Origin of the sequence: Bradyrhizobium barranii subsp. apii, assembly GCF_011516635.5 — a bacterium.
In the GTDB taxonomy this organism is placed as follows: domain Bacteria; phylum Pseudomonadota; class Alphaproteobacteria; order Rhizobiales; family Xanthobacteraceae; genus Bradyrhizobium; species Bradyrhizobium barranii.
Map to the genome: position 1 here is coordinate 743,540 of NZ_CP096255.1, position 57,671 is coordinate 801,210.

52 protein-coding genes, 1 tRNA gene and 1 pseudogene (2 of these 54 running past the window's edge) are annotated in these 57,671 nt (G+C 61.9%); 33 read left to right on the forward strand and 21 right to left on the reverse strand.

Annotation, left to right across the window (positions count from 1 at the left end; all coding sequences use genetic code 11):
• Positions 1-1,084, reverse strand: partial view of a MobF family relaxase gene (mobF, locus tag HAP41_RS03515; RefSeq protein ID WP_166056130.1) — the 5' end (the start) only. It extends 1,760 nt beyond the left edge of the window; only the first 1,084 of its 2,844 coding nucleotides appear in the window; its start codon is at positions 1,082-1,084; its stop codon lies beyond the left edge, outside the window.
• Positions 1,081-1,347: a hypothetical protein gene (locus HAP41_RS03520; protein WP_166055945.1), complete on the reverse strand. Its 267-nt coding sequence runs from the start codon at positions 1,345-1,347 to the stop codon at positions 1,081-1,083. The genes mobF and HAP41_RS03520 overlap by 4 nt, the downstream gene beginning before the upstream one ends.
• A 300-nt stretch (positions 1,348-1,647) precedes the next feature.
• Here HAP41_RS03520 and HAP41_RS03525 point away from each other — a divergent pair.
• The 7 genes from HAP41_RS03525 (at position 1,648) to HAP41_RS03555 (ending at position 6,939) form a co-directional block, all read left to right on the forward strand.
• Positions 1,648-2,594 (forward strand): IS630 family transposase gene (locus HAP41_RS03525; RefSeq protein ID WP_166055883.1). Its coding sequence is split into 2 segments (ribosomal slippage): positions 1,648-1,987 and positions 1,987-2,594, totalling 948 coding nucleotides; the frame shifts between segments, so codons are not numbered across the junction.
• A 48-nt stretch (positions 2,595-2,642) separates the two neighbouring features.
• On the forward strand, positions 2,643-3,101 hold the full coding sequence (locus tag HAP41_RS03530) for a hypothetical protein (RefSeq protein WP_166055870.1): 459 nt from the start codon (positions 2,643-2,645) through the stop codon (positions 3,099-3,101).
• A 97-nt stretch (positions 3,102-3,198) separates the two neighbouring features.
• Positions 3,199-3,825 carry a hypothetical protein gene (locus tag HAP41_RS03535; RefSeq protein WP_248577176.1) on the forward strand — a complete coding sequence of 209 codons (627 nt, stop codon included), beginning with the start codon at positions 3,199-3,201 and terminating at the stop codon, positions 3,823-3,825.
• Between the two features lie 128 nt (positions 3,826-3,953).
• Positions 3,954-4,376, forward strand: coding sequence for an IS66-like element accessory protein TnpA (gene tnpA, locus HAP41_RS03540; RefSeq protein ID WP_166055731.1), 423 nt, complete (start codon positions 3,954-3,956; stop codon positions 4,374-4,376).
• Positions 4,370-4,723, forward strand: coding sequence for an IS66 family insertion sequence element accessory protein TnpB (gene tnpB, locus HAP41_RS03545; RefSeq protein WP_166055720.1), 354 nt, complete (start codon positions 4,370-4,372; stop codon positions 4,721-4,723). The genes tnpA and tnpB overlap by 7 nt, the downstream gene beginning before the upstream one ends.
• Positions 4,724-4,774: 51 nt before the next feature.
• A complete protein-coding gene (tnpC, locus tag HAP41_RS03550) occupies positions 4,775-6,340 on the forward strand; it encodes an IS66 family transposase (protein WP_166055670.1) in 1,566 nt (521 codons plus the stop codon).
• Positions 6,337-6,939, forward strand: coding sequence for a plasmid pRiA4b ORF-3 family protein (locus HAP41_RS03555; RefSeq protein ID WP_166055583.1), 603 nt, complete (start codon positions 6,337-6,339; stop codon positions 6,937-6,939). The genes tnpC and HAP41_RS03555 overlap by 4 nt, the downstream gene beginning before the upstream one ends.
• A 564-nt stretch (positions 6,940-7,503) precedes the next feature.
• Here the strand turns inward: HAP41_RS03555 and HAP41_RS03560 are convergent.
• Entirely contained in the window at positions 7,504-9,207 is a 1,704-nt protein-coding gene (locus HAP41_RS03560; protein ID WP_166055520.1) for a type IV secretory system conjugative DNA transfer family protein, read from the reverse strand.
• A gap of 158 nt (positions 9,208-9,365) precedes the next feature.
• On the opposite strand from HAP41_RS03560, the gene HAP41_RS03565 reads away from it, so the two are divergent.
• Positions 9,366-10,058, forward strand: a complete 693-nt coding sequence (locus HAP41_RS03565) for a hypothetical protein (protein WP_166055417.1) — start codon at positions 9,366-9,368, stop codon at positions 10,056-10,058.
• A 158-nt stretch (positions 10,059-10,216) separates the two neighbouring features.
• The gene (locus tag HAP41_RS03570; RefSeq protein WP_166055323.1) at positions 10,217-10,957 is read left to right on the forward strand and encodes a hypothetical protein; all 741 of its coding nucleotides are present in this window, start codon (positions 10,217-10,219) and stop codon (positions 10,955-10,957) included.
• Between the two features lie 192 nt (positions 10,958-11,149).
• On the opposite strand, the gene HAP41_RS03575 is transcribed toward HAP41_RS03570, so the two are convergent.
• Positions 11,150-11,527, reverse strand: a complete 378-nt coding sequence (locus tag HAP41_RS03575; RefSeq protein WP_166055217.1) for a hypothetical protein — start codon at positions 11,525-11,527, stop codon at positions 11,150-11,152.
• Between the two features lie 380 nt (positions 11,528-11,907).
• Between HAP41_RS03575 and HAP41_RS03580 the strand changes: the two genes are divergently transcribed.
• The 4 genes from HAP41_RS03580 (at position 11,908) to HAP41_RS03595 (ending at position 17,020) form a co-directional block, all read left to right on the forward strand.
• Complete coding sequence (locus HAP41_RS03580) at positions 11,908-12,981, forward strand: ABC-three component system protein (RefSeq protein ID WP_166055079.1); 1,074 nt, start codon at positions 11,908-11,910, stop codon at positions 12,979-12,981.
• The gene (locus tag HAP41_RS03585) at positions 12,969-13,472 is read left to right on the forward strand and encodes an ABC-three component system middle component 2 (protein ID WP_166054956.1); all 504 of its coding nucleotides are present in this window, start codon (positions 12,969-12,971) and stop codon (positions 13,470-13,472) included. Before HAP41_RS03580 ends, HAP41_RS03585 begins: the two co-directional genes overlap by 13 nt.
• Complete coding sequence (locus HAP41_RS03590) at positions 13,469-15,343, forward strand: AAA family ATPase (RefSeq protein ID WP_166054923.1); 1,875 nt, start codon at positions 13,469-13,471, stop codon at positions 15,341-15,343. The genes HAP41_RS03585 and HAP41_RS03590 overlap by 4 nt, the downstream gene beginning before the upstream one ends.
• A gap of 204 nt (positions 15,344-15,547) precedes the next feature.
• Complete coding sequence (locus HAP41_RS03595; RefSeq protein WP_224580525.1) at positions 15,548-17,020, forward strand: YecA family protein; 1,473 nt, start codon at positions 15,548-15,550, stop codon at positions 17,018-17,020.
• 47 nt (positions 17,021-17,067) lie between these two features.
• Here the strand turns inward: HAP41_RS03595 and HAP41_RS03600 are convergent, their stop codons facing one another.
• Positions 17,068-18,027: a hypothetical protein gene (locus HAP41_RS03600; RefSeq protein ID WP_166054843.1), complete on the reverse strand. Its 960-nt coding sequence runs from the start codon at positions 18,025-18,027 to the stop codon at positions 17,068-17,070.
• Between the two features lie 123 nt (positions 18,028-18,150).
• Here HAP41_RS03600 and HAP41_RS03605 point away from each other — a divergent pair, with 123 nt between their 5' ends.
• Positions 18,151-19,131: a DUF4917 family protein gene (locus HAP41_RS03605; protein WP_166054761.1), complete on the forward strand. Its 981-nt coding sequence runs from the start codon at positions 18,151-18,153 to the stop codon at positions 19,129-19,131.
• Positions 19,132-19,478: 347 nt separating this feature from the next.
• Here the strand turns inward: HAP41_RS03605 and HAP41_RS03610 are convergent, their stop codons facing one another.
• Positions 19,479-21,209, reverse strand: a complete 1,731-nt coding sequence (locus tag HAP41_RS03610; RefSeq protein ID WP_166054742.1) for a site-specific integrase — start codon at positions 21,207-21,209, stop codon at positions 19,479-19,481.
• 258 nt (positions 21,210-21,467) lie between these two features.
• Positions 21,468-21,557, reverse strand: a tRNA-Ser gene (locus tag HAP41_RS03615).
• Between the two features lie 236 nt (positions 21,558-21,793).
• On the opposite strand from HAP41_RS03615, the gene HAP41_RS03620 reads away from it, so the two are divergent.
• Positions 21,794-22,657: an alpha/beta fold hydrolase gene (locus HAP41_RS03620; RefSeq protein ID WP_166054679.1), complete on the forward strand. Its 864-nt coding sequence runs from the start codon at positions 21,794-21,796 to the stop codon at positions 22,655-22,657.
• Between the two features lie 169 nt (positions 22,658-22,826).
• Here HAP41_RS03620 and HAP41_RS03625 read toward each other — a convergent pair whose 3' ends face one another.
• Positions 22,827-23,960, reverse strand: a complete 1,134-nt coding sequence (locus tag HAP41_RS03625; protein WP_166054655.1) for an ROK family protein — start codon at positions 23,958-23,960, stop codon at positions 22,827-22,829.
• A gap of 332 nt (positions 23,961-24,292) precedes the next feature.
• Between HAP41_RS03625 and rplU the strand changes: the two genes are divergently transcribed.
• The 3 genes from rplU (at position 24,293) to HAP41_RS03640 (ending at position 25,786) form a co-directional block, all read left to right on the forward strand.
• Positions 24,293-24,682: a 50S ribosomal protein L21 gene (gene rplU, locus HAP41_RS03630; RefSeq protein ID WP_028149982.1), complete on the forward strand. Its 390-nt coding sequence runs from the start codon at positions 24,293-24,295 to the stop codon at positions 24,680-24,682.
• A gap of 97 nt (positions 24,683-24,779) precedes the next feature.
• Positions 24,780-25,049, forward strand: a complete 270-nt coding sequence (gene rpmA, locus HAP41_RS03635) for a 50S ribosomal protein L27 (protein WP_011083253.1) — start codon at positions 24,780-24,782, stop codon at positions 25,047-25,049.
• Positions 25,050-25,192: 143 nt separating this feature from the next.
• Positions 25,193-25,786 carry a GNAT family N-acetyltransferase gene (locus HAP41_RS03640; RefSeq protein WP_028149983.1) on the forward strand — a complete coding sequence of 198 codons (594 nt, stop codon included), beginning with the start codon at positions 25,193-25,195 and terminating at the stop codon, positions 25,784-25,786.
• A gap of 40 nt (positions 25,787-25,826) precedes the next feature.
• On the opposite strand, the gene HAP41_RS03645 is transcribed toward HAP41_RS03640, so the two are convergent.
• Positions 25,827-26,741, reverse strand: a complete 915-nt coding sequence (locus tag HAP41_RS03645) for a DMT family transporter (protein ID WP_041960617.1) — start codon at positions 26,739-26,741, stop codon at positions 25,827-25,829.
• 118 nt (positions 26,742-26,859) lie between these two features.
• Here HAP41_RS03645 and HAP41_RS03650 point away from each other — a divergent pair, with 118 nt between their 5' ends.
• The 3 genes from HAP41_RS03650 to HAP41_RS03660 all read left to right on the forward strand — a co-directional run bounded on the left by HAP41_RS03650 (position 26,860) and on the right by HAP41_RS03660 (position 30,339).
• Positions 26,860-27,342, forward strand: a complete 483-nt coding sequence (locus HAP41_RS03650; RefSeq protein WP_166054380.1) for a MaoC family dehydratase — start codon at positions 26,860-26,862, stop codon at positions 27,340-27,342.
• A gap of 85 nt (positions 27,343-27,427) precedes the next feature.
• The gene (gene obgE / locus HAP41_RS03655; RefSeq protein WP_063980437.1) at positions 27,428-28,468 is read left to right on the forward strand and encodes a GTPase ObgE; all 1,041 of its coding nucleotides are present in this window, start codon (positions 27,428-27,430) and stop codon (positions 28,466-28,468) included.
• A gap of 236 nt (positions 28,469-28,704) precedes the next feature.
• Positions 28,705-30,339 carry an alkaline phosphatase family protein gene (locus HAP41_RS03660; protein WP_166054281.1) on the forward strand — a complete coding sequence of 545 codons (1,635 nt, stop codon included), beginning with the start codon at positions 28,705-28,707 and terminating at the stop codon, positions 30,337-30,339.
• Positions 30,340-30,472: 133 nt separating this feature from the next.
• Here the strand turns inward: HAP41_RS03660 and HAP41_RS03665 are convergent, their stop codons facing one another.
• On the reverse strand, positions 30,473-31,438 hold the full coding sequence (locus tag HAP41_RS03665) for a Bug family tripartite tricarboxylate transporter substrate binding protein (RefSeq protein WP_166054260.1): 966 nt from the start codon (positions 31,436-31,438) through the stop codon (positions 30,473-30,475).
• A gap of 195 nt (positions 31,439-31,633) precedes the next feature.
• Between HAP41_RS03665 and proB the strand changes: the two genes are divergently transcribed.
• From proB to HAP41_RS03715, 10 genes are all read left to right on the forward strand, one after another.
• Entirely contained in the window at positions 31,634-32,755 is a 1,122-nt protein-coding gene (gene proB, locus HAP41_RS03670) for a glutamate 5-kinase (RefSeq protein ID WP_028149988.1), read from the forward strand.
• 146 nt (positions 32,756-32,901) lie between these two features.
• Entirely contained in the window at positions 32,902-34,197 is a 1,296-nt protein-coding gene (locus tag HAP41_RS03675) for a glutamate-5-semialdehyde dehydrogenase (RefSeq protein ID WP_166054188.1), read from the forward strand.
• 23 nt (positions 34,198-34,220) lie between these two features.
• Positions 34,221-34,865 (forward strand): nicotinate-nucleotide adenylyltransferase, encoded by a 645-nt coding sequence (locus HAP41_RS03680; RefSeq protein ID WP_166054145.1) that lies wholly within the window; start codon positions 34,221-34,223, stop codon positions 34,863-34,865.
• Between the two features lie 197 nt (positions 34,866-35,062).
• Entirely contained in the window at positions 35,063-35,419 is a 357-nt protein-coding gene (gene rsfS, locus HAP41_RS03685) for a ribosome silencing factor (protein WP_014490594.1), read from the forward strand.
• Between the two features lie 93 nt (positions 35,420-35,512).
• A complete protein-coding gene (gene rlmH / locus HAP41_RS03690; protein WP_014490595.1) occupies positions 35,513-35,995 on the forward strand; it encodes a 23S rRNA (pseudouridine(1915)-N(3))-methyltransferase RlmH in 483 nt (160 codons plus the stop codon).
• 32 nt (positions 35,996-36,027) lie between these two features.
• Positions 36,028-37,365, forward strand: coding sequence for a murein hydrolase activator EnvC family protein (locus HAP41_RS03695; RefSeq protein WP_166054073.1), 1,338 nt, complete (start codon positions 36,028-36,030; stop codon positions 37,363-37,365).
• The gene (locus tag HAP41_RS03700; protein ID WP_014490597.1) at positions 37,362-38,717 is read left to right on the forward strand and encodes a S41 family peptidase; all 1,356 of its coding nucleotides are present in this window, start codon (positions 37,362-37,364) and stop codon (positions 38,715-38,717) included. The genes HAP41_RS03695 and HAP41_RS03700 overlap by 4 nt, the downstream gene beginning before the upstream one ends.
• 145 nt (positions 38,718-38,862) lie before the next feature.
• Positions 38,863-40,086 carry a divergent polysaccharide deacetylase family protein gene (locus HAP41_RS03705; protein ID WP_166054044.1) on the forward strand — a complete coding sequence of 408 codons (1,224 nt, stop codon included), beginning with the start codon at positions 38,863-38,865 and terminating at the stop codon, positions 40,084-40,086.
• A gap of 72 nt (positions 40,087-40,158) precedes the next feature.
• A complete protein-coding gene (locus HAP41_RS03710; RefSeq protein WP_166054038.1) occupies positions 40,159-40,662 on the forward strand; it encodes an RNA pyrophosphohydrolase in 504 nt (167 codons plus the stop codon).
• A gap of 63 nt (positions 40,663-40,725) precedes the next feature.
• Entirely contained in the window at positions 40,726-41,226 is a 501-nt protein-coding gene (locus HAP41_RS03715; protein ID WP_166105216.1) for an RNA pyrophosphohydrolase, read from the forward strand.
• A 7-nt stretch (positions 41,227-41,233) separates the two neighbouring features.
• On the opposite strand, the gene HAP41_RS03720 is transcribed toward HAP41_RS03715, so the two are convergent.
• The 10 genes from HAP41_RS03720 to HAP41_RS03765 form a co-directional block, all read right to left on the reverse strand.
• Positions 41,234-42,580: an IS5 family transposase gene (locus tag HAP41_RS03720; RefSeq protein ID WP_166053956.1), complete on the reverse strand. Its 1,347-nt coding sequence runs from the start codon at positions 42,578-42,580 to the stop codon at positions 41,234-41,236.
• Between the two features lie 407 nt (positions 42,581-42,987).
• A complete protein-coding gene (locus HAP41_RS03725; RefSeq protein ID WP_166053869.1) occupies positions 42,988-44,214 on the reverse strand; it encodes an IS91 family transposase in 1,227 nt (408 codons plus the stop codon).
• 20 nt (positions 44,215-44,234) lie between these two features.
• Positions 44,235-45,095 (reverse strand): tyrosine-type recombinase/integrase, encoded by an 861-nt coding sequence (locus HAP41_RS03730; RefSeq protein WP_029085027.1) that lies wholly within the window; start codon positions 45,093-45,095, stop codon positions 44,235-44,237.
• Between the two features lie 369 nt (positions 45,096-45,464).
• On the reverse strand, positions 45,465-47,126 hold the full coding sequence (locus HAP41_RS03735) for an adenylate/guanylate cyclase domain-containing protein (protein WP_166053787.1): 1,662 nt from the start codon (positions 47,124-47,126) through the stop codon (positions 45,465-45,467).
• Between the two features lie 149 nt (positions 47,127-47,275).
• Entirely contained in the window at positions 47,276-47,683 is a 408-nt protein-coding gene (locus HAP41_RS03740) for a F0F1 ATP synthase subunit epsilon (protein ID WP_071908637.1), read from the reverse strand.
• A 96-nt stretch (positions 47,684-47,779) separates the two neighbouring features.
• Entirely contained in the window at positions 47,780-49,222 is a 1,443-nt protein-coding gene (gene atpD, locus HAP41_RS03745) for a F0F1 ATP synthase subunit beta (RefSeq protein ID WP_063980424.1), read from the reverse strand.
• 54 nt (positions 49,223-49,276) lie between these two features.
• On the reverse strand, positions 49,277-50,152 hold the full coding sequence (locus tag HAP41_RS03750) for a F0F1 ATP synthase subunit gamma (protein WP_063980423.1): 876 nt from the start codon (positions 50,150-50,152) through the stop codon (positions 49,277-49,279).
• Positions 50,153-50,293: 141 nt separating this feature from the next.
• Positions 50,294-51,823 carry a F0F1 ATP synthase subunit alpha gene (gene atpA / locus HAP41_RS03755; RefSeq protein ID WP_063980422.1) on the reverse strand — a complete coding sequence of 510 codons (1,530 nt, stop codon included), beginning with the start codon at positions 51,821-51,823 and terminating at the stop codon, positions 50,294-50,296.
• Positions 51,823-52,383 carry a F0F1 ATP synthase subunit delta gene (locus HAP41_RS03760; protein WP_063980421.1) on the reverse strand — a complete coding sequence of 187 codons (561 nt, stop codon included), beginning with the start codon at positions 52,381-52,383 and terminating at the stop codon, positions 51,823-51,825. Before HAP41_RS03760 ends, atpA begins: the two co-directional genes overlap by 1 nt.
• 555 nt (positions 52,384-52,938) lie before the next feature.
• Positions 52,939-54,282, reverse strand: coding sequence for an IS1380 family transposase (locus tag HAP41_RS03765; protein ID WP_166053720.1), 1,344 nt, complete (start codon positions 54,280-54,282; stop codon positions 52,939-52,941).
• Between the two features lie 209 nt (positions 54,283-54,491).
• Between HAP41_RS03765 and HAP41_RS03770 the strand changes: the two are divergent.
• Together HAP41_RS03770 and HAP41_RS03775 are read left to right on the forward strand one after the other, a co-directional pair.
• Positions 54,492-55,327, forward strand: a pseudogene (locus tag HAP41_RS03770) (IS5 family transposase).
• 267 nt (positions 55,328-55,594) lie between these two features.
• On the forward strand, positions 55,595-56,104 hold the full coding sequence (locus HAP41_RS03775) for a septal ring lytic transglycosylase RlpA family protein (RefSeq protein WP_028150468.1): 510 nt from the start codon (positions 55,595-55,597) through the stop codon (positions 56,102-56,104).
• 236 nt (positions 56,105-56,340) lie between these two features.
• Here HAP41_RS03775 and HAP41_RS03780 read toward each other — a convergent pair whose 3' ends face one another.
• Positions 56,341-57,671 carry the 3' portion of a primosomal protein N' gene (locus HAP41_RS03780; RefSeq protein WP_071908639.1) on the reverse strand. The gene runs 880 nt beyond the window's last position, so the window shows 1,331 of its 2,211 coding nt (coding positions 881-2,211); the start codon falls outside the window, past its right edge; the stop codon is at positions 56,341-56,343.

Here is a 57,671-nt window from a genome sequence, read left to right on the forward strand (position 1 = left end):
CTATACCGAGCGCGCGGATGCCTGCCTCAATGAGTGCACCATGCACCAGCTCCTTGCGGCTAATCACGCTCTGATGCCGGAAGAGCTTTGAGGCGGCAACCGCAACCGGACCTTCGCCCTTGATTTCTGGCGGGTCAAGGTCGCGTTCGACGGCCGCCGAGATCTCCCGAGCAGGCACGAAATCGCGTGCCGCCCTCCACGGATCGGCGCCGGTTTGCGCGAGCTCCTTTTTCCAGCGAGCTTCGAGGATCTCACCAACTGGGACTTCATCTTTTGACCCGCGCGTTGCGAGCGCCGCCAATTCCTTTTGCGCGCCGGTCGCTTCACGTCCGACAAGTTCCTCTATCTGGCGCGACCGCTTCGAAAACGTCTCAATCATGCTTTGTGGAACGCCGGCAATCTCGAACTGATTGCGTCCAGCTTCGCGCAGCGAAAATCCGATAGCTGCCAATCGATGAGCCAACGAGGCCCTGAACGCCGAGCCAAGAACGAGCTGGTACTCGAAGAGTTTTTCGGGCTCAAGGGTGCGATATTTTTCACCGGATCGAGCTACGTTCATCAAAACGGCGTGCGTATGAATAGCGGGGTCACCCTCGCGCGAGGTGTAATGATCAAAGCGCCCTACGATAACATCGGCGGCAGGCTCGCGGATATACTCGCCCGGACCTAAGCGGACTTCTACGAGTCGTTCGTCGACTAAGAATCGGAGAGCATCTTCAACCGCGTCGCGGTGCAGCGCATGCAGCGCTGCACGCTGCTGCTCGTTTCCCGCCATCCACAAAATGGATAGGGATTTCGGGGAAGAGAACGTGACGTCCCATCCGGCTCGGTGCTTCGGTCCGGCACCGCGGACGAGTCGCTCTCCGGTGCGCGGATCAACGCCCGCGCAAAGATCTCGAAAGCTCTCCTTGTCGATCGCAGCCCCGTGCCGAACGATTGTTTCGCCCGTCGTCCACCAAACGCCACCACCGTCGCGAATGTAGTATTCGTCCCGGCTCCTCGGGCGCGCCTCGCGATTGGGATCGTTAACGTAGTACAGACCGGCGTCGCGGCCGGCACCCAACGTATGAAGGGAGGCGGTCATACCTTCGAAGGCAAATACCGGCAGATACTGGACACCTCGACGTTACCGCCGGCGGAAGCCTCCCCGACAAGGCTCGCCAGGTCCAGGAGTCCCTGGTCGACCGTGTCCAGGCGATCGAGAAGTGCGACGTATCGAAGGGCGATATCGAGGTGCTGCTCAACGCATTGCGCAATCAGTTCGGCGGGCGCGATTTTCGCTACCCCAGCTGCCTGTTCGAGGCGCTCGGAGAGTTTCGGCTCGATCTGCACCTTGTAGGTTTGCATACGCTGTCCCAGCAATTCGCAATGATGGCAACTTGACCGCTGTCCTGGGCCGTCGCATGAGATGGGCCGTGCATCAACCCTAGATTCGCCGCCTCATCCCTTTGTGGTTAGTGGATGGCAACTTTAGTGCGTGTGGTGTGAACACCAACTTCAATAGTAATGAACTAGCAAAGCAACTAGTAACTACTAGCATGACTAGCACTGGCTAGAGCATTTTCCGACCGGAAAGAATCGGGTGGGGATTCCCAAAACGGCGCGAGTCAGATTCAAGCTGCATGCTGGCGAGGGAGGCCAGCATGTATGGCCAGGGCGCTTTCGGTTGATCTTCGCCAAAGGGTGGTAGCCGCGATTGACGGTGGCATGTCCTGTCGACAGGCTGCTGAGCGCTTTGGTGTCAGCGCGGCCAGTGCGATCCGCTGGCGCGCTCGCCTCAAGAAAGTTGGCGACATCGTTCCTAAACGCCAGGGCGGTGACCGCAAATCGCAGCGCATCGAAGCGCATTCGCAATTGATTCTGGAGGCGGTGACAGCGAGGCCGGATATCACGCTTGCCGAGTTGCGAGAACTGTTGAAACGTCATGGAATATCGACTGGCATCGCGTCGCTCTGGCGTTTTTTCCAGCGCAGAAAGATCACACTTAAAAAAAGACAGCGCACGCCGCCGAGCAACGGCGCGGCGATATAAATGCCGCACGTGAGGAGTGGTTCGAAGGGCAAATCGACCTTGACCCTGAGCGTCTCGTCTTCATCGACGAAACCAGCGCCAACACCAAAATGGCGCGGCGTTACGGGCGCTCGCCACGCGGCGAGCGATGTCGTGCAGCTATCCCACACGGACATTGGAAGACGACGACGTTCACCGCTGGATTGCGCTCCGACGGTCTGATCGCGCCGCTTGTTCTGGACGGTCCAATGGATGGCGACGCTTTCCTGGCCTACGTCGAGCAATTGCTCGCCCCATCGCTGCGGCCGGGCGATACCGTTATCATGGACAACTTGCCCGCTCACAAGGTCCATGGCGTTCGAGAGGCCATCCAGGCGGTCGGAGCTAGCCTGCTCTATCTTCCGCCCTACAGTCCAGACTTCAACCCGATTGAAATGGCCTTCTCCAAACTGAAAGCGCTGTTGCGGGCCGCCGCAGCCCGCACCATGCCCGATCTCTGGCAAGCAATCGCCAACGCTCTCAAACGCTTCTCACCCGAGGAATGTCAAAATTATCTCGTCGCGGCTGGTTACGACGCAACGTGATCGGAAAACGCTCTAGTACGGCCCTGACGACCTATCGTTCAGACGTCAATGCCCCTGGATTCCAAAAAGCTCCGCCACGACGCGCTGCGCCTACAGAAGGCGCGCGGCACGTCGTCTGTCGGCCGGGAAACCACCGGCACATCAAAGGCGGTCCGGGAAGCCCTTCCGACCATCCATCAACTTCGTAAAGACGGAGTGTCATGGGCGATGATCGCCCAGGCTCTCGCCGAGCAGGGCGTCGTTCAGGGCAAGGATCGCATCCCTCTAACCACTCATCGTCTGACGGCACTTGTGACCCAGATTGAGGCACAGCAGCGCAAGAAAGCCCTCAAGGTCGGTCCCCGCGACAGAGGCGACACGGTCGAGCACCCTGCCGTGCAACGCCTGACGTTCTCCCCAGATCTCGTTAGTCCCGCAGAGACCCCCAACGCCCCCCGGCTCGCGACAGAAGAAGACCTCAGGCGCGCGGCTCTGGAAAAACTCCAAACCGTATTGAAGAAGGAATGAATAAATGCCCAGAATTCTGTTGATCACCCAGGAGAAGGGCGGCGTTGGCAAGACGGTTTTTGCCCGGGCTCTCGCGGAGGCGGTCGACGGCGCACCCGTGTTCGAAATCGACGCGAGCCGCCGCATGCATGAGCTTGGCGACCGTGTCAGCTTCTTCAAGATGAGGGCGACGCGAGAAGACATCGAACGATCCGGGGGCAAGGCGTCGCGGGCAGAGTTCGATGCCGTCATTGACGCAATCGCTCAGACCAAGACATCGACCGTCGTCGATGTCGGGGCGAATACCTCAATGACCTTCCTTACGATGTTGTCCGACATCGCTCCTAGCCTCGCCGATGAGGGTCTCGAGTTTGGCGTCTGCGTTGTCGTAACCAACGAGCCAGGTGCGCTTGCGGAGGCCCCTAAACTGCTATCAGTTACAAAACCCTGGACGAAAGCACGCTTCCTGATCGAGAACCGCCTGCACGGCGTTGTCGATGCAACCTGGCTCAAGAAATTCAGCGACGGCGCCAAGGCGACGTCATTTGAGCACCAATCTCTGGAAGACGGGGCCGACGAGTACCTCCAGGCCGGCGGTCTCCTCATGATCGGCAAGCTCGATCCCGGCAAGCTGCGCGAAAAGCATGGCATCGCGTCCGCTGTGCGTATCCGCAAGGATCTCGAGCGCTTTCGTCTGGAAGCTATGCAAGCCGTCCGTCCCGCTGCAGAGTGGCTGATCGGATGAACAAGCCCGCACGATCACTGTCGGCGCGCTTTGATGCAGCGTAAGCGTAGCGCCGAGGCCCGTCTGATTGTTTGTGCGGAGTCTTGAGAGCACCGTTAGAAGAGTCATCTTCTGGAAGGGTGCTCACAATGGACGACCATTCTGACGACATAAGACGACCGTTGTCACCGCGTATTGAAGTGTTCGCTGGCGCAGGTCGAAAGCGCTGGCCGGATGATTTGAAGGCGCAGATTGCGGCGGAAAGCCTCGAACCGGGGGCGGTTGTAACAGACGTCGCTCGTCGCCATGGCTGCCGGCCCCAGCAGGTGCATGATTGGCGGCGCCGGGCGCGTTTGGGCCAGTTGGTATTGCCGGCGTCGGCGGACACGCTGTCGTTCGTGCCGGTGGTGTCGGAATTAGCGTTGCCTGCGGCCGCAGAGCCCTCCGGTTCGCCGGAAGCAGCCATTGTTACGGTTGAGTTCCAGGGCGCGCGCGTGGAGGTGCGCGGGGCGCCTGGCCTTGCTGCGTTGAGCGATGTGTTCATTGCGCTGCGACGGACACGTTCATGCTGACGATGCCGGCGAGCCTCATGATCTACGTGGCGACGCAACCTGTGGACTTCAGGAAGGGTGCAGAGGGCTTGGCGCTGCTGGCGAAGGATACGCTGGGCCATGACCCGATGAAGGGCGTGGCGGTGGTGTTCCGTGCGAAGCGCGCCGATCGGGTGAAGATCGTCGTCTGGGATGGCAGCGGCCTTGTGATGTACTGGAAGCGGCTCGATGGCAGCGGCTTCAAATGGCCACCCATCGTGGCCGGTGTGATGCGGATGAATGGGGCCCAGCTGTCAGCACTGCTGGCCGGCATGGATTGGACGCGCATGCGCGCGCCTCGGATCCCGCAGCCGAAAGCGCTTGCGTAAAAATGCAAATCATCGCTGCATCGTGACGCGAAGCATGGCAAGCTCGGGCCAATGAGTGATTTGCCTGATGAGCTACCGAGCGATCCAGCCGAGTTGCGTGCCTTTGCCGCGGCTCTGCTGGATCGCTGCGCCCGGCTCGAGCGGTTGCTCAAGCTTGCGAAAGATGCGCAGTTCGGTCGGTCCTCGGAAAAGCTGGACGCTGATCAGCTGCAGCTTGTTCTGGAGGATATCGATCAGGCCGTTGCGGCTCTCGAAGCCGCCGAGAATCGTGCCAATCCCAAAACAGGCGAGAAGAGAGCTGCCGCGCGCAGAGCCAACCGTGGTCAGCTGCCGGAGCATTTGCCGCGCGTCATCGAGACTATGATGCCGGCCGAGAGCTGCTGCCCGTCTTGTAAGGGCAACCTCTTCGAGATTGGTCAGGATGAGAGCCAGAGGCTCGACGTCGTTCCGGCGCAGTATCGCGTCATCATCACCCGCCGTCCCAAGCTGGCCTGCCGCGCCTGTCATGGCGTCGTCCTGCAGCACGCGGCTCCCGAGCGATTGATCAGGGGAGGATTGCCCACCGAGCGGCTGGTCGCGCATGTGATCGATGCCAAGTATCACTGGCATTTGCCGCTTTACCGCCAGGCGCAGATGCTGGCGACGCACGGAATAGCGCTGGATCGTTCCACGCTCGCCTTCTGGGTCGGCTATGCCGCCCAGGAATTGAAGCCCGTGTGGCATCGTCTGCGCCAGCTTCTGCTCGCCTCCTCGAAGCTCTGTGTCGATGAGACCCCGGCGCCGGTGCTGGATCCGGGGCGCGGCAGAACAAAAACCGGCTACTTCTGGGCGCTGTCACGCGATGACAGGCCTTGGGCCGGACCTGATCCGCCTGGGGTAGTCTATGCCTATGCACCGGGCCGCGGCGCCGTTCATGGCTTGCGGCTGCTGGAGGGCTATCGCGGCATCATCCACTGCGACGGCTATCAGGCTTACAAGACCATGACCCGAGAGACGCGTGCGGACGCCCTGTCCGGGACGCTCGCCTTCTGCTGGTCGCATCTGCGGCGCCAGTTTGTGAAGATCGAGCGGGAGGCTGCGCCTGCGCCAGCTCCGGTTGCCCGCGAGGCTCTTGAGCGCATCGCCCAGCTTTACGCGGTCGAGAAGGCCCTCCGCGGCCGATCTGCGGACGAGCGCCGTGCTGGCCGACAAGCGCATACCCGGCCTCTGGTTGCAGCCTTGAAGCAGTGGTTTGAGGCCAAGCTCGATCACCTTGCGCAGAAGAGCGACACGGCGAAGGCTTTGCGCTATGCACTACGTCATTGGGACGGCCTGACGCTCTATCTTGATGATGGGCGCATCGAAATGGACACGAATGCTGTCGAGCGTGCGATGCGACCGATCAAGCTCAACGCCAAGAACTCTCTTTTTGCCGGTTGCGACGAAGGCGCCGGGAATTGGGCATTGCTGGCTTCGCTCATTGAGACCTGTAAGCTCAATGGCGTCAGTGCCGAGCACTGGCTCGCTGACGTTCTCGCCAAGCTCGTCAATGGTTGGCCTGCAGCGCGACTGGACGAACTGCTTCCCTGGGCGTCGACCTATACGATGCATACACGCGATCCGAGGCTGGCGGCATGAGCCTGAACACGACCGCGGTCCGGATCAAGGTGACCCTCAAGGATGTGAAGCCGGAGGTGATGCGTCGCCTTGTCGTACCCGTCACCCTGCGCCTTGATCGGCTGCATCTGACGCTTCAGGAGGCATTCGGCTGGACGAACAGTCACCTCTTCGAGTTCTTTGCTGGTGAGGCACATTGGGGGATTCCCGACCCCGACAATGATTACGGTCACCAGCCCATGGATGCCCGCAAAGCGCGGCTGTGCGATATCGTTCGCGAGACCGGCGCCAAGACGATCCACTATCTCTATGACTTCGGCGACAGCTGGGACCATGTGATCAAGCTCGAAAAATGGTTCGAGAACACCACGACGGAGGGGCTTCCCTTCCTGCTCGAGGCCGCCGGTCGTTGTCCTCCGGAAGACGTCGGCGGTGCGCCAGGCTATGCCGAATACCTCGCCGCCATCAGCGACCCCGCCCATCCCGAGCACGGACACATGCGCCTCTGGGGCCCGGAGCGGTTCGATCCCAACGTCGTCGACCGGAAGGCACTCGAAGCCGCCGTCAACGCGTTGTCCGACACAAGGAAGCCGCGGCGACGCGCCACGCGAACAAAATAGGCGTCAAGCGCCATTCAAAAGGGCCGCAGAGCTACGCTTACGATGCAGCCGAGAGCCGGGTGAAGGCGGCCGACGCGGAAGTGCGGCGTGCAAGTAAGAGCCGTCTCGCCGATTTATTTAAGCTTCCTGCTAAGCATCGGCTTCAACAACTGGAAGATCCGGTGCTAACCGCGCAAGATCGGCTTAAATTGCGACGCTCCATAGAGGCGTCGCTCCCGCGGGGTCGACGCTTTCGCATCCCGTTTGCTCGACAAGGGCTGTTACGTCGAAGCAAGCAGTGGCTGCGGTCCACTCCTAGGCTTGCGGTCACGATCGTGGCCTGCTCGGTCCCAGGCCTCTTCGTAGCTTTGGCCGGCAAAAACACGTACCAAACTACGCCGCTAACCGAACCACTTCCTCTGGAATGGACGCTACCTGACGGCTCTCATGAAATGAAAACCATGCTCCCTGGCGGCCACTTGGCCGTCCGGCCTGTCGACGCCACATCCGCAATTGCTCGCCGCTGGGTCGCACGGAAGGGCTACGCCACGGCGCGTGTGTTCTGGCAGTAAGCGAGACGGCTCGTTAGTTTTGTGCAACAGGCGCAACTAGATCGACGAGACCATCAAAACGCGCATCATTATAAGCTAGAGTACGACGCAACTTGATTGGATCGGGCGAATACGATCTGCTGGTGAGAAGCATAACCTGCCACTGATGCAAAAACTTTGGCAGGTCACTCGGCGGCACTAGGCGAACGGCTTCAGGCGTGCGCGTTTCATTGATGCGTCCAGTTTTGGGATCCCGAGCTGTTGTGGTCTTCACCCCTGTGTAGGTACCGATAGCCTTGGACCAATGCTCCATTTCGTCGGGTTGGGCTGCCGATAGATTGAAAAGGTTGACGACCTCAGCCGTACCGATGAAGGTCTCAGCGCCCGCGGCGCCGTACGTTTCGATTATTTGGTGCCTAGACTGCCAAAAGGTCCAAAGTGAGATGCCGTAACCAGGCAATTCGCCCGTTCCTTTCAAAACCGCATCGTATCGTCCGAGCACGAAGGCCTCATCAATGAAAACGATGATGCGCTCACTGGGCTTTTGTTTACGGACGGAGGCGAACAGGTCGCTGAGCAACCAGCGAATATACGGCGCCAGAATTTGCTTCCGTTCGTCTGCTGGCAATACGATAAAGAGGTCGACTTCTCCGCTTCTCAAGTCCGATAATTCGAACGTGTGGTTTTGAACCGCAATCTGCAAGCGCTCGTCCCGTAGCCATTGAGTCGCTTGCTCTGCTGTCGAGACAATACTCGCTCGACCTTTCTCCTCCATCGTCAGAATATTGCGTGCAGCAACCGAACTTTGATCGGTGCGCTTCTCAATCGCGGAGAGGAAAGCCGTTTGATCCAGGAGCAGCTGCGCGGCACTGACTGGATCCGCTCTATTATTACGAATGGTAGCGGCGATTGAAGCAACAATAAGGTCGACGGCACGGTCTCGGAAGTACGAATTATCGTCGTTTTCGACGCTGGTAGATGCCAATAGCGCACGTGCCATAGCTTGCAAATAAATTACATCCTTGGGATCCCTATTTACCAATGGGTTCCAGCGATCGCCGCCATCGGCCAAACCCAGTGGATCAATGCATCGAACTGTCTTGCCAATCGCTTCTCGACGACGTCGCGTAGCGCGAAATGCGTCACCTTTCGGATCAATCACCACGGCGGGACCGGCCCATGCACCGGGATCCGAGAATAGCAGGTTAGGAATAATGAATCCGTTGGTCTTGCCAGTACGCGGCGGCGCAATTGTCAAAAGATTGCCTTCGACTCGAACACGAATTGGACGGCCTGACTCAGGATCCTTTCCCAGCTCCAGTCCCTCATCCAATCGAGCGCGTTCACCCTTGGAGGCCCAGCGCGCGCTGCCGTACATATTGGTGGAATCTCGCAGCGGGATCATCGAGCCGCCGAGGATGATCAATGAACCAAAGAAAATCGCTGCCGTTCCGAGCGTCACCATTTCGACAAAGCCGCCATCGGCAAAAGCATCGGATTGTCCCAAACACATATCGCGATATGTGCTGAAGATAAGGGGAAAATCGATGTAGTGGTGACCGAGTTCGATAGTCCACGCTCGCAGCCACATGGACGGTGACAACGGCACATTGCCGGGCCACGCGTTAGAATTCCAACCGTGTTCGGCTATGAATGCCGCCGGATAGACTAATACGAAGAACGCGGCGATAAGAGCGAGTACCAGAAAGATGCGAACGAAGCGATGAGGATCGGTCATCGCTAATTACTAGCTCACAAGCCTTAACGATCGCTAGTAGTCAGAGAAGCGCGACTAGTCTTGCTCTTTCCGAGACGCTCCAATGTTAGACTTTTGCGAGCGACATTTACGTCATCCAAACAAAAGTCGATTACGTGAACCCCAAAGGGGACATTCATATGCGGCTGTACGGCAGGCTCTTTAAGAGAAACAACCCAGGAGGGGTTAACAATCTCGTCACTGAATTCTTTGATGGTTCCGCCGAACGGAAGACCGAACTTGCTCGGGCTACCTTAGCAATAACGATCTGCTTGCACGAAGCTGGTCACGCGCTGATGGCTGAACTTCATCATTTGGATATCGAGTGGATCAATTTACCAAGACTTGATGCTCTTCTTTCGTGCCCGCGGCCGACGGAAATCAAGGACAAATCATTCAAGCCTGCCGTGTCTATTCCGCCGGCTGGATCGCGACTAGCGGTGCCTTACCTGCTAGGCGGCCTCTTCGGGGAACTAAATGCCTATGATGATGACGCGTTGGCCAACCCTACGATCCCACAAGTCTCTACGTATGGATGCATCGGGGATTTTGATGAACTTTGGAACCGAGTGGCCAATGACTGCAACGCAACAAACGAACACCGGTCCATCGCGGCCAACTTACGTCGCGCGATATTTGCATCGCGAGATGGAGCTGAACGCAATGTCTTTCTAGAACACTTTGATTTTCAGCCCCTGCCCGAATTTAGGCAGTTTAGACAACACCGCGCCCGCCACCGCAGTATTGCCGAGCAACTCTATCAAAGATGGAAAGCATCGCACTTCGAGCGCTATAATGAACTGTCACCTTCGTTCGGCGCCTATCGCTACTAATTAGCTGAACTGGACTATACGACAGAACATCTTCCCAAACTTTTCGATCGCAATAAGAACCGCCGAACAGGTTCAGAATGTGTGCACTTGTACTTCAATCTTTCATTGATCGAGCGCACTCGGTAGACAGACCACTGCAATGTTCGATCTACATCGAGTTGAAGGCAGTATTGGTAAACTTGTGCGACAGCGCACCCGAAAAGTTGCTTTCGAAGCAAACCAGGAAAAACGTTGCGAAATTGCTTGATGCAGCAATTTCCGGAAAATACCCGAGTCTCTCGAGCTTCAAACAGTTCGCGGGCCTATTCCAAGCGGTGTGTATGCGGAATCTTGTGACAGCCGATCAATTCGAACAATCAGCGCTCGCGTTTTTGAACACAGTGGTCGCGCTTTTTCCTACCTACGAGCGCCGCCACTTCATTGAAACGGTAGAGGCGTGTATGGAGGAGCTAGACGGCGGACAACGGCGAATTTCATTGGCGAGGCTGTTGTACGAAACCTGCCATCACCGCGATCTTGGCGACCTAAGCCCCGCCGCACAAGGCGCCGCCGCATCGTTCCTCAGGCCGGCGATTGAGATGGAACTGCGAGAGGCGGCGCCACACGAGGTGGATAATCGGTCCTTGCGTCTGGCGGACGCTCAGCCCCGAAAACCGCCGCCTTCCGGACTTGTGGAAACACGCGGCGAACTTGCACAACTTGCAGGTACGCTTTCCTGGTCGAGCCTGGGCTTGAGCGATCGCTCGAAGACGACATGCACTGTAGTTGTTGAGCTGCTGGAATTGCTGTTTGATGAAGGGGCAGGAGTTGGCGCGCAGATCGACTCATTGAATGGTCGTGAAAATCTCTTTGCAGATGAGCCAAGCCCACCCACTCACTTTTATGACGGCGATTTTTGATTCTTTGATTCTTTGATTCTACCTGATCGTTGCAATATCGAGCAGTACCTGATCGCCCGTAATCCTCCCGCTCCTATCGCGGTTGAGGAGTTGCCGCCATCACTTGACGTTCAGGCGCATGAAAAAAATCCAGAAGTCGCTGAAGCAGGCGGAGGCGAAAACCGCCAGGCCGTGCGGGAAGTCTTATGGCTGCTAGAAACGGTGTCCACGGTGCCAGTTCTCAGAGCATGCGATCAATTGCTGCTTGGTCTCGTCGGTAAGGGCCGGGTCGATCGTGAACGAGGCGGCGTTGACGATGTCGGAAAAGTGGGCGGCCGCGTCGCCGGTGACCAGCGCCGGCGCGTCGATGCGCATGTGGTCCGGGTGCTGGTTGTCAAGGTCCTGCTGTTGCTGGGCCTTGAGGCTGTCGAAGAACTTGAGCACGGTTTCGATGAACTTAGGGTCATCGAAGATGTCCGGCTCGGTGTAGCCGAGCGCCTTGGCAATCACCCGCCGCGAAGTCACGTTGATGGGCTGGCCAGCCTCGAAGCGCTGCACCGTCCTGATGTTGACGGATGCGTTGGCGGCCAATCCCTCCTACGACAAATGCTGCGCTTCACGGACACAGCGGGTCCAAAAGCCGCGCATCTTGGGATCAAGCCGGCAGCGGATCAATCGGCGGGCACGGGTGTCGTGAGGTTCTCCCGTTGGTTATCGGCCCGGCCATCGCGGCCAGTCGGGCTGAACCGCCAAGCAAACCGCAAGCGAGAAGGCAATCGACACATCTCTCCACTGCCGATAAGCCGTTGATGACATTAAATAAAGCAGGAAGACCGATTGATATTGCAGTCTAGGACGGCTACGTCATACTCCAGCTTGCAACAAGAGGACGATTCAACCTTGTCAACGAGCACCTTCGTCAGCCCTCCCCGGCGAACCAGTACGCGTGCTGTCGGGCGACAGTAATCTCCATGCAGGGTTTCGCGCCGATCGTTCTTTCTACCGCAACCACTGTTGTGGCCGCACATCAGGTGACCAATGGGCCGCCCATTGCGGCGATCGCGCGGATACGGCTGTATTCCGCCGAGGAGTGGGAGGCCTTCACCAATGAATGGGCACACTATTTCTTCCAAGGCAAAACGGTCGTGAGGTTCACCGGCGCGGGTGACAAAGGCGTCGACATCGCCGTTTTCGACCCCGGTCAGGATTTCACGGGCGTTTGGGATGGTTATCAGTGCAAGCACTACGACGATCCGCTGCGGCCCTCCGATATCTACGTCGAAGTCGGCAAAGTGCTGTGGTTCTCATTTAGCGATGAGTATTCCACCCCCCGCAGCCACACTTTCATTGCACCGTGCGGAATCGGCACCAAGCTGAATAACCTTCTGATGAATCCTGACAAGCTCAGGCAGGAGCTGATGGCCAATTGGGATAAGCACTGTCGCACCGAAATCACGAACGCCCAGGAAATCCCCTTGCAGGGTGCTTTCCTCGACTACGTGAAAGCCTTCGACTTCGCGATCTTCAAGGGCAAGCAACCGTTGGCGCTGATCGATGAGCACAGGGCATCACCCTATCACGCGACACGATTTGGCGGCGGTCTTCCAGCACGCCCCGTGACCTCGAGCCCGCCAGCGGCCATTGCCGCACATGAAACCAAATATGTCGAGCAGCTTTACCTCGCATATGGGGATCACCTCAAGAAACCCGTTGCATCGATCGCTGACCTCGGCAAGCCCGCCCTGCGGGAACATTTTTCGCGACAGCGCGAGGCATTCTATCAGGCGGAAGCGCTCCGGGTGTTCGTTCGCGACAAGGTCGAGCCTGGAACGTTTGAAAGGCTCCAGGACGAAATCTGCGCGGGTGTGGTCGACACCAACGATGACGACCATCCGGACGGCTATAAGCGCGTGGTCGCGGTCACAAAAGCGGCGCAGGAGATGTCCATTACGGCAAATCCTATTGCACCGATCGCGCAAACGCAGGATCGACACGGCATTTGTCATCAACTCGCTAACGACGACAGACTGAAATGGACGCGATAGAGCCACCTCGGCGGCAGGTCACGTTCAACGGCCCGCTAGAAGCCGGCATCCGCGCCGTGGCTCTCCTAGGCGCCGCCTACCCGAAGGCGTTCGATCTGCAACGCCTGACGGCGCTCGACTATTTGCTCGTCAGAACCAAAACGATTGAGGGTGGCCCCGAAAGCCTGCATCCGCCGACACCATTACGCTCGCCTGACGCCGAGGTAAGACGGCGCATCGTTCACCAAGGACTGGTGCTGATGATATCGCGGGACCTTGTTGAACAGGAAGCCCGGGAAGCTGGCTTGATGTACGTGGCCGGCGAAAGCGCGGCGGCGTTTCTCGATGCTCTGCGGTCGCCGTACCTTTTGAAGGTCAAAGACCGGGCAAATTGGTTGATCGGGCATTTCAGCGGTTACACTGATGCTGAATTCAACGCGATCATACGCCGCTACTTCGAGGACTGGATCATTGAATTTCAGGAATTCGAGCGGAGCATCGGCGTCGCATGACCCAATATGTCCGCCTGCAGATCCAACACGTGAGCTTTCTCGGTCCCGACAAGCCGGCGGCCACCGTTCACTTTAAGCCTGGGTTCAATGTGCTTTACGGCGCCTCCGACACCGGCAAGTCATTTATTCTCGACACCATTGACTACATGCTCGGTGGCAAAGGTCCGCTGCGGGACTTCCCGGAGCGCGAGGGTTACGACCGCATTCTCCTCGGTATGCAGACGAGCTCGGGCGAATTCTTCACTCTGCAGCGAAGCACGGCAGGCGGTGGTTTTCTGAAGGCCGACGGCTTACACGAAACGACATTTCCCAAAGAGGGCGTGACCGAGCTCCGCGAGCAGCATGACGAGCGCAAGGACGATAACCTGTCGCGGTTTTTCCTGGGCAAGATCGGCCTTCTCAATAGGCGCGTGAAGCGCAACAAGCACAACGAAACGAATAGTCTCAGCTTCAGAAATCTCGCGCGCCTCGCGATCGTGGACGAAGAGGAAATCATTCAGAAGCGCTCGCCCCTGTCTGATGGCAACCTTGTAGCGGACACGCCGAATACCGCGACGTTTAAGCTGCTTTTGACTGGCGCTGACGACTCCGCTCTCGTCGCCGTGCGAAGCTCACCTCAAGAGCATTCCAGAGCAGGTCAGATCGAGCTTTTGGGCCAACTGATTGCCGAGAACCAAAACAAGATCAGGCAGCTGTCAGGGCCACCGAGGCAACTTGAAGAGCAGGATGAGAGGCTGGAAGAGACCTTGCGCAGCCGCATGGAGGTCCTGGCGGCACACGAAAGTCTGTATAAAGACGCGGCCTCGCGTCGTCGGGATGCACGCCAGAAGCTGGAACAAGCTAACGAACGCCTTGCAGAGGTTAGCGTCCTACTCGACCGTTTTGATTTGCTCGGCAAACACTACCAATCCGATGTTGAGCGGTTGGAAGGCATTCGCGAAGGCGGCACGCTGTTCTCAGCGTTGTCTGGCGGCATTTGTCCGCTCTGTGGCGCTCAGCCCGCACATCAGCATCGTTCTGAGGACTGCGAAGGCAACGCCGAACAGGTGGTGATGGCAGCAGAGGCTGAACTCGGCAAAATCGCGGCCTTGCAGCAAGACCTCGCGCAAACGGTACGCCAGCTGACGACGGAGACGCGAAGCCTTCAGAACCGCATTCCGAAGCTCGAAGCGGACGTATTTGCGGTCAATACGCAAATCCAGGAAGATTTGGCACCGAAGCTAAGGGCCGCGCGCACGAGCTACGCTGAGTTGGCCGATAAGCGCGCGGAAGTGCGAGAAGCGCTGGGCCTGTTTCAGAGCCTGAAAGATCTGGAAGACCGTCGTACCAAGTTGGAACTGGAAGAAGCTGAGGAGTCTGGCGGGAACACGCCTGATGCCGGCCTGCCGGCCAGCAGCCTCGACAAGTTTGCGACGATTGTTCAGGAGATCCTCAAAACTTGGCACTTCCCCAACGCCGACCGGGTCCACTTTGATCAAAAGGCCCGTGACCTCGTCATAGGGGGCAAGAACCGGACATCGTTTGGCAAAGGCCTCAGGGCGATCACGCAGTCCGCGTTCACGATCGGGCTCCTGCAATATTGTATCGAGCAAGAGACACCCCACACTGGCTTTGCTTTGTTGGATTCCCCGCTGCTGTCATACAAAGCGCCTGACGGCGAAGATGATGATATGCGCCACACCGACCTTAAGGCACAGTTCTACGAGTACCTGAAAAAGATCGGTGTCGACCGCCAGGTCATCATCATCGAGAACACTGATCCGCCAGACGACGTGCGGATACTGCCCAACGCACAAAAATTTACTGGCAATCCCGATGAAGAAGGCCGTGCCGGCCTATTTCCGATCGCCAAAGCGGCGGCGGCGACCTGACATCATCGTACATGCACGTCGTGACCATGTGCCTTTGTGGCGAGCCGTTGTAGCACAGCTTACGCTGCACCGTAACGCCCCAACTGGGGTGGCCTTTCATTATTAGTCAGCGTTAGTGAGGGGGCATTTTTCGATAAGCATTCATAGCTAAAAGGTCCGAGTGCCCCCAGCGGCCTGCGAATCACAGGAATGAGAAGTTAGCCCGTGAACGGAAAATCGGCTGGCGTAACGGAAACGGAACGGATGCTTGCTGATTTCTGCGAGAGGTCCTTCCTCAAGCTGTGGAGCTATCCTAACCCCTTCAAGGACGATGGGCACGAGTTATGTGACCTGCTTGCCGTCTTCGATAACCACGTCTTCATCTTCTTCGACCGCGAGAACGAACTACCGGAAGGGCCCGACAAGGACCCGAAGGTCGTATGGGACCGATGGAAGCGCAACGTCATCGACCGCCAGGTGAAAACGGCACACGGCGCGGAGCGCTACATCCGCAGCGGTAGGCCGATCTTTATGGATGCCAAGAGGACGGCACCCTTCCCAATCCAGATAGATGCGGGAAAGGCGGTCATTCACAAGATCATTGTTGCGCACGGGGCCAAAGAGGCATGCGAACGCGCGTCGCCAGACAACGTCTATGGCAGTCTCGCCATCGCCTATACGGAAACCGATGGCGGCCCAACCCAGCCGTTCCATATCGAAATCGACAGGCGCAACCCGGTCCATATCCTGGACAGCCACAACATGCCTATCGTGCTGGGTGAGCTTGATACGGTCAGTGACCTTTCGACGTATCTCGACGAAAAGGTGCGGGCCGCTTCAGCTTTCGACCATCTGACCTATTGCGGAGAGGAAGACCTCCTCGGCCACTACCTCCTGAACTACGACGAGGTCAACAAACGCCATGTTATCGGGCCGAAGAATGAGAATGAGGCCGTTAACGGCATCATGATCGGCGAAGGCGAATGGCACGACTTCATTCAAACTGATCTCTACAAGAACACGAAGAGGGTGGATCGCGTCTCTTACTTCTGGGACGAGCTGATCCAGCGCACGTGCCAGAACAGCCTGGACGGGACGCTCGGCGGGAACTCCAACATTTTCCGCGGCGAGAGCGCCATCTATGAGATGGTGAAGGAGCCGCGTTTCATGCGCCGCGGCCTTGCTGAAAAGATGCTGACGGCAGCTCAGCGCTTCCCTGACACCGGCCAGTTCGCCCGGCAGGTCACGTTGCTGCCGTCATACCAGCCAAATGTCGCTTACGTCTTACTGCAACTGCGCGCCCCTGATGCGTACCGCGCTGAGCCAGGCTACCGCGAGAAGCGGACGGGCCTGCTTGAGATCGCATGTGGAGCGGCCAAGAACAAATTCCCCAACCTCGTAAAGGTGATCGGAATCGGCATCGACGCGCCAAAGTTCTCGGGCGGCAAGAATGCGGAGGATTTCATCCTCATGCCCTGTGATACCTGGACCGAAGATATGAGGAGCTACTACGAGGAACAGAACAAGCATTGGAATGTTTTCGGCACTCCAAACCTGCGCCAGCATAATGACCGGGTGAACCAGTTCGTACCGCCTCCGCGCCCCAGCAAACCACCAACGTCAGGCAAGATCGGCCGCAATGACCGATGCCCGTGCGGTAGCGGGCTGAAGTACAAGAGATGCTGCCTAAAGCGATAGAAACGCAATTGTGGACAGCGCCGTCGCTAAGGCTGGCAAACTGAAACTCAAGTCGCACCGCGCTCGATGAGTTTCAGGCTAGAAGCCACGTAGTTGATAAGTGAAATCGCTTTCAGGCTGTTGATTTTCGTGCCGTAGTCGACTGATTCACCGTGCAAAACCATGTGTCGGTTTAGTGCGGTCCAACCATCTGCGCGTTCTGACTCGGAGGCATTGATGGGAAGCTTTTCACCGAGTGGGCTCAACACCACACTCAGGAATGTGTCGCTGGCCATTTCATCGGCATAGACCGCTATACCAGGCTTGCCTTTATACCGCTTGTCCCTCTCCCTGCCCCTTGGCCCCATGAACAGATATTGGCCTGCTTCATCTCTGCAAATTCCGTCAGTCTGGGCGAGGAGCACCGGGATCGAGAGGTCAAACTGACCCGCCTTGTGTGCTGCGAATGCGGAGGTAAGCACCTTCGCACGCCTCGGATGGGCTTCTACCAAGAATCGCTCGATCTGATCCACCCGGGCCTCGAAGTACGTTACAAGCGCATTCTCTGCATGCTCAATGTCTCCATTCTTGAGCGCCCTGCCAAGATCCAAGGGGGCGGCAAGGCTCATCTCCAAGTCCATGTACCAGCCGTTCTCTCCGAGGAGTAAAAGCGCGTTCCTGTAAGCGGGAGGAGCCTTTTCCGCCACCTCTTTCAACTGTGCGAGAAACGGCGCGATGTGGCGCGAGAAGGCGTTAATCTGCTCCCGCAGTTCGAACGCCCTAGGCATTAGCGCCTCAGCAAAGGCTCTGTAGCCTTCGCTAAACTGTTTAACCACCCTAACCCATTCCGACTGCATTTTTTGCAGCGCCTCGCGGTGTTCGCTACTCAGCACCAAGTTCGCTGCGATCGACAGTTGTGCGCTTGTGTTTTCTTTTTCGTCTTCTGGCTTAATGCTTTCGCTCATCCTTGCCCCTTGTGAGTGATCCAGTGTGTCTGCAACGGTCAGGCGCGCCGACTTTTGCGACATGCTCCCCGCGCGCCGCAAACTTCAAAAACACTGCGTCCGTGGCCTGGCCGAGCTCGATCGACGCCAAGTTGCGATTCAGGAGTCGCTGACGCACTATGACGGAGTTTTGGCGCGGATCAAAGTATGACAAACATTGTGAAATGGGCCACGATCAAGGAGCATTTCTCTCAAGGGCTGGTCATCGGCAATGGGGCCAGCATCGCGTTGAGCGACAGCTTTAAATACCCCTCCCTCTACCAGGCCGCCCAAGACGCCAAATTCCTCGCTGAGGATACGCAAGGGGTCTTTTCCTCCTTCAAGTCCCAGGATTTCGAGCTAGTGCTCAGGCGGCTCTGGCAAGCCACCCTTGTGAATCAGGCCTTAAACATCGACAATGAGCGCGTTCAGTCAGCCTATGTCGAGGTGCGCAAGTCGCTCATTTCAACAGTTCACGCAATCCATCCGGCCTACGACCAGGTCAAGCAGCATTTCTCTGCAATGGGGACCTTCTTAAAAGGGTTCCATACGGTCGCGTCGGTGAATTACGATTTGACGCTCTATTGGGCTGCGATGTGGAGCAACGAGAATGGGCTCGGCTCGTGGTTCAAGGACGCATTCGACAGAGCGACCTTTCGTGAAGACTGGCAAACGCTCAAGGAGCCCTACAAGGCCGATGGTGCAACGCTCTTCTTCTATCCGCATGGCAATTTGTGTCTCGGGACCCAGGCCGAGGGTAGCGAGATAAAAATCGCAGCCGGCGGCGAGAATCTGCTCCAGACGATTACCGAGCAGTGGGAGCAAGGGGCTGTGACGCCGTTGTTTGTAAGCGAGGGGACAACCGAACAAAAGCTGACCGCGATCCGCCGATCGAACTACTTATCGCGCGTCCATATCGAGGTGCTCGGGTCGCTCGGCGATGCCGTCGCCTTTTACGGACTAGGGTTCTGGTCGCAAGATGAGCATCTAATCCAGCGCGCCACGAAGAACGCGAAGAGCGTAGCAGTGAGCGTTCATAAGGCCGATCAGTCGTTCATAGAAAGAGCATCAAAAGCGCTTGAGAGCGCAGGCGTGAAGAAAATCACGTTCTTTGACGCCGAAAGCCCCGGCGCCTGGATTCATACCTAACGGAGCCGCGTGCTGCGCAGAATCGAGGATTTCAATGGGAGTGCTGTCGAATAATGGCTCCCATCGGCGCCATCGGGACTCCTTCAAGCCATTGACTCCGCTCAATGGGCTAATGGGACCCTAACGCCGGTCACGGTCGAGACCCCGCGCCGAAACACATCGCGCGCTTTCGAGCGGCTTAACCTCAATGGCCGTTGAGCGAAACGCCGCTGTTTGGCAATGAGAAATTAGCCAATGAAGCTTTGTAGCTTCCGTGTCAGTCCGCGAACGCCGGTTGCAAGCGGGGACGCCGCGATCGGCAACGATAGAAAATTGGTTACGGGGTCCAGATCCGACTCCTGACCTCATCAACCTCTCCGCTTCGGCCGTCCGATCTTGCGCGGTTGACGCGCCATGGCGTCAAAATCCAAGCCCTCGAACATCGACCAATCGATTTCTTTCGGCAGTTCGAAATTGGCCAGCTCCTGGCACTGCTTGCGACGCAGCGCGGATTGGGCGCCATAGTTACCGTGGACATCGTTGGACTCGTGACCCATCTGCAACCTGGTGGCCTCGTCATCGAGATCCTCCTCGATGAACATGTCTTTGGCTCCGTGCCTCAAGGAGTGGGCCACTTCGATATTCATACCGATAGCGCCGGACTTCTTGAGGAGACGATTTACGCGTTTCGAAGCCACGTCACCCGGATCAGTCGTGGTTGCAAGCAAGCGGAAGATGAAATTATCGCCCTGTGCGGCTGCCCACTCGACGAAACCGATGCGGCAGAAAAAGTCATGCAGCACGAAGAAGCGCAAACTCGCTTCCGTCTTAAACCCAACCCGCTTGTACATTCCTTTTTCTTTGTCATAAACGATGCCATTGACGCGCACGATGTCGACACCATGCTTGCGGTCAATATCGCTGCCCCGGATGAACGGAAGGATTCCGATGCGCCGAGACGAGAGAAGGCACAGGGGCCCAAGCATCGCGTCATCGAGATAGCCGCTGTCGACGCCCAGTCTGAAGACCTTGTCAACTTTTTCGTAGTCGAGTGCCTCGCGTTTGACGGAGGGCTTGGCGTTGTCCGGCCACCGCACTCGATAGCCCTCGAACGGATTGCGAAGTCGGTGCAAGCCAACGGCGCCGTTGATGATAGCTCGCACCGTTTGAACGTATCCATCTTGGATGGTTTTCAGGGCGAGGGGCTCGTAGCAGCTTTCGACCTTATTCTTTTCGATCGCCGCATGGATGCCCATCTGCCGCAGCTCTTCGGTGTTTTCGCCCTCACGCGAAAGCTCGACTGGGACATACTGAAGCTCGTTGACGAAGTTCTGCAGGTCAATCGGCAAATAGCAATCGATCGGCCGATCTCCGACAAGAGCTTTGAAGGTTGCCGCACGCATCCGACCCGTGCTGATGGCACTGTCAGACGCTCCTCCGGCCTTTCGAAGCTCAAAATATTCGTCTTCCAGCTCGCTGAATTTTGGCGCGGTCGATGTTTCGATGTTAGGCGTAACGTCTGTTCGCGATTGCTCCGACTTCATCGGCCTGAAGTCGCGCGACCTTGCAGACCGGCTGGCCGACGTCGCCGAGGTTTGTTCAAGAATTGCAAGTTGCCGGTCGGCGACTTCGGTGAGCTTGCCGAGCACGTCTGACAGCGGCTCACCGGCAGACGCGAGTCCTGCGCCAGCCCTCCAACGATTCCAAACGTCCTGGCGCAGCAGGTCGGCGCGGGCCACGACCATCGGGTTTCCCGCTCCGCCTTTGCTGACCTCCTTTTCGATCAGCACGGCCTCCTGGATCGACGCGATATCCCGCAGGGCGTCGGGTGAAAAATCCGGCCACGGAGGGGGATTGGCGATCTTGGCCGCTGCGGTTTCGAGGAATGTGAGCATGTTCGCGAAGAATTCCTCAGGGCTATCACCCTTCGGAAACCCGACGTCGCTGCTCAGAAGCTCTTCCCCGGTGTGAGTATTTGAGTATTCACCCCACCTCTCCATTGGCTGAAGCCGGTTTGCGCCAGCGCGCCCAGCCAAGACGCCCGCCGCTGCGCCTCGCGATGCGGAAGCACCCCAAGTCGCACCCGAATAGGAGCGCATGACGGCAGCCCGGCTGCAAGGTTTGAGGGGGGCCGAATCTGGAAGAAATACGTGGAAAGCCGGCGCACCAGATAGGTTGGTGCCCGCCCTGGCCCTCTCGGCCGGCGCGCCGGCCGCTCGAATGCTCTTCCTTGTTGGACTACTTCGCGGACTACATTGGGGGATACACGCTTCGACACTTGCACACTCGGGCAGGCCGGAAGCGTTGTTTTTCGGGGTTTTCGCAGACCCAGAAAGTGGCGGATGGGGCGAATTAACTGGCGGAGAGGGAGGGATTCGAACCCCCGATAGGCTTGCACCTATGCCGCATTTCGAGTGCGGTGCATTCAACCACTCTGCCACCTCTCCTGAAGGCGCCAAGTAAGGAGCAGGGCCCCTGTGGTTGGGGGCGTTAATAGGCGAGGATGGCGGGCCAGACAAGGCGCGAAAGGGGAAAATCCGCTGCCTCTTTCAGCCCTGCCGTGGAGCCGTCTCCGGTCCGATGAATCGGAACGGGGCTCCAGATTCCTGTTTTGACGCGTTTTCTTGAGGCGAACCGGTGTCCGCTTCGCTCGAAAACGCTCTGATCGCCGGGAGGAACTGCCGTGGAGCATCTCACGATCAAGGCCAATGGCGCCGATTACCACCTGGTCCGCGCTGGGCGGGGCAAACCGCTGCTTTTGCTGCATGGTTGGCCGGAATTCTGGCTGACCTGGGAGCCGGTGATATCCAGGCTTTCGGACCGTTTCATGCTGATCGCGCCCGATCTGCGCGGCTTCGGCGACAGCGACAAGCCGGACGGGCCTTATGGGCCGGACGGCCATGCCGCGGACATGCTGGCGCTGATGGAGGGGCTCGGCATCGAGCGATTCGCCGTGGTCGGCCATGATGTCGGCGGCGCCGTGATGCAGCCTTTGGCCCGGCAGGCGCCGGAGCGGCTCGCCGGGCTGTTCTTCTTCGATTTCGTCTATCCCGGGATCGGGCCGCGCATGGCGGCGCCTGATAGGCTCAACCACATCTGGTATCAGTCTTTCCATCAAATGGAGATGGCGCCGGCGCTGGTCGGGGCGAGCCGCGAGAGCTGCCGGCTCTATATCAGTCACTTCCTCAAAGGTTGGGCGCACCGGAAGAACGCCTTCGACGATGTTCTCGACGCCTTCGCCGACAATTTCTTCAGGGACGGCAATCTCGCCGGTGGCTTCGCGCATTATCGCGCCTCGCATGCCGGGCGGGTCGCGATGATGAAGGGCGAAGCCCCGCAGCTGGCACCGATCAACGTGCCGACGTGCGTGCGCTGGGCCGAGCACGATCCGCTGTTTCCCTATGCCTGGACCGATCGTCTCGGCGAGACGTTTGGCGAGCTCGATCTCGCGATGTTTCCGGGCGTCGGCCACTTCCCGCATCGGGAAGATCCGGATCGCGCGGCCGCGGAGATCGCGGCGTTCTTTCAGCGCATTGGCTGGAGCTGAAGACAGGGGTGGGACCGCCAGACGCGGTAAACACTGGCGGTCCCGTGCCGCTCATTGAAATACTGGCTGGGAAGGGCGGCTTCGCCGGCCAGGGTGAGGCGACGATTCGACCGTAGCGAGTGTCCTGTGCGCTGCAACGCAATCCGGTCCTTAACCTAACCAGTCAAGGTTACTCCTTGTCCGCCTTACTCTTTTTCTTGCCGTTCTCAGTAGAATCCCGGTCTTTTCCGTTGCCGTTCTCCTTGCGGCGGTTGGTGAAGCGGGCATTGCCGAGCCCGGTGCCGATGGTGAGCACGCCCCAGCGATCGACGTCCTGCATGAACGGCACCTCGGAGAGGCCCTGAACCACGCCGTCATTGTGCATCAGGATCGCGGTGTCGTGGTCGCCGATCACGGGGATGCCCTCGATCAGGCTCGCCGGCAGGTTGAACTTGCTGCTCTCCCAATTGCCCGGCAGGTTCTGCGCGCCCTTCTCGATCGAGCCATCCGCGTTGATCACGCCGGGACAGGCGATGCCGATGAACGGCGCGAGCTTGTAGCCGTCTTTCTCGGCCTCGGTGATCAGCCCCTTCAGCATCTTGATGAGCCGCTTCACCGCACCCTCGCGGGTCGGCTCGTCATCGGCATGACGCCACAGCTCGGATTTCACGACCTTGGCCTTCGAGAGGTCCTTGGCCTTCTTCCAGCCGGTCTCCACCAGGCCGCAGCGGATGTTGGTGCCGCCGATGTCGACGGCGAGGATGCTGTCATGGGCCTCGAAAATCCAGGACGGCGCCAGATGCAGCGTGCCGATCAATCCGGCTTCATCGGGATGGGCGCGGATCGGCACCATGTCGATCTTGAAATCCTCGGCCTTGAGGATGATCCCGGTGCGCGCGATCGCAAGCTCGCCGAGCCGTGAATCGCGGAAGCCGCCGCCGACGACGATGCGCTCGGTCTTGGCCCAGGCCTTGCTCTTGAGGAAGCGACGGGTGACGTAAGCGAGCTCCTGGGCAAAGTCCTCGATGGCGCTGTGCACCACGGCCCAGGCCTCGGTGTCATCGCCGATCAGGATGGCGTCCAGCGTCTTCTTGCTGATCTCATCCGATGGCTCCTTGCCGAACGGGTCCTCGCCGGACTTGCGCAGCGGCTTGCGCCAGCGCTCGAGGATTTCGCGGAACGCGCCCTTGCTGGCGCGGTCGCCGAGGAAGCCGTCCTCGTCCTTCATCTCGATGTTGAAGCTGTCGATGTCCACTGACGGCAGCCGCGCCGCGCCGTGGGCGGCGATGCCCGTCGTCGTCTTGACCAGTTCGTCCGTTGCCATGAAAGCCCTGCCCGGTTAGCTGTTCCGGCCGGGACAACGGCGCGGGAACCCGTTGGTTGCAGCGCCGGCCGAGATTCGATTCCGGGCCGGCCGACGGCCCAAATCCTTCAAATCCGGGCCGTTTCCGGTGGTTTTCCTTGACTTGCGGCGTCCGGCGGCTATAAGTCCGGCAACCGGCGCGGGGCGCTTCTCGCGCTGTTTGTTTTTGCGTGGGTTTTCAAAAGGGATAACTCCCGCCCGCACAAAACGCGCATAAACCCATAGCGACTGACAAAAAGCCGGCCCGGACGATTCTCGTCGCGAGGCCGGGATTTGAACACGGAGAAAAAACGATGTTCGCAGTCATCAAAACCGGCGGCAAGCAATACCGCGTCGTGCCGGATGATGTTCTCGAAGTAGGCAAGATCGAAGGCGAAGTCGGCTCGATCATACAGCTGAATGAAGTGCTGGTGCTCGGCGGTGACACGCCGGTCCTGGGCGTCCCGACGGTCGCAGGCGCGTCCGTTGCGGTCGAGGTGCTCGACCACAAGCGCGGGCCGAAGGTCATCGCGTTCAAGAAGCGCCGCCGCAAGAATTCGCGCCGCAAGCGCGGCTATCGCGACGAGATCACGGTCCTCCGTATCTCCGAGATCCTGACGGACGGCGCCAAGCCCACCAAGGGCCCGCGTCCGAAGCGGGAGAAGGTCGCCAAGGAAGAGGCGAAGGAAGAAGCCGCCGCATAATTTGATCACGCGCAATCACGAATTGATGCGTGAGAAATTGTGAAATGATTCCGTCAAGGAATTGATCTAGAAATACGCAGGATTTTGGAGACGAGCCATGGCTCACAAAAAAGCAGGCGGATCATCGCGCAACGGTCGCGATTCGAAGGGCAAGCGCCTCGGCATCAAGGCGTTCGGCGGCGAAGTCGTGATTCCCGGCAACATCATTGCGCGTCAGCGCGGCACCACCTGGCATCCCGGCCTTAATGTCGGCATGGGCACGGACCACACTCTGTTCGCCAAGATCGAGGGTCGCGTCACGTTCCAAGCCAAAGCCAACGGCCGCACATTCGTATCGGTACTCCCGATCGCCGAGGCGGCTGAATAAACGGTGGACCAAATTTGGAGTCCGCCGGGTCCTTGACCGAACCGGCGGAGTCCACGAGACGGCTCCAGGGGAGGCAGGGAAACCGGCCTCCCCTTTCGTTTGACTTGCTCACTTTTCACTTAGTGACTTTGACGGAGCCGGACATGTTGCAGGATTTCTCGAGCGTGACCTTGCGGGAGGCGAGACCGAGCGTCGTCGCCACCGAGCGGCTGACGTTGCGGCGCCCGACTCTCGCCGACGTCAGGACCATCGCCCACCTCGCCAACGACCGCCGTGTCGCGGAAAACACCCGTCGCCTTCCACACCCCTATTCGCAGGACGACGCCGTCGAATTCGTCCGCGCCACCGCCGCGCTCGGCAGCGAGACCGTGTTCCTGATCGAGCACGACACCGGGCCCGTCGGCATGGTCGGCATCGACCGCTCCACGCCCGACAATGCCGAGCTCGGCTACTGGCTCGGCGTCGAGCATTGGGGCCAGGGCTTTGCCACCGAGGCGGCGCGCGGCGCGATCGACTTCTTCTTCGAGGAGTTCGAGGACGATCATCTCTATGCGGGTGCGCGCGTCACCAATCCGGCCTCGCGCAACGTGCTGGAGAAGTGCGGCTTCCAGTGGAGCGGCGTCCAGCTGCATCGCTTCCTCGCGCTGGGCTCGTCCACGCCGGTCGATTGCTTCCGCCTGTCACGCGGCGTGTGGTCGTCGCTGAAGAACTGGAGCAGCGCGAGACGGATGAGGTAGGGCGCAGTTGCTTACCCTCCCCTTCAGGGGAAGGTAAGAGCTACGCTGGCGGATTCACCTCGTTGCTCGGGCGGCCGAGATCGCGTTCGCGCAAGTAGATGTAGAACCCGGCGCCGATGATGATGGCGGCGCCGATGATGGTGGCAATCGACGGCACGTCGCCGAACACGACGAAGCCGAAGATCACGGCCCAGACGATCATCGAATATTGGTAGGGCACCACGACGCTGGCCGGTGCCAGCTTGAGCGAGCGGTTGACGCAGAACAGCGCCGTCACCGAGACGCAACCCGCCAGCGCGAAGATCGCGAGGCTGCCCGGTGTCGGCGGCACCCAGTGGAATGCCGACAGCACGGCACCAAGCGAGAACGTGCCGATGAATTGCGACGACGCCATCACGATGTCCGGCGTCTTGCGCAGGCTGCGCGTGATCAGCATCAGGGTCGCAAACGACAGGCTGCCGCCGAGCGCGATCAGCGCCGGCAGACTGACCGTCTGCGCCGACGGCCGCAACGCGATCAGCACGCCGCAGAAGCCGATCAGGATCGCCGTCCAGCGCCGCCAGCCGACCTTCTCGCCCAGAAAGATCGCCGACATCGCGGTGACGAAGATGGGGCCGGCGAGATAATAGGTGATGACGTCGGCGAGCGGCAGATAGACCGTCGCGAGGAAGAAGGCGGCCACTTCCAGCGTCGACAGCACGACGCGAAACAGCTGCAGGCGCGGCCGCTCCAGATGCAGGAACTGATGACGCTGCCGCCAGACCAGCGGCGAGAGCAGCAGTAGCGCCGCGCAGGCGCGCAGGAACAAGAGCTGCCCCACCGAATAGGTCCCGACGAGGAACTTGCCCATGGCGTCGCCGAACGAGAACATGAAGATCGACAGCACCATCAGCGCAATGCCGGCCAGGCGTGCGGAGCGGTCGTCATAGGCGGAGAGATTCTTGAAGAAGGGCATTGGCGCCGTTTTAATCACGTGGGCGCGCCGGACAAGCCCGCATCTGCTGATTGAACGGATTGTCGCACTCTTCGCGGCGCGATAGCGATAGACGCCTCCCCAACGAAAGAGCACGGACATGACCGACTTCGACCCGACCCGGCATCGCATGATCCCCGCGCAACGCTGGTTTGAGGATTTCGTGGTCGGCGAGCGCTTCGTGCTGCCGAGCCGCACCCAGACCTCGGCGGTGTTCGCCGCCTTCCAGACCGCGAGTGGCGACACCCATCCCGTGCATTACGACGTGGAATATTGCCGCAGCCGCGGCATGCCGCATCTGCTCGCCCACGGCTTCCAGACCTTGATCCACACGGCGCCCGGCGCGGGTCTGTTTCCGTTCATGGTCGAGGACTCCCTGGTCGGCTTCCTCGAGCAATCGAGCAAGTTCCTCAAACCGGTGTTCGCCGACGACACCATTTATCCCGCGCTCGAGGTCACGGAGCTGGTGCCGGGTCGCACGACCGGCGCGGTGACGCTCAAAAGCACCGTATTCAACCAGCGCAAGGAGCTGGTGCTGGAGGGGATGCAGAAATTCCTGATCCGGAGACGGCCTGCGGGTTAAGCACGGGGCCAAATTCGCGGAAATTCGGCCGATTCAGGGATAAGTCCGGGTTGCCGCGCGGGACCGCCTGCCCTACCTATGGCCCATGAAATTCCTCGACGAAGCAAAGGTCTATATCCGCTCCGGTGACGGCGGGAACGGCTGCGTGGCGTTCCGCCGCGAGAAGTTCATCGAATTCGGCGGTCCTTCCGGCGGCAATGGCGGCCGCGGCGGCAATGTGGTCATCGAGGTCGCCGACGGCCTCAACACGCTGATCGACTACCGCTACCAGCAGCATTTCAAGGCCCAGAAGGGCGAGAACGGCTCGGGCTCGGACCGTCATGGCGCCAACGGCAAGGCGATCGTGCTGAAGGTCCCCGTGGGCACGCAGATCTTCGACGAGGATCGCGAGACCCTGATCCACGACTTCACTGATGTCGGCGAGAAGTTCGTGCTGGCCGAGGGCGGCAATGGCGGCTTCGGCAACGCGCATTTCAAGTCCTCGACCAATCGCGCGCCGCGCAACGCCAATCCCGGCCAGCCCGGTGAGGAGCGCTGGATCTGGCTGCGGCTGAAACTGATCGCGGATGCCGGACTGGTCGGCCTGCCCAATGCCGGCAAATCGACCTTCCTCTCCAAGGTCAGCGCGGCGAAGCCGAAGATCGCCGATTATCCCTTCACCACGCTGCATCCGCAGCTCGGCGTCGTGAATTCCGACGGCCGCGAATTCGTGCTGGCGGACATTCCCGGTCTGATCGAAGGCGCGCATGAAGGCGCCGGCCTCGGCGACCGCTTCCTCGGCCATGTCGAGCGCTGCCGCGTGCTGCTGCATCTGGTCGATGCGACCTGCGAGCACGCAGGCAAGGCGTATAAGACGGTTCGCAACGAACTCAATGCCTATGGCGGGCTGCTCACCGACAAGATCGAGATCGTCGCGCTGAACAAGATCGACGCGGTCGGGCCGGACGAGTTGAAGAAGCAGAAAGACCGGCTGAAGCGCGCCGCCAAGAAGACGCCTCTGCTGCTCTCCGGCATCACCGGCGACGGCGTGAAGGAAGCGTTGCGCGCGCTCGTCGAGGTGATCGGCGAGGCCCCGGTATCGGCCAAGGCGAAGAGCGCGGCCGAAGCGGAGCCGTGGTCGGCTTGAACTCTCTCCCCGCCGTCGTCCCCGCGAAAGCAGGGACCCATACCGCGTGATCTTTCGATTGCGGACGGTTGTAGTACCGAACAACGAGCCTTCGCAAAACTACGTCTTGGGGTTATGGGTCCCTGCTTTCGCAGGGACGACAGCGGAGTGCGCGGCCGCGGGCACGCGCATCGCGGCTTGTCTTCGCTGGCGCGATAGCGCAGCATTAAAAGATCAAGAAACGGCAGGGGCGAAGCATGGCGCGCGCGAAGAACGTTCTCTGGATCATGTGCGACCAGCTTCGCTACGACTATCTCGGCTGCACCGGCCATCCCACGCTGAAAACGCCCAACATCGACGCCATGGCCAAGCGTGGCGTGCTCTTCAGCAAGGCCTATGTGCAGTCGCCGATCTGCGGCCCGTCGCGGATGTCGTTCTACACCGGGCGCTACATGCGCTCGCACGGCTCGCACTGGAACGGCTGGCCGCTGCGCGTCGGCGAGCCCACGCTCGGCGACCACCTCAAAACAATCGGCGTGCGCAACGTGCTGGTCGGCAAGACCCACATGGCGCCCGATCTCGAGGGCATGAAGGCGCTCGGCATCCCGCCGGAATCGATGATCGGCGTGCACGTCGCCGAATGCGGGTTCGAGCCTTATGAGCGAGACGACGGCCTGCATCCGACGGGACGGCCGCGCCCGAAATACGATGAGTACCTGCGCCAGCAAGGTTTTGAAGCGACCAATCCCTGGGAGCATTGGGCGAATTCAGGCGCAGCGGACGACGGCTCCCTGCAGAACGGCTGGCTCCTGGTGCATGCCGACAAGGCCGCGCGCGTGCCGGACGAACACTCTGAGACGCCCTACATGACGCGGCGCGCGATGGACTTCATCAGCGAGGCCGAGACCGACGGCAGGCCGTGGTGCCTGCATCTGTCCTACATCAAGCCGCACTGGCCCTATATCGCGCCAGAGCCCTATGCGAGCATGTATTCGGCGGACGACATGATCCCGGCGATCCGCTCCGAGCGCGAACGCCAGGATCCGCATCCGGTGTTCGGCGCCTACATGGACATGCGCTACTCCCGCAACATGGCGCGCGATGAGGCCCGCGAGAAGGTGATCCCGACCTATATGGGCCTGATCACGCAGATTGACGACCAGATGGGCGTGCTGATGAAGTTTTTGGAGGCGCGCGACCTGCTGGACACCACCATGATCGTGTTCACCTCCGATCATGGCGACTATCTCGGCGATCACTGGATGGGCGAGAAGGATCTATTCCACGAACAGTCAGCGAAGATTCCGTTGATCATCATCGATCCGTCGAAGGAAGCCGACGCCACGCGTGGCACGCGCAGCGACGCGCTGGTGGAAGGCATCGATCTCGCGCCGACCTTCGTCGATTATTTCGGCGGCAAGGTGCCAGGCCACATCCTGGAAGGACGCTCGCTGCTGCCGCTGCTGCGCGGTGAGAGGCCGTCCGACTGGCGCAAGGTCGCGTTCTCCGAATACGACTACGCCATGCAGGATGTGCGGCTGAAGCTGAACCAGCCGATCGAACGCTGCCGCCTGTTCATGGTGTTCGACGGCCGCTGGAAATACATCCACGCCTCCGGCTTCCGCCCGATGCTGTATGATCTCGAAACCGATCCGGAGGAATACGTCGATCGCGGCGACGATCCGGAATGCGCCGCGATCATCGCGAGGCTACAGGCCGAGCTGTTCGACTGGGCCCTGCATCCCAACGACCACATCACCACGCCGCGCGAGAAGATCGCGAACTATGCCGACAACCAGCTCCAGGTGAAGGGCGGCATTTTGATCGGCGTCTGGGATGAGGCGGAGCTTGCGTCGATCAAGGACGGGATCGCGCAACGCGCGAAGCTCTAAAACCCTCATGGTGAGGAGGCGCGAAGCGCCGTCTCGAACCATGCAGGCCCCCGCTGCTACAGCCGGGCCTTTCATCCTTCGAGACGCCGCTCCGCGGCTCCTCAGGATGAGGGGATAGAGTAGCGCGCGGCATTCAATTCTCGATCTTGTACCCCGTCGCCTTTACGATCGGCTGCCAGAACGCCGTGTTGGCGGCGAGCTCCTTGGTCAGCCCATCCGCATTGCTGCCGACCGGGATCAGCCCGATCGCGGTGAGCTTCTCCTTCACCTCGGGCCTGGCGAGCGCCGCACTCGCGGCGGCGCCGAGCTTGCTGGCGAAGTCCGGCGGGCTGCCGGCGGGAAGCCACATGCCGTACCAGGCATCTGCGACGAGATCGATGCCGCTCTCCTTCAGCGTCGGAACCTCAGGTGCGAACGGCGAACGTTCCGCGCTCGCGACCGCGATGATCTTCACGCCCTTGGCGCGGTGCTGCGGCAGCGCATCGGCCAATGTCACGATGCCGAACGACAGATGGCCGCCGATGAGATCGTTGAGGATAGGCGCGCTCCCGCGATAGGGCACGCGGGTCAAGGGAATGCCGAGATCCTTCTCGAGCTTGGAGCCCATGAAATGCGGAATGGTGCCCTTGCTCGGCACGCCGAACGACGTCTTGTCCGGATGCGCCTTCAGCCACGCCACGAATGACTTGAAATCGGCAGCGTCAATCGCCGGGCTGATCACGAGCGCGAATTCGAACCGCGCCAGCAGCGACACCGGCATAAAATCCTTGGCCGTGTCGAAGCTCGGCGTCGTCTCCACCATCGGCAGCAGGTACATGGTCGGCCCGGTCGTCACCAGCACCATGCTGCCGTCGGCACTCGCGCCCTTCACCGCCTTGATACCGATCAGGCCGTCGCCGCCGGTACGGTTCTCGACGACGATGGTCCGTTGCAGCGCCGGCGCCATCTCCTGCGCGATCAGCCGGCACAGCGTGTCGCCGCCCGCTCCCGCCGCGAACGGGAAGATCATCTTTGTCAGCCCGGCCTGCGCTTGCGATCCGCCCGCCTGCGCCAACAGCGGCAACCCGAGACATCCGGCGATGAAGTTGCGGCGATCCATCGGTTTCCTCTTTGAGCCCATTATGGTTGGCGACAATTAGAGCCAGGCGCGTGTCCCGGACAAGCGCCGTTTACCATTTTAGCCGCCTTGCGCCGGCCATCGTCCTGCTGCAAAAGCAGGCCTTAACCGGCGCCGCCTGTCGCTCCGCCGTTTCCGATGCAGAGCAATCCGTCACACGCGCCAACGCATACACACATGGCCAGCCCCGAACTCAGTCAATTCCGCCGCATCGTCGTCAAGGTCGGCTCCGCCCTGCTGGTCGATTCCGACAAGGGCGAGGTGCGCGCCTCCTGGCTCGCCGCGCTCGCCGACGACATGGCCAAGCTGCATCGCGAGGGCCGCGACGTGCTCGTCGTCTCCTCCGGGTCGATCGCGCTCGGCCGCAGCCGGCTGAAATTGCCGCGTGGCCCGCTGAAGCTGGAGGAGAGCCAGGCGGCCGCCGCCGTCGGCCAGATCGCGCTGGCGCGGATCTGGTCGGAGGTGCTCGGCGCCCACGGCATCGGCGCGGGGCAGATCCTGGTCACGCTCCAGGACACCGAGGAGCGCCGCCGCTATCTCAACGCGCGCTCCACCATCGGCAAGCTGCTGGAATGGCGCGCGATCCCCGTCATCAACGAGAACGACACGGTCGCCACCAACGAGATCCGCTACGGCGACAATGACCGCCTCGCCGCGCGCGTCGCCACCATGGCGAGCGCCGATTTGCTGGTGCTGCTGTCCGATATCGACGGGCTCTACGACGCCCCGCCGAAGAACAATCCGAACGCAAAACTCATTCCCGTGGTCGACAGCATCTCCTCCGAGATCGAGGCCGTGGCAGGCGACGCCGAGTCCGAGCTGTCGCGCGGCGGCATGCGCACCAAGGTCGAGGCCGCGAAGATCGCCACGACCGGCGGCACGCATATGCTGATCGCCTCGGGCAAGATCGAGCATCCCCTGCAGGCGATCGCCGACGGCGGCCGCTGCACCTGGTTCCTGACGCCGGCCAACCCCATCACCTCGCGCAAACGGTGGATCGCGGGCACGCTGGAGCCGAAAGGCACGCTGACCATCGATGCCGGCGCGGTGACGGCGCTGCGTGCCGGCGCCAGCCTGCTGCCGGCCGGCGTGATCAAGGTGGAAGGCCAGTTCGCCCGCGGCGATGCGGTGATCGTGCGCGGTCCTGATACCAGCGAGGTCGGCCGCGGCCTGATCGCCTACGATGCCGAGGTCGCCGAGCGGATCAAGGGCCGCTCGTCCCCGGACGTGATGGCGATCCTCGGCATCAGCGGGAGGTCCGAGATGATCCACCGCGACGATCTGGTGGTGGGCGGGTAAGGGCCGCGACGGCCCTTTTCACCGAATTTGCTGGGCCAATGACCCAGCCGGCGCCTCGCCGGAGAGACCAGCCATACCCTCCCGACCCTTCGCAGACGCGGGATTTCCATGCTAGGACACCGCCTTAGCAGAAGGTTGAAGCTCCAATGGCCGCCCCCCTCAAAGCCGTCGACGGCAATGCCGATCTCCAGGCGCTGATGTCCGATCTCGCCGCCCGTGCCCGCGCTGCCGCGCGCGTGCTGGCGCTGGCGCCGCCGGAGCAGAAGAACCGGGCGCTCGAGGCCATGGAGCGGGCGATCCGCGCGAACTCTGCCGCGATCCTTGCCGCCAATGCCGAGGACGTCGCGGAGGCCCGCGCCTCGGGCACCATGATCGCCTCCTTCATCGACCGCCTGACACTGACACCTGCGCGCGTCGAGTCGATGGCCGAGGGCATCGGTATCGTGCGCGGCATCGCCGATCCGATCGGCATCGTCACCGAGAGCTGGCAGCGGCCGAACGGCATGACCATCGAGCGCGTGCGCGTTCCGCTCGGCGTCGTCGGCGTGATCTTCGAGAGCCGGCCGAACGTTGCGGCGGATGCCGGCGTGCTGTGCCTGAAATCCGGCAATGCCGTGATCCTGCGCGGCGGCTCCGACAGTTTTCGTTCGTGCCGCGCGATCCATGAATGTCTCGTCCAGGGCCTGCGTGACGCCGGGCTCCCCGAAGCGGCGATCACGCTGGTGCCGACGCGCGACCGCGCGGCGGTCGGCATGATGCTGTCAGGGTTGAACGGCGCCATCGACGTGATCGTTCCGCGCGGAGGCAAGAGCCTCGTCGCGCGCGTCGAGCAGGAAGCCCGCGTGCCCGTGTTCGCGCATCTCGAAGGCGTCAACCACGTCTATATCGATGCCAGCGCCGACCTCGCCATGGCGAAGTCGATCGTGCTCAACGCCAAGATGCGCCGCACCGGCGTCTGCGGCGCGGCCGAGACGCTGCTGGTCGATCGCGCCGCTGCCGCCAAAAACCTGAAGCCGCTGGTCGAGATGCTGATCGAGGCCGGCTGCGAAGTGCGCGGCGACGACGCCGTGCAGAAGACCGATGCGCGCGTCAAGCCTGCCAGCGAAGACGATTGGGACACCGAATATCTCGACGCGATCATCGCAGCGAAGGTGGTGGACGGTGTCGACGGCGCGATCGCGCATATCCAGAACCACGGCTCGCACCACACCGACGCGATCGTGAGCGCGGACGAGGCTGCCGCGAGGAAATTCCTGAGCGAGGTCGATTCCGCGATCGTGCTGCACAATGCCTCGACGCAGTTCGCCGATGGCGGCGAGTTCGGTTTCGGCGCCGAGATCGGCATCGCCACCGGCCGATTCCACGCCCGTGGTCCTGTTGGCGCCGAGCAGCTCACGAGCTTCAAATATCGCGTCCACGGCACAGGTCAGACGCGGCCGTAAGTCATGTCGCGAGGCGTGGGGCATTGAATAACAATTTCGTCGCGCCACGTTTCTTCGCGCAGGCCATTCCGCCCTACACCGAAGGCATGCGCATCGGCCTGCTCGGCGGCTCGTTCAATCCGCCGCACGAGGCCCATCGTGCCATCAGCCAGTTCGCGCTGAAACGCCTCCGACTCGACCGCGTGTGGTGGCTCGTGACGCCGGGCAATCCGCTCAAGGAGAACGGCACGCTGCATGAGCTCGGCGCGCGCATGCAGGCCGCGCGTGACGTCGCCGACGATCCCAGGATAGAGGTGACCTGTCTCGAATCCGTCATTCGTACCCGCTATACTATCGACACGATCAACACCTTGCGCCGCCGTCTCTCGGGCCTGCGCTTTGTCTGGATCATGGGCGCTGACAATCTCGCTCAATTCCATCGTTGGCAACACTGGCGGCGCATCGCCGACCAGGTGCCGATTGCGGTCATCGATCGCCCGCCGCAGAGTTTTCGCGCCCTCGCCTCGCCCGCTGCCCAGGCCCTTGCACGCTACCGCGTGCCCGAGACGGACGCGGCATTGCTGCCGGATCGGCCGGCGCCGGCCTGGGTCTTTCTGACGGGGTTGAAACTGAACCTGTCCTCGACCGGCTTGCGGAACCCGGACGGGAGCTGGAAAGGTCCGAAGTGAGGGACGTTGTGGGGATTTCAGACTCTCTGGCATATTGAAACCCTTAACCCCACATGATGTAGTGTAACCAGTGAGCGTCGGATTCGGCGTTCGCGATACAGTGAAAGGAATGGTCCCTGACCACATCTGTATTGTCCAAGTCTGTTTTACCCAAGGTAGCGAAACCGGCGCGTAAAACATCGACCAAAGCTGCGGCCTTGAAGGCGCAACCCGACGCCGACAAGACGCTGAGCCTGATCCTCTCCCGCCTCGACGACATGAAGGCGGAAGAGACGGTCACCATCGACCTTCGCGGCAAATCGGCGTACTCCGACTACATGATCGTCACCACCGGCCGGGTGAACCGGCACGTCGGCGCGATCGCGGACAACGTCGCCAAGGGCCTCAAGGAAAACGGCATCAGGAACATCCACGTCGAGGGCTTGCCCAATTGCGACTGGGTGCTGATCGATTCCGGCGATGTGATCGTGCACGTGTTCAGACCCGAGGTCCGCGAGTTCTACAATCTCGAGAGATTGTACACCCAGGGCCCAGGGGCGGCGAAGGCGATCTAGGCTCATCGAGCCGATTTCGAATCGGCTGACGCGCATGCTAGCGTCGTGCGCGCGCATATTGCGCGCGGTCTTGAAACACGACCTGAAGATATCATGCGCGTTGCTGTCATTGCGGTGGGCCGGCTGAAGCAGGGCCCCGAACGGGAGCTTGCCGACCGCTATTTCGAGCGGTTCGACGAAGCCGGCCGCAAGCTCGGATTCCGCGAGCTCACCATCCACGAAATCCCCGAAAGCCGCGCGCGCGACACCGCGACACGGATGGCCGAAGAGGCCGCGGCGATCGGCGCGCACATCCCGGAAAAATCGATCCTGGTGGCGCTGGACGAGCGCGGCCAGAATCTCGACTCCACCGTATTCGCACGGCACCTCGGGCGCTGGCGCGACGAGGGTGCCGGACATACTATCTTCGTGATCGGAGGGGCGGACGGACTATCGCCCGAATTGCGCCGTAAGGCCAAGCTCGCGATCGCGTTCGGCTCTGCGACCTGGCCGCACCAAATGGTCCGCGTCATGCTTCTGGAACAGCTTTATCGGGCCGCCACCATTCTGGCCGGCCACCCCTATCACCGCGCGTGATGCGCGCACAACGAGCACCTTTGCGTAAAGCGATGCGAGCGCCGATCCTCAACCTGCTGCTGATCGCCGGCGTTACGGGCGCAAGCCTCGCGCAAGCTCAGACGCAAGGTCAGACAATTGCGCCCGCGCCACAGACGGCGGCCGTCTCGCCCGATGCGATCAAGCAGCGCGAGCAGGAGCTCGAGGCCGCCCGCGCGAGGCAGAAGAGCGCCGAGGAAGCGCAGGCCAAGCTCAAGGCCGAAATCACCTCGCTCGGCCAGGACCGCACCCAGCTCAATCAGCAGCTGATCGACACCGCAGCCAATGTGCGGGCCGTCGAGACCAAGATCGACGAAGCCGAAGCGCGGCTGCGCTCGCTCAGCGGCCGCGAGCAGCAGATGCGCACCTCGCTGGAGTCGCGCCGCGCCGACATCGTCGAGGTGCTGGCGGCCCTGCAGCGCGCCGGCCGGCGCACGCCGCCGGCGCTGTTGGTGCGGCCAGAAGATGCGCTGCAATCACTGCGCACCGCCATGCTGCTCGGCGCCGTGGTGCCGGAATTGCGCGGCCGCGCCGAGAAGCTCGCCGGCGACCTCGGCGAGCTCGTGGCCTTGCGCAAGAACATCGCCGCCGAACGCGACCAGCTTGCCACCGACCGCGACAAGGTCCGCAACGACCAGACCCGGCTCACCGCCCTGGTCGACGAGCGGCAGCGTCAGCAGGCGTCGCGTGAAAAAGACCTCGACGCCGAGAACTCGCGCGCCATCGCGCTCTCCAGGCAGGTCGGCGATCTCCAGGGGCTGATCACCAAGATGGAGCAGGATCTGCAGAGCGCCGCCAAGGCCGCCGAGAAGGCGGCCGAGGCCGCCAAGCAGGCCGAGGCCAAGGCGGCCGCCAGCGCCAAGCCCGGTCCGGGCACTTTCAAGGACCGGTCCCGGACCACCCCGGCGATCGCCTTCGCCGCGGCCAAGGGGCTCCTGCCTCTCCCGGTTAACGGTAACAAGATCAGGGATTTTGGCGGTTCCGATGGGGTCGGCGGTGTCCAGAAGGGCATTTCGCTGGCAACCAGGCCCGGCTCCCAGGTCACGACGCCGTGTGATGGCTGGGTTGTCTATTCCGGCCCGTTCCGCAGCTATGGACAACTCTTGATCCTCAACGCCGGGGGCGGGTATCATGTCCTGATCGCCGGGATGGAGCGCATTTCGGTTAACATCGGTCAGTTTGTGCTCACGGGGGAACCGGTCGCGACCATGGGATCGACCTCTCAAGTCGCCTCCATTCTCGCCACGAACGCGAGTCAACCTGTGCTGTATGTCGAGTTCCGTAAGGACGGCACTCCAATCGATCCAGGCCCATGGTGGGCCGCAAATGAAGGCGAGAAGGTTCGCGGATGATGCGCAAGACTTCAGTTATCCTCCTCAGCGCGGCCACCGGTGCTGCGCTGACGCTGTTCGTGACCCAGCCGCGCGCGGTCTTCATGGGCTCCAGCGCGCGAGCCGCAACTGCAGACACCTATCGCCAGCTCAATCTGTTCGGCGATGTGTTCGAGCGCGTGCGCTCGGACTATGTCGAGAAGCCCGATGACACGAAGCTGATCGAATCCGCCATCAGCGGCATGCTCACCGGCCTCGATCCGCATTCGAGCTACATGGACGCCAAGAGCTTCCGCGACATGCAGGTGCAGACCCGCGGTGAGTTCGGCGGTCTCGGCATCGAAGTCACGATGGAGGACGGCCTGATCAAGGTGGTCTCGCCGATCGACGACACCCCCGCTTCGCGCGCCGGCGTCATGGCCAACGACATCATCACCAATCTCGACGACGAAGCCGTGCAGGGCCTGACCCTGAACCAGGCGGTCGAGAAGATGCGCGGTCCGGTCAACACCAAGATCAAGCTCAAGATCATCCGCAAGGGCCAGGACAATCCGATCGACGTCACCCTGGTGCGCGACAACATTCGCGTCCGCTCGGTGCGCGCGCGCATCGAGGCCGACGACATCGCCTATATCCGCATCACCACCTTCAACGAGCAGACCACCGAAGGCCTGAAGCGCGAGGTCGCCAACCTCTCGAATCAGATCGGCGACAAGCTCAAGGGCTACATCATCGACCTCCGCAACAACCCGGGCGGCCTGCTCGAGGAAGCCGTGACAGTCTCCGACTCGTTCCTGGAGAAGGGCGAGATCGTCTCGACCCGTGGCCGCAATGCCGAGGAGACCCAGCGCCGCACCGCGCATGCGGGCGACCTCACCAAGGGCAAGCCTGTTATCGTGCTGGTCAATGGCGGTTCCGCCTCGGCGTCGGAAATCGTCGCCGGCGCGCTACAGGACCACAAGCGCGCGACCATCGTCGGCACGCGCTCGTTCGGCAAGGGCTCGGTGCAGACCATCATTCCGCTCGGCTCGGGCAACGGCGCGCTGCGTCTGACCACGGCGCGCTACTACACGCCGTCGGGCAAGTCGATCCAGGCCAAGGGCATCGTGCCCGACATCGAAGTGCTCCAGGACGTGCCGGACGAGCTGAAGTCGCGCACCGACACCAAGGGCGAGGCTTCGCTGCGCGGCCATCTCAAGAACGACGGCGACGAGAAGACCGGCTCGCAGTCCTACGTCCCGCCGGACGCCAAGGACGACAAGGCGCTCAAGCTCGCGGACGACCTGCTCCACGGCATCAAGAACAGCGCCTCCGCGGCGCCGACGCCGGGCGACAACAAGGCCACGACCGACAAGCCCAAAGCGGCGAACTAAGTCGGCGCGTCACCTCATCTCTCGAAAAGGGCGGCTCCGGGAGCCGCCCTTTTTGCTTGGGGCTCCTGCTACCCCCGGCCTATCCCGGCCTGACGCCGCTTGACCTCGGCGTGGTATCGTCGGCGGGAGTGATTCGGGATCTCGCATGACTGAAACGGCCGATGATCTGAGCGCCCCGCTCGGACAGGACAAGCCGCGCCGGAAACGGCGGCTGCGGCTGCCGTTCACAGCCATGCAGGCCCTCGCGGTCATGCTCGGCCTGTTCCTGGTCGCCTTCGCCGGCTTCGCCATCTTCAACAAGGATCCGCTCGGCGGCGAGCCGATGACGCGGATTGCGATCCGCGAGCCCAGGGCCACCGACGAGAAGCCGGCCGCCGCGAGCCCTGGCCAGGAGAGCAAGCCAGAGAACAAGCACGAGGCCAAGGAAGCGCCGAAGCAGGCGGGCGAGCAGAAGACCGTCACCATGATCGACGGTTCCACCGGCACGCGCCACGACGTGGTGATCGGTGGCGGCGATGCCGCCGACAAGGGCGACGCGGCGGCCGCCTCCGCCCCTCCGCCCGTCATGGCCGGGATCGACCCGAAACTGCTGGAAAAATCGCGCTACGGCATGATCCCCGTGACGGCCGAGGGCGCGAAGCCGTTCAACGTCTACGCGGCGGATGCCGACCGCGCCAAGGCGGCAAAGATGCCTGTGGTCGCGATCCTGATCGGCGGCCTCGGCGTCGGTGCGGCCAAGACCACCGACGCGATCATGCGGCTGCCGCCGGCGGTGACGCTGGCCTTCACACCCTATGGCGCCGACCCCGGCAAGCTCGCCGAGCGCGCCCGCGCCCAGCGGCACGAGATCTTCCTCCAGATCCCGATGGAGCCCTACGACTTCCCGGACAACGACCCGGGCCCGCAGACGCTGCTGACCTCGCTCACCACCGATCAGAACATCGACCGCCTGTACTGGCACCTGAGTCGGATGCAGGGCTATGCCGGCCTCACCAATTTCATGGGCGCCCGCTTCGTGGCGACCGACGCCGCGATGCAGCCGATCATCCGCGAGGCGGCCAAGCGCGGCCTCGGCTTCTTCGACGACGGCTCCTCGCCGCGCAGCATCGCGCCCCAGGCCGCGGGCAGCCTGGCGATGCCGTTCGGCAAGGGCGATATCGCGATCGACGTGGTGCCGACCCCGGCGGAGATCGACCGCGCCCTGAACAAGCTCGAATCAATGGCGCGCGAGCGCGGCGTCGCAATCGGCACCGCCTCCGCCCTGCCGGTCTCGATCGAGCGCATCAGCAGCTGGACCAAGACATTGAGCGACCGTGGTATCCTTTTGGTGCCGTTGACAACCGCGATGCTGAAATCAAAATCTAGCTAAATCAACGGATTGGTACGGTACGGACCCTCGGGACCGGCATACCCACCAAAAGCACGCGAGAGGTCTGGCGGAATGGCACGTTACGAGGATCTGCCCTACCGTACCTGCGTCGGTGTGATGCTGATCAACAAGAGGGGTCTGGTGTTCATCGGCCGACGCGCCGGCGGCATCGAGCATGTCGACGACGCCCATGTCTGGCAGATGCCGCAGGGCGGCGTCGATCCCGGTGAGGACACCTGGGATGCCGCCAAGCGCGAGCTCTATGAGGAGACCAGCGTGCGCTCGGTCGAGCGGCTCGGCGAGGTTCCGGACTGGCTCGTCTACGACATCCCGCGCACGGTTGCGGGGCGCGCCTGGAAGGGCCGCTATCGCGGCCAGCGCCAGAAATGGTTCGCGGTCCGGTTCACCGGCAAGGACAGCGAGATCAATGTCGAGAAACCCGGCGGCGGCCACAAGGCCGAGTTCGTGAGCTGGCGCTGGGAGCCGATGAAGAACCTGACCGGGCTGATCATCCCGTTCAAGCGCCCGGTCTATGAGCGCGTGGTGAAGGAATTTTCCGCGCTGGCGGATGAATAAATCAAATCGTCATCCCGGGTTCGGTGCTAATGCATCGCCGGAATGACGATGAAAGACGCGCGCGTGACCAATCAAAAACCCTACCGTCCCAATGTGGGGATCGCCCTCTTCAATGCCGATGGCCGCGTGTTGATCGGCCACCGCTTCAAGGGCGACGGCCCCGAAATCATCCTGCCGGGCCTCGACTGGCAGATGCCGCAAGGTGGTGTCGATGAGGGCGAGAACCTGCGCGATGCGGCGCTGCGCGAACTTTGGGAAGAGACCAGCGTCAAGAGTGCGGACTATCTCGGCGAGACAGACTGGCTGACTTACGAGTTCCCTCCCTACGACGGGCCGCAGACGCACCGGCTGGCGAAATTCCGCGGGCAGCGCCAGAAATGGTTCGCGCTGCGCTTCACCGGTCGCGACGACGAGATCGATCCGCTGACGCCGCGCAACGAACAGCCCGCGGAGTTCGACGCCTGGCGTTGGGAGCGGCTCGACCGCGTCGCCGAACTCGTCGTGCCATTCCGCCGCGAGGTCTACCGCGCGGTCGCGCAGCAGTTTGCGCCCTTCGCAAACTAGTCGTCCGTTAAGAATCCGAATTGAGCGGGATGGGACATGTGAACGTGCGCCATATCCGGATCAGGAACAGGTCCAAGAAATCTCTCAGCCAGGCGAGGATGCGGCGGAAGTTGTGGCCTACGGCGGAGAGGACGACGTTGGCGGCGTCTCCTGCGCGGCCTTTGAGGTAGCAGCGCCCGAGGTGACCTTCGGCCTTCAGGTGTCCGATGATGGGCTCGATGGCGGATCGGCGGCGCAACTCGCGCTTGATGATCCCGAAGACGCCGCGCTTCTGGCCGGAGATGAAGACGCGACGTGGATTTTGAGCGTCGTGGCCGCGATACCCCTTGTCGACATAGGCCCGCTCGATCGGACAGCCGGTGAGTGCCTCGGTGCGGTCGATGACGTCGCGCAGGGTGTGACCGTCATACGGATTATCGGGCAGCGCCCTGACGTGTAGCACGAACAGACCGCCGGGAGCTCGGCGGTTGTTGGTGACGATGGAAGCCTTGACGCCGAACTCGTACGGCGCGGAGGCCTTGCCCTTGCCGATGCACTCCACCTCCGGGGCATGGAAAGAATAAAGCTTCCAGCCGCGTTGGCGCTGCTGCTGCGAGCGGATCTGGCTGGCCCGGCCAAGCGGAAGGGCGAACGCCTCCTCCAGGGCTGGCTGGCCGTCGATCTTGCGGCGGATATCGCGGATGATCCGGCCGAGCCTTGAGCGCAGGATACGCAACTGCCGCTGATGCCGCCTGAATTGTTTGGCATGGGCGTAGCGGCCCGCCATCATCGCGGCGGCCTTGGCGATCCGAGAATAGGACTGCCGCAGCCTGACGCCGTGCCTTCTCGCCAGGCGGTTGAGCCCCTTGATGGCCGCATGCAGCAGCTTGGCGTCGGTCGGAAAGGTGATGGCCTTTGGCTGCACCGTGGTATCGACCGTGACCCGCTTGAGGTCCTGGCCGCGTAACGCGCCGGCCTCGTGCGCCACCCGCAGGCTCTCGGCCAGCAGCAGTTCCAGCTTGTCGCCGAGCCGCTTGCGCCAATGGCTCAGGTCCGATCGCTCGTGCGGGAAGGCGTGCTGGAAGAACTCTTCGCCGGTGAAGTACTGGAAATACGGGTCGTGGACCCAGCGCTCGCAAATCCCCTCATCGGACAGCCCGTAAATCTGCTTGAGCAACAGCAGCCCGATCATGAAGCGGGTCTCGATCCCCGGCCGGCCGTTCTCGCTGTAGAGCGGCGCGATCTCGCCGTCGATCCAGTCCCAATCGATCTTGCCGGCCAACAGAACCAGCTCGTGCTTCAGATTGATGATCTGGTCCAGCCGCGCCCGGAACAGGTCGTTCGATCCCGTCGTCTTGTGCTTCTTCGGTCGCATCGTCCCCTCCGATGCAACACAGAATCATGGTCCGCTGCGAAAGGGAATCTGGAGGGTTCTGTGAGGTCGCGCTCACGCGAGGGCGCGGCAGGCGCTTATGACGCGACCTCATTGAAGCCGGATTGAACGAAGGCGCGGGAGGCTATTCGCGGTTTTGCAGCTATGGGGATTGTTCGAGATCGCCATGCCCGATCTGCTGGCTCGGCGCGTGAGGCAGAGACACAGGAGTGCGCATCCTGGAAGAGTTGAGATCAGACGCGCTTCGCCTGAGATCGCGATAGGCCTTTTGCTGCATCGGACGGTTGTTGTCGCGCAGTGTGACAGCACGGATTCGACATCGTCCGCGATGATCGAGACGCTGGGAGCGAAATGACGAATGATGATCGTCGTGCACGACATGACTTGGCTCACGATGTGTCGCATCGGAACGGTGATGTTCGAGGGCTGGGGCGTCTGAAGCTATGTCGAAAGCGCTCAATGATGCGCATGACGCCACCACAATCGGGACAGGCAGGAACCTCGGCCCAGGTTTGAGCCTCCGAATCCACAGGCGACGGCTGGCCATCGTTTGGGGCTGTTCGCTCATGATCGAGAAGTTCGCGGCAAAGGGCGAGCTTGGCAGCGCGATGGCGGTTGGCCATGAAGCCGAAGTGGCGGATGCGGTGGAAGCCGTCAGGCGGCGTATGAAGCAGGAAACGGCGAATGAACTCATCGGGCTTGAGATTCATGATCTTTGTCGCGCTGTTTTGGCGATAGTCCTTCCATGAGAAGGCGACATGATCGTCGTCGAGTGCGACGAGCCGGCTGTTGGCGATCGCGACGCGATGGGTGTAGCGGCCGAGATAGGCCAGGACCTGTGCGGGTCCGCCGAAGGGCCGCTTGGCGTAAACAACCCAGTTGATGCGTCGCATGGCGTCGAGGTGGGCCGCAAAGGCAGCCGGCTCGGCCAGAGCTCCGAGATCGCCGAAGAAACGCAAGGCACCGGAGTTGAAGGCTGCCGACAGACGTTTGAGAAAAAGTGTGCGAAATAGTCTGGACAACGGTTTGACGGCCAGGAAGAAGTTCGGTCGGCAAGCGGTCCAGCGCGCGCCATCGGGCGAGAGGCCGCCACCCGGAACGACGCAATGGACGTGGGGATGATGCATCAGCGTCTGTCCCCAGGTGTGGAGGACGGCGACGCCGCCGATCGCACCGCCGAGCCGGCGTGGATTGGCGGCGAGCGTCGTCATCGCCTCGGCGGCAGCCTTGAACAGGATGGCATAGACGACGGCCTTGTTCTGGAAAGCGATCGCGGCGATCGGTGCGGGAAGTGTAAAGACGACGTGGAAATAGGGAACCGGAAGCAGGTCGGCTTGACGCGCGGCGAGCCACGCGGCTCGGGCTCTCCCCTGACACTTCGGACAGTGCCGATTGCGGCAGGAATTATAGGCAACGCGTGTCGTGCCGCAGTCGTCGCAAGCCTGCATGTGGCCGCCGAGCGCCTCGGTCCGGCACGCAACGATCGCGCTCATCACGCGCCGCTCGACCCGCCCCAGATGACCGGCATGTACACGGCGATAGGCGTCGCCATGCCGGCGCAGAATATCGGCAATCTCGATGGCGGGCCTGTTGGAGCGGATGTCGGAGCGGGTCATGACCCGCATCCCGCTGCGGGTCATCCAGGTGGCGTCACCTCCAGCGACAGGCGATCGAGCGGGCTCTGCGTCGCTCGGATCGTATCGGTGGCGACCTGCGTGTAGCGCGCTGTCGACGACAAATTATTGTGCCCGAGCAAGACCTGGATGATCCGGATATCGGTTCCGTTCTCGAGAAGATGTGTCGCGAAGCTGTGGCGCAGCGTGTGCAGCGTGACGCGCTTGGTCAGGCCCGCAGCCTTCACCGCCGACCGGCAGGCGGCATGCAGCACGGTCTGATCGATCGGATGATCTTCGTCACGACCAGGGAACAGATAAAGCCGCGGCCGGGCGAGCCGCCAGTAGGTGCGCAGGATGCCCAGCAGCTGGGGCGACAGCATCACGTTGCGATCCTTCGCGCCCTTGCCGTGGCGCACCTGGATGACGCCGCGGGCGCTGTCGATGTCTTCGATCCGCAGTCCCGCAACCTCCGAGGCCCTGAGCCCGGCCGCATAGGCGGTGGTGAGCGCGGCGCGGCTCTTCAGGCTCGATACCGCTTCAAGAAACTGAACCACTTCGTCGGCGCTGAGAACGACCGGCAGCTTGCGCGGTTCTCGCGCATAGGGAATGCGCTCTGGGATGAGCGCCTCGCCGAGCGTGACGCCGTAGAAAAACCGTAGCGCACAGACGATCTGGTTCAGCGCCGGCCATGAGATGCCGGTCGAGACCAAATGCACCTGGAAGGCGCGGACGTCTTCCAGCTCTAACCGGTCAGGCGATCGGCCAAAATAGCGGCTGAACTTCGAAACCGCGCTGATGTAGGATCTTTGCGTCGCCGGCGACAGATTGCGGACGGTCATGTCTTCGATCATGCGGCGGCGAAGAGGGCTCAAATCGGCCATCTCGATACTCCTGTCTGAGGGGGTGGGCTCCAACACCCACATCCTCTCAGCCAGGAGGCGATCTATGCCACCTTGCCCCCTACGCCGCGGCAGCGGCTTCGTTCAATCCACAATCGAATTTGCAGGCTTTGGCGGTCTTTACCTCCCAATCCCTGCAATCTCAAACCGTCTCAAATCCGAAAAACAGACTCTCGCTCAATCGCTTAGAGCCTTGTTCACGGACGACAAACTAAAACCGCGAAAACAACCCCATGCACAGTAGCCGGCGATTGCCGGCGCGATGCGCGGTAGTCGTTGCGAAGTTTTTGAAGCGTCGGATAGAATCGGCCGCGCGGCGCAATCGTCGTGGCGGCCTATGTCCAGCAGGCTCTAATTGGTCGGTCCGACCGTGAACGGGCCGATCGCGATGACGTGGCAATCGCTGTCGCGCTTGGCGCAGTCGGCGAGCGCGGAATTGACGGCGGTCTGCTCGTCCGCGGCCTTCAGGCCGAGGCCCGGCCGGCCCGCGGTCCCGACCGCGACTGCGTTCCAGCCCATGCCATCGGCGAGCTTGCGCACGACCTCGGCGCGCGCGTCGGCGGCGATCGAGGCGTTGGAAGCGGCATGGAAGAAGCCGGTGATCCTGAGCAGGGTCGGGATCGGCACGACGAAATTGTCGTCGACCGCGACGATCAGACAGGCCACGCCGGCGATGGCGCCGCACGATTCCAGCGAACGCCGCGCCGAATCGTCGACGGATGACGCGCCCAGCACCATGAAATATTGACCGCCCGGGCCGAGCGCGATCGCGCGGGATTTCGCCGCCGGCACGAACATGTTCTCGAGCCGAACTTTTGCCGGATCGCGCACCATCGGAAAATCTTTCGGCACGAAGGCCCGCTCGGTCATGGCGTCGTGGCGCACCCAGGGCTGCGGCGGCATCGGCGGCTTGCCGTGGGTGTAGACGACGTCGTTGCCGACCGCATAGAGCTCGCAGCGCCGCGGCGATTGCGCGGCATCGGCGCGCTTCTGGCACTGCTCCAGCGCCATGTTGCGCGCGGCTTCCTCGGTCGGCTGGTTCAACGCCGCGCCTGTGAAGCCGCCGATATTGAGCGCGAAGGCCTTGTAGTCGCCGGAGGCGGAATAGTCGCCGGCCAGATAGTTGCGGATGCGCTCGTTGATGAAGGGCACGCTATCGGCGGCCAGCTTGCCCGATAGCGGCGCGGCGGATGGTGAGGGCGCGGGCATCGGCGCCATCGCAGCGCCGGTTGGGCTCATCGGAGCCATCGGCGCCTTTGCCATCTGGGTCGGCATCGGGCTCGGCGCCACGGCATCTGCCGCTGGCGCTGCGCTCGGCGTCGCGGCCGGCGCGGCCGCGGCGGTAACCGTCTGCTTGAGCTTGGTGTTGTAGAGGAAGCCGGTGACAAGGATGGCGACGACCGAGACGACGGCGACCACCAGCGGCCACATCCACACCGGTGCCGCGGCCAGCTTGGAGGCGGGCTTCTTCACTTTCGGCGTGGCGTAAGTGCCGTCCTCGCGCCGCATCGCCACCATGTAGGCGTGCACCGGCGTCGGGATGTTCTTGACCTCCTGCGCGCCGATGTCGGCGAACTGCACCGACAGCTTGTTGGCGACCTGCTCGTGCACGGCGCGGGAGACGCAGATGCCGCCGACCTCGGCGAGGCCTTCGAGCCGGGCGGCGATATTGACGCCGTCACCGAGCAGATCGCCGTTGCGCTCGACCACGTCACCGATGGTGATGCCGATGCGGAACGACATCTGCCGGCTCGGCGGATAGGCCATGTTGCGGGTTCGCAGGGATTCCTGGATGTCGATCGCGCAGCGCACCGCATCGACCGCGCTCGGAAATTCCGCGAGCACCGCGTCGCCCGCCGTGTTGAAGATGCGGCCGTTGGCTTTCGCGATGAAGTCGTCGACGACCTCGCGATAGGAGGCGAGACGCCGCAGCGTCTCCTCTTCGTCTTCCGCGACCAGTCTTGAGTAACCGGCAATATCGGCTGCGAAAATCGCTGCGATCTTGCGTTTCATCTGCTGCCAGCCCCGAAACAAATTCGCGGGCGCAGAATGCCGCTATCGGCGGCGCGGTGCAACAAAGTTTCAGCGCCCGCCACTTCCGTGACGAGCGCTGAACCTGTTCAGGAACTTGTAGCTTGAGCCCCGGAGCAGTGCACCGGGGCTTAGTGCATAGCCGTACTGTTGAGCTGCTGCTGGATGCTCTTGAAGTGGTCGAGCCGCTCGATGGCCTGATCAAGCTCGCCGCCTTCGTGCTCCTTCAGGCCGTCTTCCATCTCGGAGATGGTCGCGGCGAACTGGGCACGGTCGAGTTCGTCGAGCGACGTCGCGACGTCGGCGAGCACGGTAAGGCCCTTCTCGGAGACTTCGGCGATACCGCCGAGCACGATGATCTTCACGTGCCTGCCGCCCGTGGTCACGGTGAGGATGCCGGGCCGGATCGCAGCCACGACCGGCGCATGTCCCGCCAGCACGCCGAAGTCACCCTCGACGCCGGGGATGTCGACCTGATCGACCTGGCCCGAGAATGCGAGCTTTTCCGGCGAGACGAGATCGAAGTGGATGGTGGCCATTGGAAACCTGCGAATGGTGAGTAGCGAACGCGCGAGTGGCGAGCAGCGAATGGCGAATAGATTCTACTCGCCACTCCCTATTCGCTATTCGCCAGCTTAGGCGGCTTCCGCCGCCAGCTTCTTGCCCTTCTCGACGGCCTCTTCGATGGTGCCGACCATGTAGAAGGCGGCTTCCGGCAGGTGGTCATACTTGCCTTCGCAGAGGCCGCGGAAGCCCTTGATGGTGTCCGCGAGGTCGACGAACTTGCCGGGCGAGCCGGTGAAGATTTCGGCGACGTGGAACGGCTGCGACAGGAAGCGCTCGATCTTGCGGGCGCGGGCCACCGTCAGCTTGTCCTCTTCCGAAAGCTCGTCCATGCCGAGAATGGCGATGATGTCCTGGAGCGACTTGTAGCGCTGCAGCACCTGCTGGACCTGACGCGCGGTGTCGTAGTGCTCCTGACCGACGACGAGCGGCGAGAGCATGCGCGAGGTCGAGTCGAGCGGGTCCACCGCGGGGTAGATGCCCTTTTCCGAGATCGCGCGGTTCAACACCGTGGTCGCGTCCAGATGCGCGAACGAGGTCGCGGGCGCCGGGTCGGTCAAGTCGTCGGCCGGAACGTAGATGGCCTGCACCGAGGTGATCGAGCCCTTCTGCGTGGTGGTGATGCGCTCCTGCAGCGCGCCCATGTCGGTGGCGAGCGTCGGCTGATAACCCACCGCCGAAGGAATACGGCCGAGCAGCGCCGACACTTCCGAGCCGGCCTGGGTGAAGCGGAAGATGTTGTCGACGAAGAACAGCACGTCCTGGCCCTGGTCGCGGAAGTGCTCGGCGACGGTGAGACCGGTGAGGCCGACGCGGGCGCGGGCGCCCGGCGGCTCGTTCATCTGGCCGAACACCAGCGCGCACTTGGATTTCACGCTCGGATCCGGATTGTGCGGATCGGCGTTGACCTTGGACTCGATGAACTCGTGATAGAGGTCGTTGCCTTCGCGGGTACGCTCGCCGACGCCGGCGAACACGGAGTAACCACCGTGCGCCTTCGCGACGTTGTTGATCAGCTCCTGAATCAGCACGGTCTTGCCGACGCCGGCGCCGCCGAACAGGCCGATCTTGCCGCCCTTCGCATACGGAGCAAGAAGATCGACGACCTTGATGCCGGTGACGAGAATTTCAGCTTCGGTCGACTGGTCGGTGTAGCTCGGCGCTTCCTGGTGGATGGCGCGGAGACCTTCGGACTTGATCGGGCCGGCTTCGTCGATCGGCTCGCCGATGACGTTCATGATGCGGCCGAGCGTGCCGTCACCCACCGGAACCGCGATCGGCTGGCCGGTGTCGGTCACTTCCTGGCCGCGCACCAGACCTTCGGTCACGTCCATCGCGATCGTGCGGACGGTGGACTCACCGAGATGCTGCGCAACTTCCAGCACGAGGCGGATGTTGCCGTTCCGGGTTTCCAGCGAATTGAGAATGGCGGGCAGGTGGCCCTCGAACTGCACGTCGACGACGGCGCCCATGACCTGGGTGACGCGACCGACCTGGTTAGCTGCTGTAGCCATGAATAGCTCTCCTTCGAAATTCTGGACTTGAACGACCGTCGTTTGGTTCGTGCGTCAGACCGCCTCGGCGCCGGAGATGATCTCGATCAGCTCCTTGGTGATCTGGGCTTGACGGGTTCGGTTGTAGATCTGGGTTTGCTTGCGGATCATTTCGCCGGCATTGCGGGTGGCGTTGTCCATCGAACTCATCTGCGCGCCATAGAACGAAGCGTTGTTTTCCAGCAGCGCGCGGAAGATCTGCACCGCGATGTTGCGCGGCAACAGGCCGGACAGCAGTTCGTCCTCCTCCGGCTCGTAATCGTAGGACGTCGTCGGCGCGTTCGCCGCCTTTTCCTCGACGACCAGCGGGATGATCTGCTGCGCGGTCGGGATCTGGGCGATCACCGACTTGAACTGCGCGTAGAACAGCGTGCAGACGTCGAACTCACCGTTGTCGAAACGGGCCAGCACCTTCTTGGCGATGTCCTCGGCGTTGACGAAGCCGAGCTGACGAACGCTACGCAGGTCGAGGTGCTCGACGATCTGCTTGTCGAACAGGCGGCGGAGCTGCTCATAGCCCTTGCGGCCGACACAGAAGAATTTCACTTCCTTGCCCTGCGCGATCAGCGCCTGGGCGCGCTCGCGGGCGAGGCGCACGATCGAGGAGTTGAAGGCGCCGGACAGACCGCGCTCGCCGGTGCAGACCAGCAGCAGGTGGACCTGGTCCCTGCCGGTGCCGGCCAGCAGCGCCGGCGCGCCGGGCGAACCCGCAGCGGCGCTGGCGATGTTGGAGATCACCGCGCTCATCTTGTCGGCATAGGGCCGCGCCGCCTCGGCCGCTTGCTGGGCACGGCGCAACCTCGACGCCGCGACCATCTGCATCGCCTTGGTGATCTTCTGCGTCGCCTTGGTGGAGGCGATGCGGACGCGCATGTCTTTAAGTGACGCCATTCTTCGTCCCCGACGATCCGACCCTTTGGCCTGATCGCAAACCTATCCAGTCGTCATGCCCGGGCTCGCCCCGGGCATCCACGCGGTGCCTCACACGCCGTTAGACGTGGATGGCCGGGACAAGCCCGGCCATGACGGCGTTTACGCGAAGCTCTTCGCGAAGCCTTCGACCACCGACTTCAGCTTGGCGGCGGTGTCGTCGGAGAGATCGCGGCTGTCGCGGATCGCGTTGAGGATCTCGGCGTTCTTGCCGCGCAGCAGCGACAGCAGACCGTCCTCGAACGCGCGCACCTTGTTGAGCGGGAGCGGATCGAGATAGCCGTTGGTGCCGGCCCAGATCACACAGACCTGCTCTTCCATCTTCAGCGGCGCGAACTGCGGCTGCTTGAGCAGCTCGGTCAGGCGCGAACCGCGGTTGAGCAGGCGCTGGGTCGAGGCGTCGAGATCGGAGCCAAACTGCGCGAACGCCGCCATTTCGCGGTACTGCGCGAGCTCGCCCTTGATCTTGCCGGCGACCTTCTTGGTGGCCTTGGTCTGCGCGGACGAACCGACGCGCGACACCGACAGACCGACGTTCACCGCGGGACGGATGCCCTGGAAGAACAGGTCGGTTTCCAGGAAGATCTGGCCGTCGGTGATCGAGATGACGTTGGTCGGAATGTAGGCCGACACGTCGTTGGCCTGGGTTTCGATGACCGGCAGCGCCGTCAGCGAGCCCGAGCCCTGGTCCTTGTTCAGCTTCGCCGCGCGCTCGAGCAGGCGGGAGTGCAGATAGAACACGTCGCCCGGATAGGCTTCGCGGCCCGGCGGGCGGCGCAGCAGCAGCGACATCTGGCGGTAGGCGACGGCCTGCTTGGACAGGTCGTCATAGATGATGACGGCGTGCATGCCGTTGTCGCGGAAGTACTCGCCCATGGTGCAGCCGGTGAACGGCGCGATGTACTGCATCGGCGCCGGATCCGAAGCGGTGGCGGCGACGATGATCGAGTATTCGAGCGCGCCCTGCTCTTCCAGCACCTTCACGAACTGGGCGACGGTCGAACGCTTCTGGCCGATCGCGACATAGACGCAATACAGCTTGATGTTCTCGTCCGGCTGCGCGTTGAGCGGCTTCTGGTTCAGGATGGTGTCGAGCGCGATCGCGGTCTTGCCGGTCTGACGGTCGCCGATGATCAGCTCGCGCTGGCCACGGCCGATCGGGATCAGGGCGTCGATCGCCTTGAGGCCGGTCGCCATCGGCTCGCTCACCGACTTGCGCGGAATGATGCCGGGCGCCTTGACGTCGACGCGCATGCGCTTGTCGGCCTGGATCGGGCCCTTGCCGTCGATCGGGTTGCCGAGCGCGTCGACGACGCGGCCGAGCAGGCCCTTGCCGACCGGCGCGTCCACGATGGCGCGGGTGCGCTTGACGGTCTGGCCTTCCTTGATCTCGCGGTCGGCGCCGAAAATAACGATACCGACGTTGTCAGTTTCGAGGTTCAGCGCCATGCCGCGGGTGCCGTTCTCGAACTCGACCATTTCGCCGGCCTGGACGTTGTCCAGACCATAGACGCGGGCAATACCGTCGCCGACGGACAGCACCTGTCCGACTTCGGAGACTTCAGCTTCCTGGCCGAAATTCTTGATCTGGTCCTTGAGGATCGCGGAAATTTCCGCGGCGCGGATGTCCATCAGCCTGCCTCTTTCATCGCGTGCTTGATCGAATTGAGTTTGGTGCGAAGCGAACTATCGATCATGCGGCTGCCAAGCTTGACCACGAGGCCACCGATGATCGAGGGATCGACCTTCACGTTGAGCGCGACGTCCTTGCCGGTCACCGACTTCAGGGCAACCTTGAGGGCGTCGAGATTCTTGTCCGAAAGCGCCTCCGCCACGGTAACGTCGGCCGTCGTCTCGCCCTTGAACCTGGCGACGAGGGCGCGATAGGCGCGAATGACGTCAGCCACCGCGAACAGGCGGCGGTTGGCGGTCAGGACTTTCAGGAAATTGGCGGAGATGCCGGCGATACCCGCCTTGTCCAGCACGGCCGAGAGGGCCCTGGACTGGGTATCGGCCGCAAACACCGGGCTGCGGACGAGGCGCGTCAGATCGGCGCTTTCGCTTAGCAAACCCTCGAATTTGTCGAGATCGGCTTTGACCTCGTCGACCACATTCTGGTCGCGGGCCAGTTCAAACAAGGCCGTTGCATAACGGCCCGACACACCGGAAACGGACGTATCTTCTGCAGCCACAGACGCGCTCTTTTTGCTGTCAAACTCGCAAGGGAAAAACCGTCGCCACAAAGCGGCGCCAAGCGATCCAAGCCCTTGGAATTCAAGCGGGACTTCGATTTTCGGCCGACACGGGAGGTGCCGGGTCCGTTAAAATCGCGGCTTTGCTAACATAGCAGGCGCGCACGTGCAACATGACGCCAAATTAAAGGCACGACCTTCTGTCGCCAGTTCGTCGCAGCCGACGGCGCCGCGATAGCGGCCTGCCACGTCGCGGAATGACGCGCCCCCCTCGGCGGCATCGCGCCCATTCGTTCCTGCCCTCAGCGCATAGCGGCCATGAACACGGATCGCTGAGGCGTGAGTCGGACGTGACGAGCGGCCTCCCCTGAATACTTTCCTAATTCTAACCCGCCCTATTCGTGAGAGCGCGGTATTTTGGTCCGACTGGTGCATCCGCACACCTCCGCTGACGAGGCGCACAGGATTGCCTTCGGCTTTTCACCGCCTGACGACCGGTACTTTGCAACGCGCTTGAGGGATGGGTTGGGTGAACGCGGGCGGACGCCCCACCGGTCAAGGACCGAGCGGCAGCAGCGCGCCGGGCAAGCTGCGGATCAGGTCGGCTTCGGGACATGCCGCGGCGAACGCAAGGCGAATGCGGCTCTTGGTCTCGACAACCCGGGCGGCGATTTTCAAGAGCCGAAGACGCAGCGTCGCGAACTCGGCAGTGGCCAATTCCCGGACTTTGGGAATGGCGTCGCGCACGGTCAGCATCAGCCAATAAGCGGCGGTATGGAGAACGAGGCGGACTTGATTGGCGAGCGCCGAACGGCAACTGGTGCGATCGGAGGCGAGCTGCGTCTTATGCAGCTTGATCAGATTCTCGGCTTGGCCGCGCGCGCAATACAGGCTGTCGTAGATCCACTCGGCCGAGCCGACATCGAGGCTGGTGACGACGAAGCGGATGTCGAGGCCGAGCATCGTCGCCTCAATACGGGCGACGGTGCGTCGTTCGCGATCCCAGGACTTTGCCTTGTGGCGCGTCTCGGTATAGCCGCGCAGAACCGGCAGGTTCTCGATGGCGCGTCGCGTGCGGATGTCGTCGGCGACCGCGTCGACTTTTCTGGCGAGCGGCTTGGTGCCGGACAGACCGAAGATGTAGTCGATGCCGTTGGTCTCGCACCACGCCATTGCCTCCGGCCGGGCATAGTGCCCGTCGCCACGGAACGTAATTCGCGTGTTGTGCCACCGCGTCCGGATATGCCGTACCAGGCGGCGCAGATGGGCACGCACCTCGACGCCGCCCGGCGTCTTGCCGGGCCGCAGCACGACCGCCACGGGCCGGCTCTTCTCCGTGTCGTAGACGTGGATCGGCAGGAAGCAGCGTTCGTCATAATGAGCGTTGAACAGCGAGAGCTGCTGATGGCCGTGGACGACATCGCAGGTATCATCGATGTCGAGCGTGACGGATGCCGGCTCGCGCGGGTAGCTATCCATCCATGCGTCGACCAAAGTGTAGGTCAGTCGGATCACGTCGCGCAGGCGCGGAGCATTCTCCAGACGCGACAGCGTCGGTTGGGAACACAGATCGCGACCCGTGTCCGGCAGCCGTCCGCAGGCCAGCTTGAATGCGGGATCGGACCGCAGATGATCGAGGTCGTCGGCGTCCTCGTAGCCGCAGCAGATCGCGAACATGCGCGCGCGGAACATATCGACCAGGCTGTGCACGACCCGCGTCGGATCGCGCCGATCCGGGAACACCCGGGCCAAATTGTCGGCCAAGCCGAGACGCCGCTCGGCCATCGCCAGAAGCATCACGCCCCCGTTCGAGGTCAGCCGACCGCCATCGAAGGCAGCTGTGACTTTCTTGGCGTGAACGGCTGGAAACGAGAAGGGCAGAATCGTATCGTCGGTCATGGCGGGCGTGGTGTTCGCGGCTGAAGGTGATGGGGTTGGCTTTGCAACCGAATCCTACGCCGCATCAGCGCTTTACACCACGCTCGCCAGCCTCTCAGGCGCCCTCTGACGAATAAGACGGGCTAAGTGTCTGTTCCAAAACATGTTGAGTCGAATGAATCGGTTGTGATTCAAGGTGAGCGGCCTGATTCGATGGGGACGCGCCGCCAATGTGGACTACCGAGAACCGTGCACGCTACGACCGCAGCCGCCTGCGCTATCCGAGCGACTTGACCGACGAGGAGTGGGCGCTGATCGCGCCTCGCATCCCGCCGGCCAAGCGCGGCGGCAACAAGCGTACGGTGGACCTGCGCGAGATTGCCAACGGGCTGATGTACATCCTGAGCACAGGTTGCCAGTGGCGCGCGATCCCCAAGGACCTGCCGCCGCGCTCGACGCTGTATGGCTACTTCGATCTGTGGAGCTGGAACGGCACGCTCGATAAAATTCATCACGCCCTCTATGTCGAATGTCGCGAAAGGGCCGAGCGCGAGGCTTCTCCCACCGCCGCCATCATCGATAGCCAGAGCGTGAAAAGCGCTGAAAAAGGGGGCCTCATGATCTCCATGGCTACGACGCGGGCAAGAAGATCAAGGGCAAGAAGCGGCACATTCTCGTCGACACGCAAGGCCTCTTGATGCACGCCATCGTGCATGCGGCGGACATCCAGGATCGCGACGGCGGCGTGCTCCTGATGGCAACGTTGTTCGGCCTCTATCCCTTTCTTCTGAAGCTCTACGCCGACGGCGGATATCAAGGGCCACATTTCCAGAAGGGGCTGCGTAGCGCTCTGAAGCGCGTGAACCTCGAAATCGTCAAACGCTCCGATCAGGCTCACCGTTTCGTCGTCTTGCCCAAACGCTGGATCGTCGAGCGTACCTTTGCCTGGCTCGGGCGATGCCGAAGACTGTCCAAAGATTGGGAATGCTTCAATCACAGGGCGCTCGCCTTTCTCAAGCTGGCCTCCATCCGACTCATGCTGCGAAAGCTATGCAATCCAAGGTAATCTTTCCGGATAGACTCTAAACATGAAGTATAATGACCTCGTTTTACAGTATTAGTGAGTAATAAAATAGTTAAAGAATTGTTAAAGCGAAAGATTCCAGAACATTGGCTGCAACATTGATGCCAATCACAGAATATTTCATGACGACACAGAATGGATTTACTGCCCAATTCACGCCTCATTAGGAATCGAAACGCGATCCCGCTCACAGACTTACGGGGGCTCCACTTGCCACATATGTGGCAATACTAGATTAGGGACCACTAAATGCTGTCTTTGAAGACGCTGGGCTCCGTGCCCCGGCCGCGCACGGCGATCGCTTTCGTTGCCGCCACTCTCCTCGTCGGTGGAACCGCCACCGAAGCTTCTGCCAAATCCCGGCATCACCACCGGTACTCTCACCATCATCACCGCCACCACGCCCAGAGCGATGCCAACACGACCTCCGATTGGCGCAACGCCAACGCGTCGATGACGCCGTCGTCGGGCACGGGCCGCAGCTTCTCCGGCATGGCCTCCTATTATGGCAACGAGTCCGGCAGCCGGACTGCGTCAGGCCAGCGCTTCAACCAGAATGCCATGACCGCGGCTCACCGTTCGCTGCCGTTCGGCACCAAGCTGCGCGTCACCCATGGCGGCTCGAGCGTCATCGTCACCATCAATGACCGTGGCCCGTTCATTCGCGGCCGTGTCCTCGACCTCTCCACGGGCGCTGCCCGCGCCATCGGCCTCACCGGCGCCGGCGTCGGCCGCGTCACCGCGGAAGTCGTCTCCTAAGGCGCCACCAGCGCCTCACCGACAAAGCGCAAATCTCGCCATCGTCCGCGGACGTGTGAGCGGCGAGACCAGTTCGGGCGAAACAAGCCCGCCGTCTTGGGGGACGGCGGGCTTTTTGTTTGCCCCGTCATTCCGGGGCGATGCGTAGCATCGAGCCCGGAATCCATCAGGCCGTAGAGTTGGTGGAAGAATGGATTCCGGGTTCACGCTTCGCGTGCCCCGGAATGACGGGGGAACTACAAAAAGCTCTGCGGGTCGACGTCGACTTCGAGCTTTTGATTGCCCTTCGGCTTCGGGCAGACGGCCAGCCAGTTGCGCAAATAGTCCGACAGATCGAAACCGCGCGCCGATTTCACCAGGATGCGGAAACGGTAGCGGCCCTTGATCACGGCGAGCGGGGCCTCCGCCGGTCCCAGCACCACGACGCGCTCGTCGCGCGGTGCGAGCGCAACGAGGCGGCGGCCCAAACCTTCGGCGCTCGGACGGTCGCCTGCCGAAATGATCAGGCTCGCGAGCCGGCCGAACGGCGGATAGAGCGTGCGCTCGCGCAGATCGATCTCGCTGTCGTAGAAGGCCTCGCGGTCGCAGGCGATCAGCGCCTTCATCACGGGATGATCGGGCTGGTGGGTCTGGAGATAGCCGACGCCGCGGCCCTGCTCGCGCCCGGCACGGCCGATCACCTGGTTGAGCAACTGCCAGGTGCGTTCCGACGCGCGCGGATCGCCGTTGGACAGACCCAGATCCGCATCGACCACGCCGACGAGATTGAGCCGCGGAAAGTTGTGGCCCTTGGCGACGAGCTGCGTGCCGATGATGATGTCGACCCGACCCTCCGCGATCTCGGTAAGCTCGGAGCGCATCGTCTCGATCGAGGTGATGAGATCGCTCGACAGCACCATGGTGCGCGCCTCGGGGAACAGCGCGGCCGCCTCCTCCTGCAAGCGCTCGACGCCCGGCCCGACCGCGACCAGCGATTCCTCGGCCGCGCAATGCGGGCAGGTCTGCGGGCGCGGCATCGAGAAGCCGCAATGGTGACAGACCAGCCGCTGGCGGAAGCGGTGATCGACCAGCCAGGCATCGCAGATGGTGCAGGCGAAGCGATGGCCGCAGGCACGGCACAGGGTCAGCGGCGCATAGCCGCGGCGATTGAGGAACAGCAGCGCCTGCTCGCGCTTTTCAATCGCTTTTCTGATCTCGGAAGCGAGCCGCGGCGAGATGAAGCGGCCGCGCGCCGGCGGCTCGCGGCGCATGTCGATGGCCTCGATATGCGGCATGTGCTGGCCGCCGAAGCGCGAGGGCAGCGCGATGCGCTGATAGCGGCTCTTGCGCGCATTGACCTCGGATTCGACCGACGGCGTGGCGGAGGCCAGCACGATCGGGATCTTTGCGATATGCGCGCGGACCACCGCCATGTCGCGGGCGTGATAATGCACGCCCTCGTCCTGCTTGTAGGCCTGGTCGTGCTCTTCATCGACCACGATGAGGCCGAGATTGGCGTAAGGCAGAAACAGCGCCGAGCGCGCGCCGACCACGACCGGCGCACTGCCTTCGGAGATCGCCGCCCAAT

Bases quoted from the DNA above. Each gene is read 5' to 3' on its own strand.
- rpmA (WP_011083253.1), top strand. From the start codon at position 24,780: ATGGCTCACAAAAAAGCAGGCGGATCATCGCGCAACGGTCGCGATTCG.
- HAP41_RS03710 (WP_166054038.1), top strand. From the start codon at position 40,159: ATGGCACGTTACGAGGATCTGCCCTACCGTACCTGCGTCGGTGTGATG.
- atpD (WP_063980424.1), bottom strand. From the start codon at position 49,222: ATGGCTACAGCAGCTAACCAGGTCGGTCGCGTCACCCAGGTCATGGGC.
- HAP41_RS03560 (WP_166055520.1), bottom strand. From the start codon at position 9,207: ATGACCGATCCTCATCGCTTCGTTCGCATCTTTCTGGTACTCGCTCTT.
- HAP41_RS03530 (WP_166055870.1), top strand. From the start codon at position 2,643: ATGCCCCTGGATTCCAAAAAGCTCCGCCACGACGCGCTGCGCCTACAG.
- obgE (WP_063980437.1), top strand. From the start codon at position 27,428: ATGAAATTCCTCGACGAAGCAAAGGTCTATATCCGCTCCGGTGACGGC.
- HAP41_RS03605 (WP_166054761.1), top strand. From the start codon at position 18,151: ATGACAAACATTGTGAAATGGGCCACGATCAAGGAGCATTTCTCTCAA.
- HAP41_RS03650 (WP_166054380.1), top strand. From the start codon at position 26,860: ATGACCGACTTCGACCCGACCCGGCATCGCATGATCCCCGCGCAACGC.
- tnpC (WP_166055670.1), top strand. From the start codon at position 4,775: ATGAGTGATTTGCCTGATGAGCTACCGAGCGATCCAGCCGAGTTGCGT.
- HAP41_RS03590 (WP_166054923.1), top strand. From the start codon at position 13,469: ATGACCCAATATGTCCGCCTGCAGATCCAACACGTGAGCTTTCTCGGT.
- HAP41_RS03585 (WP_166054956.1), top strand. From the start codon at position 12,969: ATGGACGCGATAGAGCCACCTCGGCGGCAGGTCACGTTCAACGGCCCG.
- HAP41_RS03645 (WP_041960617.1), bottom strand. From the start codon at position 26,741: ATGCCCTTCTTCAAGAATCTCTCCGCCTATGACGACCGCTCCGCACGC.
- atpA (WP_063980422.1), bottom strand. From the start codon at position 51,823: ATGGACATCCGCGCCGCGGAAATTTCCGCGATCCTCAAGGACCAGATC.
- HAP41_RS03700 (WP_014490597.1), top strand. From the start codon at position 37,362: ATGATGCGCAAGACTTCAGTTATCCTCCTCAGCGCGGCCACCGGTGCT.
- HAP41_RS03725 (WP_166053869.1), bottom strand. From the start codon at position 44,214: ATGACCCGCTCCGACATCCGCTCCAACAGGCCCGCCATCGAGATTGCC.
- tnpB (WP_166055720.1), top strand. From the start codon at position 4,370: ATGCTGACGATGCCGGCGAGCCTCATGATCTACGTGGCGACGCAACCT.
- HAP41_RS03695 (WP_166054073.1), top strand. From the start codon at position 36,028: ATGCGAGCGCCGATCCTCAACCTGCTGCTGATCGCCGGCGTTACGGGC.
- HAP41_RS03565 (WP_166055417.1), top strand. From the start codon at position 9,366: ATGCGGCTGTACGGCAGGCTCTTTAAGAGAAACAACCCAGGAGGGGTT.
- HAP41_RS03600 (WP_166054843.1), bottom strand. From the start codon at position 18,027: ATGTCGCAAAAGTCGGCGCGCCTGACCGTTGCAGACACACTGGATCAC.
- rlmH (WP_014490595.1), top strand. From the start codon at position 35,513: ATGCGCGTTGCTGTCATTGCGGTGGGCCGGCTGAAGCAGGGCCCCGAA.
- HAP41_RS03580 (WP_166055079.1), top strand. From the start codon at position 11,908: ATGCAGGGTTTCGCGCCGATCGTTCTTTCTACCGCAACCACTGTTGTG.
- HAP41_RS03520 (WP_166055945.1), bottom strand. From the start codon at position 1,347: ATGCAAACCTACAAGGTGCAGATCGAGCCGAAACTCTCCGAGCGCCTC.
- rplU (WP_028149982.1), top strand. From the start codon at position 24,293: ATGTTCGCAGTCATCAAAACCGGCGGCAAGCAATACCGCGTCGTGCCG.
- HAP41_RS03775 (WP_028150468.1), top strand. From the start codon at position 55,595: ATGCTGTCTTTGAAGACGCTGGGCTCCGTGCCCCGGCCGCGCACGGCG.
- HAP41_RS03625 (WP_166054655.1), bottom strand. From the start codon at position 23,960: ATGGCAACGGACGAACTGGTCAAGACGACGACGGGCATCGCCGCCCAC.
- HAP41_RS03640 (WP_028149983.1), top strand. From the start codon at position 25,193: ATGTTGCAGGATTTCTCGAGCGTGACCTTGCGGGAGGCGAGACCGAGC.
- HAP41_RS03735 (WP_166053787.1), bottom strand. From the start codon at position 47,126: ATGAAACGCAAGATCGCAGCGATTTTCGCAGCCGATATTGCCGGTTAC.
- HAP41_RS03765 (WP_166053720.1), bottom strand. From the start codon at position 54,282: ATGACCGACGATACGATTCTGCCCTTCTCGTTTCCAGCCGTTCACGCC.
- HAP41_RS03610 (WP_166054742.1), bottom strand. From the start codon at position 21,209: ATGCGCTCCTATTCGGGTGCGACTTGGGGTGCTTCCGCATCGCGAGGC.
- HAP41_RS03675 (WP_166054188.1), top strand. From the start codon at position 32,902: ATGGCCGCCCCCCTCAAAGCCGTCGACGGCAATGCCGATCTCCAGGCG.
- HAP41_RS03660 (WP_166054281.1), top strand. From the start codon at position 28,705: ATGGCGCGCGCGAAGAACGTTCTCTGGATCATGTGCGACCAGCTTCGC.
- proB (WP_028149988.1), top strand. From the start codon at position 31,634: ATGGCCAGCCCCGAACTCAGTCAATTCCGCCGCATCGTCGTCAAGGTC.
- HAP41_RS03665 (WP_166054260.1), bottom strand. From the start codon at position 31,438: ATGGATCGCCGCAACTTCATCGCCGGATGTCTCGGGTTGCCGCTGTTG.
- HAP41_RS03750 (WP_063980423.1), bottom strand. From the start codon at position 50,152: ATGGCGTCACTTAAAGACATGCGCGTCCGCATCGCCTCCACCAAGGCG.
- HAP41_RS03730 (WP_029085027.1), bottom strand. From the start codon at position 45,095: ATGGCCGATTTGAGCCCTCTTCGCCGCCGCATGATCGAAGACATGACC.
- HAP41_RS03720 (WP_166053956.1), bottom strand. From the start codon at position 42,580: ATGCGACCGAAGAAGCACAAGACGACGGGATCGAACGACCTGTTCCGG.
- HAP41_RS03555 (WP_166055583.1), top strand. From the start codon at position 6,337: ATGAGCCTGAACACGACCGCGGTCCGGATCAAGGTGACCCTCAAGGAT.
- HAP41_RS03740 (WP_071908637.1), bottom strand. From the start codon at position 47,683: ATGGCCACCATCCACTTCGATCTCGTCTCGCCGGAAAAGCTCGCATTC.
- tnpA (WP_166055731.1), top strand. From the start codon at position 3,954: ATGGACGACCATTCTGACGACATAAGACGACCGTTGTCACCGCGTATT.
- HAP41_RS03705 (WP_166054044.1), top strand. From the start codon at position 38,863: ATGACTGAAACGGCCGATGATCTGAGCGCCCCGCTCGGACAGGACAAG.